Here is a 57,671-nt window from a genome sequence, read left to right as displayed (position 1 = left end):
TCAAGCGCAGTCTCCAGGTTCGCTCCTATCAATTGTTGCTGTGCCGGGTAATCATAATAGAATGAAAAACGCTTTTCAAAATCCTTTTCTGGCTCCAGGGTATTGTAATATCGAACATTTACCGCCATGGTCAGTCTACTTTGCGCAGCGGTATTTTCAGCTGTGGCAGACATAGGCGCCACGTAAAATTGCGTGATTTCCCCTTCAAAGATCAGGTCGCCATTCGTATTGGTAAGACTTAAGCTTGTTTGATTCTGAATAAGGTCCTGCAGAGAGATCGTGAATGCACGGTCAATACCCGGCTCTACAAGATCTGCATTATTCTGGAAGAAATTTACCTGGAATGTTTCAGCATCTCCCGTATCGGCTCCTGTAAAAGAATAGGACATACAGGAAGATAAGCTCAAAGTCACCAGTAATGCCGTGATAATACTCAGAAATCTTGTCATTGATTATAAATTATACTGTTTGATCTTTCGATATAAAGTTCGTTCACTTATTCCTAATTCTTCTGCTGCTGCCTTACGTTTTCCGCTGTGTCTTTCCAGCGATTTTTTAATAAGCTCCAACTCTTTATCCTGAAGTGAAAGGGTTTCTTCCTCTTCGATCTCTTCAGCAAAATAATATTTATCCTTTTCTTCCTGGCTTGGTGAAGAAGAATTTTGTTGCGGAATTTGCAGTACATTCAATTCATCCTCATCAATATCAGCTTCATCTATATCATCACCGCTGCTCCCGTAGATCTTTTCTATAAGACCTTCATTCTCATCCTGAACCTGCTGGCTGTCTCCCTCCTGCATCAGCTTCAGCGTTAATTTCTTCAAATCATTAAGGTCGCTTTTCATATCGAACAGTACCTTGTAAAGAATCTCTCTTTCATTGCTGAAATCTCCTTCTTTCTTTTTATCTGAAATAACCGCCGGTAAATTACTCCCAATATCCGGAAGATATTGTCGAAGTTCTTCTGCGCTAATATTTCTCTTCTGTTCCAGAACGGAAACCTGCTCTGCAATATTTCGTAACTGGCGAATATTCCCTCCCCATCGATATTTCAGCAGCAAATCAACAGCATCATCATCCAGCTTAATGGTAGGCATCTTGTATTTCAAACCAAAATCTGAAGCAAATTTTCTGAAAAGTAAATGGATGTCACCTTTTCTTTCTCTCAATGGCGGTAATGCAATTTCCACCGTACTTAAACGATAATAAAGATCCTCCCGGAATTTATCTTTCTTGATGTTCTCGAACATGTTGATGTTCGTAGCCGCCACAATTCGCACATCGGTTTTCTGTACTTTTGAAGAACCTACTTTTATAAATTCCCCATTTTCCAGCACCCGAAGCAGTCTCACCTGAGTAGGCAATGGTAATTCCCCAACTTCATCAAGAAAGATCGTTCCACCATCGGCTACTTCAAAATAACCGCTTCTGGTTTGAGTTGCACCTGTAAACGCTCCTTTTTCGTGTCCAAATAGTTCACTATCGATAGTACCTTCAGGAATCGCTCCACAGTTCACTGCGATATACTTCCCATGTTTACGATGGGAAAGCGCGTGGATGATCTTCGGAATACTTTCTTTCCCCACACCACTTTCTCCGGTAACAAGTACTGAAATATCTGTGGGCGCAACCTGGATTGCCTTTTCTACTGCACGGTTTAGCTTTGGATCATCTCCAATAATGCCAAAGCGCTGTTTAATTGCCTGAACTGATTCCATTTAAAATTTCAGTATTATTAATACATTCCTCAGTATTCATCAAAAGAATGTCATCGTAATTGTTAGTTATTATCACTATACCCCACAGGCTCGCCGATAAGAGTCGCGCTGGTACAGTCCTTAATTTTTACGTTTACAAAATCACCGATCTTATAATTTTCCTTGTCAAAAACCACTACCGTATTCTGTGAATTTCTACCGCTCCAGTGTTGATCAGATTTTTTAGATTCCCGCTCGATCAATACTTCCGTAATTTCACCTAAGAATCGTTTGGTTCTCTGTTTGCTATGTTTCTGCTGAAGATCTACGATCTCCTGAAGACGTCTTTTCTTGACTTCCTGAGGCACATCATCTTCCAGCTTTCTTTCAGCCATAGTTCCAGGTCTTTCAGAATAAGCATACATATAACCAAAATCGTAGACAACTTCCTCCATCAGGGATAAGGTATCCTGGTGATCTTCCTCGGTTTCTGTTGGAAAGCCGGTAATCATATCCTGAGAAATCCCGCAATTTGGGATCATTTCCCTGATATTTCGAATAAGCTCAAAATATTCTTCACGGGTGTGCAGCCTGTTCATCGCCTTCAGAATTCGGTTGCTTCCAGACTGCACTGGTAAATGCAGGTAATTACAAATATTTGGATACTTTGCTACCATTTTGATCACATCCAGCGTCATATCCTGAGGATTTGAGGTGGAGAACCTGATTCTCATTTTAGGATGTGCTTCTGCCACCAGTTTCAAAAGTTGTGAGAAATCTGTCGCCGTCGCCTTTTGAATTTCAGTAGCATTTTTAAAGTCTTTTTTGAGTCCGCCCCCATACCATAGATAACTATCTACGTTTTGACCCAGCAATGTGATCTCTTTAAAACCTTTAGCTGCCAGATCGTTCACCTCTTCCAGAATACTTTGAGGATCACGGCTGCGTTCACGACCTCGGGTAAAAGGAACCACGCAAAAAGTACACATATTGTCACAACCGCGGGTAATCGATACGAATGCCGAAACCCCATTGCTTTGCAACCTCACCGGAGAAATATCGCCATAAGTCTCCTCTTTGGATAAAAGCACATTCATGGCACTTCTACCTTCTTCGATCTCACTCACAAGATTTGGAAGATCCTTATAGGCATCTGGCCCAACGACCATATCCACGATCTTCTCTTCTTCAAGAAATTTGCTTTTAAGCCGCTCTGCCATACAACCCAGAACTCCCACTTTCATCCCGGGATTTATTCTTTTAACGGCATTGTATTTTTCCAGTCTTTTCCTTACTGTTTGCTCTGCTTTATCACGAATTGAACAGGTATTTACCAGCACAAGATCTGCTTCCTCCAGTTTCTGGGTAGTATTAAAACCTTCTTTACTAAGAATGGAAGCGACAATTTCAGAATCACTGAAGTTCATCGCGCAACCATAACTCTCAATAAACAGCTTACGGGTGTTTTCAGCCTTAGGCTCCATTACTAATGAATTCCCCTGTCTTTTCTCATCTATTGTCTTCTCCATAAATCTAAACCAGCCTTTAGGTTTTTAGAAAGGCAAAGATAGAACTAAACAAGGTTCTGACAAAGTGACAGAAAAAATTTTCTTAAATCCTACGCAACCTTTTCGAAAGTGTAGCATCTAACTGATACCTAACCACAATTACACATGAAAAATTTACTTTTTGTGTTACTATTATCACCACTTTTCCTCTTCACTTCATGTGAGGAGGATAGTGATGATGAGTTTACTACGGTTGCAGTACCCGTAACTCAGTCCATCGCTGATTTTCGTGCTTCTGTAGAAATTCAGGCTCCCAGGGAAATCAAGGAATCGGGAAAGATCTACGCCTGGCAGAACTATATATTCATCAATGACAAAAACGAAGGTGTTCACATAATCAATAATACCGATCCTTTTAACCCTGTAAAAGTTCAGTTTTTAAAAATCCCTCGTAATACTGATGTAGCGATTAGAAATAACATGCTCTATGCTAATAACGGGATGGACCTGGTCGTTTTCGATCTTAGTGACATGAGTGCTATTAAAGAAGCTGGCAGGGTCAAAGACATTTTTCCTAATTACTATCGCAATCCACCAGAACAGGTAAGTTTTGTCGACTTTGAAAACTTTGATTATACTACTGAAGTCATTATAGGCTATATCACCGAGTCCCGAAAAATAGAATATGCAAGAGGTGATCTTGTTAACGAGCCTTTCTTCTCAGAAGCAGACGGCGGTGGATCTGGTATCGGCGGAAGTATGGCCAGGTTTACCATAAGTGAAGAATTGCTTTACATAGCTGAAGAGAGCGAACTCTCTGTAATAGACATAAGCAATCCTTCCAACCCGGTTGAACTTAGCAGCGAATATGCCGGCTGGGACATAGAAACGATTTTCCATTATCAGGATCACCTTTATCTTGGAAGCTCGACTGGAATGTATATTTACGATCTGGCAAACCCAGAATCTCCACAACAGGTCTCGTTTCTTCAACACGTACTTGGATGCGATCCAGTGGTAGTGAAAGACAACTACGCTTACGTGACCATTCGTGGCGGCAATAATTGCGGACAAAATTTTAATCAACTGGATGTCGTGGATGTTGCAGACAAGAGCAATCCCAGAATTGTAAATAGCTATGAGATGAACAATCCATATGGCCTGGGCGTCAAGGATGACTGGCTTTTCGTTTGTGATGGCGATGAAGGACTGAAAATATTTGACACTAAAAACACCCCCGATCTTAGTCTTGTAGATCAATTTACGAACATTAACACCTATGATGTCATTCCTCTTGATGACAAGCTGCTAATGATCGGGGATAATACACTTTCCCAATATTCCTATAAGGGTAATGAGGTTAATTTAATTAGTACATTCTCTTTGAATTGATCACCCTTTTTTTGTTTGGTTTTTCGAAAAATCCCCGCTGCCCGGGGATTTTTTGTTTCTGTAGAAAGGATTAATATTTCTTTTTACTAATTCTGTTACCGGTGATATGACGCTGAGCTTTGCTTTTAAACCTGCTAACATCATCACTTCTCAGCTTCTCATGTTTTGTTTTTCTACCCTGCACTCTGGCTCTCCATTTTCTCCAGTTCCTTGGATGCATCTGCTCGCGCATAAACCTGATAACCTCGTCTTCTTTTAATCCAAATTGAAACTCAATGGCTTCAAAGGTAGTTCTGTCTTCCCATGCCATTGAAATGATACGATCAATCTGTCTTTCATCCAAATCATATTCTTCTGCGATCATGTTTTGTTTATTTATTTAAAAGTAAAGTTAAACAATTTAAGAATAGGAAATAAAAAACCCTCTGCATTTCTGGAGAGGGTTCCAATATAAATTTGAATCTACCTATGCCTCAAATGGCTCGATAGAAACATAAGATTTATCATCTTTCTTCTTAGTGAATTTCACTAGTCCGTCAACTTTAGCGTGTAAAGTATGATCTTTTCCAGCGTATACGTTATCACCTGGACGGTGAGCAGTACCTCTCTGTCTTACGATAATATTTCCCGCAACAGCAGCCTGTCCACCAAAAATCTTCACGCCTAGACGTTTCGATTCTGATTCTCTACCGTTCTTGGAACTACCAACTCCTTTTTTATGTGCCATCTTATTTCGTTTTTAGTAGTTTACACTAGCTTAATGCAGCAATTAATTCTGCTTTTTTCATTGAAGAATATCCCTCAACACCTTTGTCTTTAGCCATTTCTCTCAGCTCTGCAACTGTGTTCTGACTTAGATCGTTTGAAGATTCTTCTTTTTTGCTTTCTTTCTTAGGCTCTTCTTTCTTGGCTGAAGTAGATTTAGATCCACCTTTAAGATCGATACCTTCGATAAGAATTTCAGTAAGTGCTTGTCTGTGACCATTTTTGGTTCTGTAACCCTTACGTCTTTTCTTTTTGAAAACGATTACTTTTTCACCTTTAAGGTGACGGTTGATTTTTGCTCCAACCAAAGCTCCTTCTATAGCCGGGGCGCCAACAGTAATGCTATCTCCATCTGCAGTAAGAAGTACCTTATCAAAAGAGATACTGTCTCCTTCTTTACCTGCCAGGCGATTCACATAAACTCTCTGGTCTTTTGCAACTTTAAATTGCTGCCCTGCTATCTCTACAATTGCGTACATAGCGTATAATTAGTTATATAAATACTTAATAAAAATCACTTCCGTTTTCACGCAAGCGGGTGCAAATATAATTCTAATTAATTAATTGACAAAGGTTTTTGTTTTTTTCGGCTTAGACTATAAAGTATGCTTTTTAGCCTCTTTAGTGTTCCATGAATCTTTGAATAACTGCATGTATGCCAGGGTTAGTACCAGGCTCGTAGCAAATCCCATGACGGCAACTACAAATAAAACAACTCCAATGCTGGTATTGTAATCTGTAATCCAAACCGTGATAAGTTCATCCAGGAACCCTGGATTTATTTCCGTAGCGTAAATACCGAAAAAGATCGTAAATATAATAGTAGCATTGAAGCCCGTTAGTAAACTGGCCATAAAGCCCTTTTGATATTTAAATTTATTCCCTTTATGCAGTCTGTAATGTTTAACCGCCTCAAACATACCATACGCCATGATCACACCATTGAATAGGCTGTAGATTGGTTGATTGTGAGCATCGAAAAGTGAAAGAATTAGAAAATAAGCAATAAGACCGGCGGCAACAGCCACACCGTATTTAATAGGAATACTGAATTTACCCATAGCAATGTTGGTTTTGATCGTAAATTTCCTAAAAATACCGCGTTTATTGCCTTAATAGCTTGTTAATTTTAACACATTCCGCACAATCTGCATATTAAGCTGAATTTATTGTAACTTTTCACGAGCTACACAAACTAATAATGGCAATTGAAAAACCTTAAAAAAATGATTAACAAACTAGGACTGTTATTCTGCTTTTTCATGATTGGAATCGTAGGATTTGCTCAGGAAGTAGAATTTACTGAGTATGATTTAGACAACGGGTTGCACGTGATCCTGCACAAGGATAACTCTGCTCCTGTTGTAACCACATCTGTAATGTACCATGTGGGTGGAAAAGACCGTGAAGACGGCAGAACCGGGATGGCTCACTTTTTCGAGCACCTGTTGTTCGAAGGAACCGAGAACATTCCAAATGGAAAGTGGTTCGAAATCGTGAGTTCCAATGGTGGTAGCAACAACGCCAACACCAGCCAGGACAGAACTTACTATTACGAAGTATTTCCTTCCAACAATCTTGAATTAGGATTGTGGATGGAATCTGAAAGAATGTTACACCCAATCATTGGACAGAAAGGTGTGGACACTCAGAATGAAGTGGTAAAAGAAGAAAGAAGACTGCGTATGGACAATTCTCCTTATGGCAACCTGTTACCAGCAATGCAGGAGAACATGTTCAAAAACCATCCTTATAAAGATCCAAACATTGGCTATATGGAGGATCTTGATGCGGCTACTTTAGATGAGTTCAAAGCTTACTTCGATAAATATTATGTTCCTAACAACGCTGTACTGGTAGTTGCTGGTGATATCAAGATCGATGATACTAAAAAGATGATCGAGGATTACTTTGGTCCAATTCCTTCAGGAGATGAAGTAACCAGAGATTTCCCAAAAGAAGAGCCAATTACAGAGCAGATCAATGCCAAGTCTTATGACTCCAACATCCAGATCCCGGCTTCAGTAATTGGATACAGAACTCCGGCTTTTACTGAAAAGGATTCTTATGTACTAAACATGATCTCAGATTACCTTAGTGACGGTAACAGCTCGAAACTTTACAAAAAACTTGTGGATGAGCAGAAGCAGGCACTTCAGGTTGGAGCTTTCAATTTAGAGCAGGAAGATTACGGGATGTATCTTATCTTCAGTATTCCTCAGGGTGAAACAGAATTGGAAACTCTGAATACTGAAATTGAAGAAGAGATCGCTAAACTTAGAAGTGAGCTTATTACTGAAAAAGATTTTCAGAAGCTACAGAACAAAGCAGAGAACAACTTTGTAAACTCGAATTCCAGCATTGCAGGAATCGCAAACTCTTTGGCAAGAAACTATCTTCTTTATGGAGATACAGATCTTATCAACGATCAAATCGATATTTACAGAAATATCACCAGAGAAGACATCAAAAGAGTTGCTTCAGAATACCTAAAGCCTAACCAGAGAGTAGTGCTTGAGTATTTACCAGCCAGCGAACAGCCGGAATAATAATTAAAAAATTGAAAAAAATGAGAAAAAATATACTAACTCTGGCAGCATTTGCAACGCTAACTGTTGGAGTTTCAGCTCAGATTGACCGTAGCCAGATGCCCGAACCGGGTCCTGCTCCTAAAGTAAATGTAGACGAACCTGAAACCTTCAAGCTTGATAATGGAATGCAGGTAATGATCGTGGAAAACAACAAATTACCACGAGTTGCCATGTCTCTTAGATTTGATAACGCTCCTCATGCTGAAGGTGCCAAAGCAGGTGTTTCCGGAATTACCGGTGACCTTATTGGGACCGGAACCAAGAACATGTCTAAAGATGAATTCAACGAAAAAGTTGATTTTCTTGGGGCACGTCTAAATTTTTATGCTGGTGGTGCGAATGCGAATACCCTATCTAAATACTTCCCTGATGTGCTTGCCTTGATGGCAGATGGGATAATCAATGCACAATTTACCCAGGAAGAATTTGACAAGTCTAAAGCAAGAACTATCGACGGACTAAAAAGCAGTGAAAAGGATGTTTCCTTCAACGCTCGTAGAGTCCGCTCTGCACTGGCATATGGGAAAGATCACCCTTATGGTGAATTCTCTACGGAAGAAACTGTAAACGCAGTGACCCTGGAGGATGTGAAATCTTATTACAATACATGGTTTTCACCAAAGAACGCTTACCTGGTAGTTGTTGGAGATGTAGATGAAGATGACGTAAAAGATCTTGTGAAAAAGAACTTTTCCTCATGGACAGGGAAAGCGACTCCGGAAGCTAAAATGCCAGCGGTATCTAATGTAAAGCAAACAGAGATCAACTTTGTTGATATGCCAAATGCTGTACAGTCTGAAATAGCCCTTGTAAATACAATCAATCTTAAGAAAAAAGATGACGATTACTTCCCGGTTCTTGTAGCTAACAAGATTCTTGGTGGTGGTGGTGAAGCAAGATTATTCCTTAACCTTCGTGAGGACAAAGGTTATACTTACGGAGCTTACTCAAGCACCGGGAATGACAAATATGCTTCAACTTTCGTAGCCAGTGCCAGTGTGAGAAATGAAGTTACAGATAGCTCTGTAGTGGCATTTCTTGACGAGATTTACAAAATGAGAAACGAGATGGTAACAGATCAGGAACTGGCAAACGCCAAGGCTAAGATCACCGGAGATTTCGTTCTTTCATTGGAGCAGCCTTCAACAATCGCAAATTTCGCTATGGAAATTGAGACTGAAGACCTTAATGATGATTTCTACGAAGAGTACCTGGAAAGAATTGATAAGGTTACTAAAGCAGACGTTCAACGTGTTGCCAAGAAGTATTTCCTTGCAGATAATTCAAGAATCGTGATCGCCGGTAAAGGTGCAGATGTTTTGGAGAATCTGGAGAAGATGACCTATAATGGCAAAACTTACCCTATCAACTACTACAACAGGTTTGGTGAGAAAACTGAAAAGCCAGAGCAAAAACAAGTTGATGCTGATATGAGCGTTGAGAAGGTATATAACAAATATATCGACGCTATTGGTGGTCGTGAGGCAGTTGAAGGTATTGAAACTGTAAAAATGATCGCCAGTGCAAATGTTCAGGGAAGAGAACTTGGACTTGACATGACCAGAACTTCTGCTGGAAAATTAAGCCAGGAAGTAACTATGGGTGGTCAGGTTGTAAGCAAGCAGGTATTTAATGGTGAGAAAGGCTTCGTAATGCAGATGGGACAGAAAATGCCATACAACGAAGACCAGATTAAAGCTGCGAAAGCTGATGCTGATGCTTTTCCAGAATTAACTGTTGGTGAAGCTAAAATCGAAGGAATCGAGCAGGTAGATGGTAAAGACGCTTACGTTGTGAGTGCAGATGCTACTACAAAGAACTACTATGCTGTAGACAGCGGACTAAAAGTACAGTCGGTGAAAACAGTTAGCCAGGGAGGACAAACAATGAGCATCCCAACAGGTTACGGTGATTACCAGGAAGTAAAAGGAGTGAAATTTCCTTTCACTATCTCACAAAGTATGGGACCACAATCTTTTGAATTCAAGGTTTCAGAGATTATGGTGAACGAAGGAGTCGAAGATGCAGATTTCTCTGTAGAATAATTATTTCTTCTGAAGAGTATAAAAGCCCTGGAAACGGGGCTTTTTTTATTCGGTGCTGTTTCTTCTTCTGATGATATTTCTTGAGCGATTCACTATGAATACACCCAGCAGGATTACCATTGCTGAGACTATTTGCCACAAACTAAAGACCTCTCCATCCAACATTCCCCATCCAAGCGCAACAACCGGAATAGTATAAGTAACTGAGGTAGTAAATACAGGATCTGAGATCTGTATCAATTTATTGAAAATGATCATTGCCACCCCTGTTCCTATGATTCCAAGTATGCCCACATAGACCAAGGATAATTCAACTTCAGTAGTAATAGGCTCCAGATCAAAAAATCCTGAAAAATAAAGGATCAGAAATGCTGGGAATAAAAGCACGAAAAAGTTTCCTGCGGTAATTCCAAGCGGACTTATATCACTCATTTTAGTCTTGAGAATATTCACGTTTACAGCATAACATGCCGTTGCCATAATCACCAGCAAGCTATAAAAGTAATTCTGATCTGGATTGATACTCGCCCCGCTAAGGATGAGTCCGAAGGTTCCCAGCAGGCCAATAATCACGCCGGTGATCTTGTTCTGTGTAACTACAGCCCGAAAGAAAGCAGCTCCCACGATCAGCGTTAGTAATGGGGTGGTTGCATTCAAGATGGAAGCGATGGCGCTGTCGATTTCGGTTTCAGCAAAAGCAAAAAAATAAACCGGAAAGAAGGAACCCAGAAAACCTGAAATTATGATCCATTTCCATTGTTTAGCATTCAGTTTCATCAAACTTCGGAAGCCTACGAATATCAGGAACAGCGCAGCAAATATGATTCTGAAAGATCCAACCTGTAAAGGACTCAATCCTACAAGTGCTTTTTTGATAAGGATAAAGGAGCTACCCCACACAATGGAGAGAATGATGAGATAGATCCATTTTATGTTTTTCAAACCTGAAATTTTAGAGCGACGAAGATAATTTTTAAATGTTATGAAAGCATAAAAAAACCATCCTGCAAAACAGGATGGTTTTTATCTGAAATAAAGGTTACTTACTGGTTTTCTGTAAGCGGAATAGGAAATTGCTCAAATACATCATCCCCTTCCCTGTCGATAGGCAACTCATCCAAACGATCATACCTGCGTACGTCCAGCCAGCGATGACCTTCAGCGAACAGGGAATACCTTCTTTGCATAAGCATCTCGTCTATCAGGGACGCTTCAGAAGAATCACCATCATAATCATCCAGTCCTGCTGAATTTCTGATCAAATTCAAAGCTGCAACAGCTTCAGAAGGATTTTGATAAATATTTGCTTCCGCATAAAGAAGGATCAATTCCTCGTTTCTGATAATCGGGATCGCATCGATATTAGAAGTATACCTGAAAACGGCGTAATCTCCAGTTAGAAAATCAAAGGTAAGGGATTCACTTCGCTGGGCTATTTTATTTAGTCGCTCATCGCCTTCCTCGGCATCGGTTACAAAATCTGGCTGTACGATCCTTGCTCCCGCAGTAGAAGCCTCTACTGGAAAGAACATTGGATTTAAAATATCTGTCTGGTCTGCACTGAAGTTGTAATAAATACCCTCATCAAGCATGGAAGCATCCAGAGTAAGGAAACTATCTTCCAGGTAATCCAGAACCGCAGGAAAATCTTCCTGATATGCGGCTACTCTTGCTGCTATCGCCTTATTTGCCTCCAGGAATGAACCTGGACTACTAAAGCCTGCAAATCCTGAAGTAAGGGTGAATGGATACGAATCGCCACCATTTTGAAGATCTGCTGCTGCCTCATCAAGTAAAGCCCGTATCGCACTCAATGCTGCGTCATAACCCAGGAAAGGCCCTAAATTATTTTCATCTGCCACATCAACTCTAATCCCATTCTGGTAAGTTAGATTTAAATTCAGCAATAATTCATAAGCTTTCACGGTCTTTAAAAAACCTTTGGTAGCGCTAATCTCTAAGTCTGTAAATTGAGCTGAAACGTCCTGGCCATCTATGAATTCTAGAATTAAATTGACGTTTTTCACAGTTCTGTACCTGGCTGCCCATGGATTGGTAATATAAAAAGTATTGTTATCCAGTACCGCATTCTCTTTTCCTAGTAAATCTGCAGTAAATCGCGGATCTGAACTGGAAAATCTCCAGTATTCCCTGCCTATTACCCCAAGATCATCGTAGTAAGTACCAAGTCTAACACGCATACTGTAGAGCACACCGCCAACAAGATCCTGAAGATCACCCCTGGTGAGATTATCCCTGAAAGCATCTACTTCCGGGTTATTGAGATCTGAAAACTCTTCAACGTCGCAGGCTTGAAAACCGCTAATTAAAAAGAAGAGTATGAATATTTTAGTTAATGTATTTTTCATCATCTACGTATTAAAAATTAACTGCTAAGTGAAAAAGAAATCTTTTAGAAGAAGGGAATGGCGTAACATCAACCCCGGTAAAAATTCCGTTTGCTCCAAAGTTGGATACTTCAGGATCGTAACTATTGTAATCAAAAATGTTGATAAGGTTGGTTCCCGAGAATCCAAGTTTGATATTATCGATCGAGCCATTTAGGAAATCGTCGTAAACTTCCGCAGGAATATTATAGTATAAACCAAGCTCACGCATTCTTAAATAAGAAGCATCTTCTACAAAAACCTCAGCGGAAGATCCTAACTGACTCACCCTATATGGTCCATTTCCAACCTGACCGTCTGGATCAAGATCTACGGTATCATAATCATGACTGGTTCCATTCAGATCTGTCAACAAGGTTGTAAGATTCACATTCTCGCCTCCATTTTTCCATTGCCATACAAAGGATAGATCAAAATTCTTATAGATCAACTGGGAGTTAAAACCCATTTGAAAATCTGGCTCGGCATCTCCAAACTTCTGAAATCCGTTCTCACCAGGATTTGGTCCAATCCCAACGATTTGAGTAGCGCTCGATCCTTCTTCAATTCTGAAGGTTCCCAGGGTTGCTCCAAATGCTCCAATATTAAAAGGATCTACATCAAGCCTGGTAATTTCTGAAGTGTTCTTATAGAAATTTACACCAAGATTCCAGGTAAAATCTTCTGTAGCCACAGGAACTGCATCAAGAGTCAATTCTATACCACGGTTTCTTAATTCCCCGGCATTCACAAATTCACTGGTAAATCCAGTTGAAGGTTCGAGAGAAGCCTGAAGTATAAGATTTTCGATGGTTTTGATATAATAGGTGGCAGAAAAGTTAAGCCTGTTGTTGAAGAAGCTAACATCAGTACCAAACTCAAGTTCTTTTTGTCTCTCAGACTCAAGATCACGATCTCCACGTACTCCAATCAAACTAATCCCCAGCAATCCATCTGTAGAAAAGGTATTATAAGAAGTAAAAAGAGCTCCAAATGGCGGGAAATTTCCAGCCTCTCCGTATGCAGCTCTTAGTTTGAACTGGCTCCATGGGCTGTTTTCGTTCCAGAATCCAAATTCGTTGAGATTTACAGCGACAGATGCTTTTGGATAGTAATATAGCTCATTCGCATCACCATTGTTAGAAGATTTATCACCTCTAAGACCTACCGTTGCGATTACTTTATCCTGAAAATTCACCTCTTCCTGAACAAAGAAACCAGAATCTTCCTGCAACAATCTTGTTTGATTCACGCCAGTATTTGCGGCCTGATCAACATTAGTTTCAGAAGCAACAAGTCCGGTAGCTGAGATCAATTGAGTATTCCTGTCAAAGTTCTCCCGGGTTACACCGGCCTGAGTACGAAAGTTCAGATCATTTCCGGTAAAATAATTATGCACCAGGAAAGCTGAAAGGTTATAATTCTTATTCTGGGTATCACCCTGAACCGCAACCCCATTCAGTCCACCATTCGATGGCTTCTGAAATTGTAAAGATTTTGGGAATATCGCCCTGGTTTTGAGTCCGTAGAAATCAAGACCTCCGCGAAGGATCAATTCGAGATTAGAGCTTTCTGCAGTATATAGATCAACATTGGCAGTTCCACCAACAATAAATCTATTCACGGTTTCATTGTTACGAACCTGGTCTCTGGTTTGCAGAGGATTGGAAGCCCCAGCTGGATTGTCTGGATAGACCCCATCTTCATTCGGAAAAAGTTCAAGCCATGGCGTGGTTCCGGTAAGCGTTACCCCAATGGTGGTTCCTGAATTATCGTTATTGAAAAAACCTCTGTTCGCAGATGAATGTGCGTAACTGGAACTTAGTCCAAGCTTGATAAAGTCGGTTGGTCTGTGATCAAGATTCAATCGAAGCGAAGTTTTCTTGTAACCTGTTCCTTTAACGATACCTTCCTCATCGTTATGTGTGATACCGGTATAAAACCGGGTTTTCTCACTACCTCCGCTCATACTGAAGTTCGTGATACTTATAAGTCCTTTTTCTCCGAAGATCTCTTTTTCATAATCCACAAGCCTTCCTTCCTGCTGGGCTTCCAGGAAGCTTACTGCGGCATCATCTCCAAAGCTATCGCGTACGCGCTGCTCATTATAATCACGAAGACCCAAAAGGTTGTTTACTTCTGTCCAGCCTGTAGCCTGGGAGAAATTGAAAATAGTTTCTCCAGCCTTACCTTTTTTAGTGGTGATGATGACCACCCCGGCGGCGGCTCTGGAACCGTAGATCGCTGCGGCAGATGCACCTTTTAGAATTTCGATATTAGCAATATCTTCAGGGTTGATATCTGCGATCCTGTTAGAGGGGTTGTCCTGGTTGGAGGCGCTACCACCGGCGGCGGCTGCAGAAACGATGTTAAGGCCGGCCGCAATCGAACTGTTGTCTATATAAACCCCATCGATAATATAAAGTGGCTGTGTATTCCCCTGAATAGAGGTCGCACCACGAAGTTTGACCGATAAACCTCCACCAGGAGCACCTGAGTTGGCACTTACTGTGGCTCCGGCGAATTTTCCATATAATGCTCCATCAAGCGTTGGAGGAGGCGTTCTACCTGATATTTCACTTGCAGAGAGGGATGACACGGCATTCGCCGCGTTCGCTCTTTTTACTGAGGTTGCCAACCCTGTAACCACCACTTCATCGAGGGTAGCTGAAGATTGCACAAACTGGATCGTCATGGGGGAATTAGAGGTCACTCTGATTTCCTGGGTTTCAAATCCCAGGTAAGAAAAGACTAAAGTCGTGGGAAGTGAAGCTACACTGATGCTGTAATTCCCATCAAAATCACTGGTGGTCCCATTGGTGGTTCCTTTCTCGATGACATTAACAAATGGCACCACTTCACCGGTGGCTTCGTTAATAGTCTTACCTTCCAGCACCTCCTGTGCGCAGAGGACGACTGGGGTAAGCAGGAAAAGAATTAACCTGAGAGATATCAAACAAAATTGCCTCATAATTAATGTGTTTATGGTTACATTAACAATATAAGGTATTTTTAACTAGATAATTGACTTTTTAGCCAAAGGGTTGTTAAAAACTTATCAATTCCATTGAAGACTTTCCATCAGGACGCGGATATCCTTTTTGAGGTAATTGGCTGCGGGCACTATGGAATCGTAGTTTGGCAAACTATTAAAGTATACAGAACCTGTGATAAAATGTTTTGTACTATCTGTTAGATAGAACTGCGCCTGCGAGGCAGCGTTACCCTCCACTTCATATAACATTCCATAGGTTTTATGCAGGTCGTTCATGTACACATCACCTTCTATGGCATCTGCTTTTACAGTATGCTGTAAAGGTAGTTTTTGAGCATCGGTAAGTAAAGAATCGAGATTCCCACGAACAGGCTGATATGTAAGAAAGATCACCCCATTCATTGAATCATAATTAATATTGATCCAACAAGGAATTTTGTTCCTGGAAGGCGATATTCGAGCATCCATGTTTTTATCAAATCTGTACGGGCAGCCAATATTCATCTGCTCATAACTGGCCTCTGGATAATCCAGGGCGAGGAACGCTTTTGGTTTTGGCTGCACTTCATCCTGGCAGGAAGCGAATAAAAACAGAAGACCTACTATAAACCACAGTTTTCTCATACAGGAGCAATATTTAGCTTGATTTGCTTGATCCTTTTATCGTCTATGACTTCGATGGAGAACGTATAATTTAAAAATATGATCTCGTCATTTTTCTTCGGAAAGCCTCCCGAAATTTCGAGCAGGAATCCAGCTAAAGTATCTGCCTCTCCTTTTTGATCCTCGAATACAGCTGGATCTTCAATTCTGGTGATCTTGTAAAAATCTTTTAGCGGAGTCTTCCCTTCAAAGACGAAGTTATTTTCATCCAGCTTGGAGTAAATGAGATCTTCATCATCAAACTCGTCACTAATATCACCTACAATCTCTTCAATGATATCTTCCAGGGAAATGAGTCCGCTGGTTCCTCCATACTCATCCACAACTATAGCAAGATGGTTTTTTTTGTTTTTAAAATCGTTGAGAAGATCATCCAGTTTTTTATTCTCCGGAACAAAGTAAGGTTCACGAAGCAAACTCGTCCAGACGAATTTCTTCTCATTCAGGTATGGTAAAAGATCTTTGATATATAAGATGCCAATGACGTTATCTACATTTTCACGAAAAACAGGAATCCTGGAATACCCGTTTTCGATGATCTCAGGAATTATTTCGTCGTAAGGACTTTCTTCATTAAGGGCAAAAATGTCCATTCTTGGGCGCATCACCTGCTTGGTGTCTGTATTTCCAAAACTTACGATGCCCTGCAGAATCTTCTGTTCTTCCCGAGTAGTATCTTCTTCGCTGGTAAGTTCGAGTGCCTGGGAAAGATGATCTATGCTAATAAAAGAACGTTGTTTCCCGAACTTATCATGAAAATAGAGCGTAACAGCCCTCATTGGAGTACTTAAAGGTGAAAAAAGCGTGTCCAGCACATTGATGGGATACGCCATGAAATTAGAAAATTGCACCTTGTTTCTGCTGGCATATACCTTCGGAAGAATTTCTCCGAAGAGTAAGATCAAAAATGTCACTACACCAACTTCAAAAATAAATCGAAGATCGACCCCGAAATAGGTGGTATTCATCCTTCCGAAGATGTCATCTGTGAGACTATCAAACAGCAGGACAATGGCAATATTGATAAAATTGTTGGCTACCAGAATCGTAGCCAGTAGTTTTTTAGGTTTTTCAAGCAGGCTGATAACTATATTCTGAGTCTTAGACCTCTTCCCATCTTCAGTAATAAAATTAGCGGGAGTAAGGGAAAAGAAAGCTACTTCTGCTCCAGAGATCATCGCAGAGCATAATAAGAGCACAAATAAGGTAACCAGGCTGATAAGCTGGGTAATTCCCATTGAGGCTAGAAACAAAAGCAAACTGGGAGGTTCCGAATCCAAAGGCTGAAATTTTAGTTAAACTTAGAAGGGCAGATCGTCCTCTTCTTCTGTCTGGTTATAAGGTTCATTTCTACTTCCCGGATTTTGGGTTACAGACTGCTGTTGTTGCATAGCCCTATTCTGACCCATTTGTGAATTTCCCGCAGTTGGCTCTGCAGAACTTTCATTCTTGGGAGTGAGAAATGTAAATTCTGTACAATGAATTTCTGTTGAATAGCGCTCGCTACCCGAATCATCCTGCCATTTTCTAGTCTTGATTCTACCTTCGATATAAACCTTGTCTCCTTTCTTCAGGTATTTTTCGCAGATCTCTGCAGCTTTGTTCCTTACTACCACATTGTGCCATTCAGTATTGGTCACACGCTCACCAGTTGTCTTATTGGTATAGCTTTCGTTAGTAGCAATCGGGAAGCGCCCCAGCGATCCACCACCTTCAAAATAATGCATTTTCACGTCATCTCCTGTATGTCCAATCAACATTACCTTGTTCAATGTACCTGTCATCTCCAAAATATTTAAAGCCAGTTGCGGCTTATTAAGACTAAATTTATTCTAAAATACTAATTTTTTCCCGCCACTAAGACAAAAACGGGCAAAGATATAAACAAGCTTCTATTTATATTCCTCCGGAAGGAACTCATTTAAAAAATTTTCTATAAGTACTGGAACTGGATAATCCTGAAGCTCATTAAAACTAATGGTTTCATCATTTTCCACGTCAATTATTAGGTTCCAGAAAGTTGTATGCAGGTGTTGATGCGATAATTTATGCACTACTTCCTTCTCATTATATATACTTAGCAGAAAATTTTCGCCATCTACTAGCTGCTGAAAGTTTTGCGTATTAATAAGCTCTTCCTCCCCTGCAGGTTTGCTGGTTTCAACCAATGGAAACTGATACAGTCCAGACCAGATACCTTTCCCAGTTCTTTCTTCCAGAATGGTCTGCTCATGCCTGAAGTGTGGTACTATATAATTAAAGTAACGATGCCTGATCTTTGTCTTTTTGAGTTTTACAGGCAGCTCTTTAATTTTATCATTTTTTAGCGCCAGACATATGTCGTTAAAAGGGCAGGTCTCACATAGCGGATTCTGGGGTTTACATTGTATAGCGCCAAATTCCATGATCGCCTGGTTAAAGGTAGCCGGATCTTCCTTATCTATAAGTTCCTGTGCAAGGGCTTTGAATTCTTTGACTCCGGTAGTACTATTAATAGGAGTTTCTACCCCGAAGACTCTGGATAACACCCGGTACACATTCCCATCTACAACAGCAACCGGTTCGTTATAACAAAAAGATGCAATTGCACTGGCGGTGTAATCTCCAACACCTTTTAAGGTCTTCAATTCTTTATAATGATCTGGGAAGTTACCCTGAAGCTCCTTAGAAACCTTGATCGCTGTAGCGTGAAGGTTCCTTGCTCTTGAATAATAACCCAGTCCCTGCCATAATTTCAACACCTCCTGCTCCGGGGCATTTGCCAGCGCATGAACGTTTGGATACACCTCGGTAAATCGCAGGTAGTAAGGCAAGCCCTGTTCCACCCGGGTTTGCTGCATTATTATTTCACTAAGCCAGATTTTATAGGGATCCTGAGTAGATCTCCATGGTAAGTCGCGTTTATTTTGCAAGTACCATTGCTTCAGTCTTTTGGAAAAAACCATAGTAAATTATGAATCTCCGCAATAATAGAGGTTTATTCCGTAATTATTAGTGAATTAGGTTTGAAATATTGCAGATTTAATTCTTATATTTGCCCCCTTGAAAAATTGAACCCCAATAATTAAATTTAAATAGCACGAAAATGACGAAAGCAGATATTGTAGCAAACATTTCAGAAAAACTGGGAATGGAAAAGGCAGACGTACAAGCTACTATAGAATCTTTTATGGATGAGGTTAAAACTTCACTGGAAAGTGGAGATAACGTTTATCTTCGTGGTTTTGGAAGTTTTGTTGTGAAGACCAGAGCTGAAAAAACTGGAAGAAACATTTCCAAGAACACGACCATTAAAATTCCTGCTCACAACATTCCTGCATTTAAACCTGCAAAGATTTTTGTAGAAGGAGTTAAATCAAATGTTGAGGTAAAGTAAATTGAAATACCGGACGGCCCGGTCTTTCCAAGAAATAAGTATTAATTTAAATGACATTGCACTATGCCAAGTGGTAAAAAAAGAAAAAGACATAAGGTGGCTACGCACAAGCGTAAAAAGAGAAGAAGAGCTAATCGCCACAAGAAAAAGTAGTGTGACAACTACTTTTTTTATTTAATTACAATCGTTCTTTGAAATTGAAACCTTCAGCAAACGAATTTTGTTATCAAGGTTTCTTCAGGATTCAAAACCTGTGAAAAAATAATGTTTAATCCATCTATGTCTGTAATTATTACAGGTATGGATATAAAATCTGGAAGTGTGGACAAAGAATTAATTATCCGGTCCGAACCTTCTGCTGTAGATTTTGCCTTATTAAAAGATGGAAAACTTATTGAACTTAACAAAGAGGAGGACAGCACCAAATTCAATGTTGGAGATATTTATATTGCCAAGATTCGAAAAGCTGTTCCTGGGTTAAATGCCGCATTTGTAAATGTTGGCTATGAGAAAGATGGTTTTTTACACTATCATGATCTGGGACCTCAGATCTCTTCTCTGCTAAAGTTCATCAAACGTGTAAGCACAGGTAAACTAAAAGATTATTCTTTAAAGAATTTTTCTATTGAAAAGGATATAGACAAGAACGGCGCAATTGCCGATGTCTTAAAATCCAATCAATCGGTACTGGTTCAAATAGTAAAAGAACCTATCTCCACGAAGGGCCCCAGGATAAGCTCAGAGCTTTCGCTGCCAGGGCGTTATATCGTTCTCGTGCCTTTTTCAAACAGGGTTTCAGTTTCTCAAAAAATTGAAAGCAAAGAAGAAAAGGAACGTTTAAAGAGACTGGTTAAGAGCATCAAACCTAAAGGATTTGGTGTGATTGTTAGAACCGTTGCCGAAGGCAAGAAAGTAGCAGAACTGGACAGAGACCTGCAGAATTTAGTTGGTCGCTGGACAGCCATGTGTAAAAAATTGTATAAGCCTCATCACCCCTCGAAAGTTCTTGGAGAATTGAATAGAGCCTCTTCATTGCTAAGAGACATATTCAATGATTCATTTACTTCCATTTGCGTGGATGATGAAACGCTTTATACTCAAATCAAAGATTATGTGGGCGAAATCGCTCCTGAAAAAGAATCAATCGTAAAGTTGCATCAATCCAATCAACCCATTTTCGAAAAACACGGTATCGAGAGACAAATTAAAACTTCCTTTGGGCGCACCGTCTCCATGAGTAAAGGTGCCTATCTGGTAATAGAACATACTGAAGCTATGCACGTTATTGACGTGAACTCCGGTAACCGTTCCAATAAATCCAAGAACCAGGAAGATACTGCATTAGAGGTTAACATGATAAGTGCCACAGAGATTGCCCGGCAGTTACGCTTGCGTGACATGGGCGGTATCATAGTCGTGGACTTTATAGACATGAATAAAGCCGAAAACAGAAAGAAACTCTACGATCACCTGCGTAACGAGATGAGTGATGACCGTGCCAAGCACAAGATTTTACCTCCGAGTAAATTCGGATTGATACAAATTACAAGACAACGCGTAAGGCCTGAAATGAATATCAAGACCCGTGAGGACAATCCAAACGGTAATGGCGAGATCGAAGCACCAATTAGTTTGGTGAATAAGATCAAAGTCGACCTTGAGAAGCTTATCAAAAAAGATCACAAAAAGATCACCCTTAGCGCACATCCCTTTATTGCAGCCTTTTTAACGAAAGGCTTTCCATCTCCCCGCTCCAAGTGGTTTGTTGACCACAAAAGGTGGGTGAAAATTTTACCTCGCGATGCTTACACGTATTTAGAGTACCACTTTCACGATAATGACGGGAAAGTGATCCAATAAAAAAAACGCCTTTCAAGCAATTGGAAGGCGTTTTTTTATGCCTTATTCTGAAATTGCCAATTGGCATTTGAACAACATTTCTTTGGCATTGGTTTAACTATAGTCACTTACACTTCAGATTAATTTTATGGGATTAACCATTTAATCTTGAATATGAAAAACTTAAAGGATTTATTCGAACACCAGCTGAAGGACCTCTACAGTGCAGAAACTCAATTATTGAAAGCCCTTCCAAAAATGGCAGAAAATGCCAGTGACGCCAAACTGAAGAAAGCATTTGAAGCACACCTCAAGGAAACAGAGACGCACCAGCACGCCTGGCCGAAGTTTGTGAGGAACTCGAAATTAAACCAACCGGTGAAACCTGCAAAGCAATGAAAGGCCTTATTACTGAAGCTGAAGCATTTCTAAAAGACGATGCTGAGAAAGCTGTGCGTGATGCAGGTCTAATTGCCGACGCGCAGAGAGTGGAACACTACGAGATCTCAGGCTACGGAACCGTAGTTCGATATGCCAAGGAACTCGGTTACGATAGCATCGCCAGGAAACTGCAAAAGACACTGGACGAAGAATACAGGGCAGATGAGAAACTGGACAAGCTGGCTGAAAACAGATTGAACAAAAGGCGAAATAGGAGCTTCAATAAATTAGCTAAACCTTCCCTTCCGGAAGGTTTTTTATGTCTTAGAAGTCTCCGATAGCAGGTATTTACTATTCAAAATTCTATATTTGAGGCATGAGGAAATTTCCACTTCTTGTAAGCGGCATCACCCTTATTCTGGGATTTGCCTTCTACGGGGAACATATTACAATCAATATAGGTGACACTTATTATGTAATTCCTTCGGAAGTTGTTCTATTTTGCATTTGGTTTGTAATTACAATAATCTACTGGCTATTCCAGCTGAAAAGATACTTGTCCCGCCATGAAGCATAAATTCAAATCCTATAGTGTAGAGGAAGCTTTACAGAAGCTTATGCATTTCTGTGCCTACAGAGATCGTTCTCAGAAGGAAGTGGAAGATAAACTGAATGATATGCATATGATTGACGCCGCCAAGGAAAAGATCATCATAGAACTCATGCAGGAAGGATTCCTGAATGAAGAACGTTTTGCCAGAAGCTTCGTTAGAGGAAAATTCAGAATTAAAAAATGGGGACGTGTAAAGATCACCCAGGAATTAAAGAAAAGAGGGATTTCGTCACCTATCATTAAAATGGGACTTACCGAAATTAAAGAGTCAGATTATCGATCAACGCTTTTTGAGCTTGCTGAAAAAAAACTGGAGAAGATTAACGAACCTAACGAGTACAAGAGAAAGGGAAAGCTGGCAGATCATCTCCTCCGAAAAGGCTATGAATCCTCGCTGGTATTTGACTCCATACAGGAGATCATCTAGCTAATTTTATTCTTACTGTGCGTGTTTTTAATAGCCTGCCTATTCTTATAGTCGATCCATTTTTGTCCGCGTAATTTTCGCATATAGTTATCGAAATGCCTCATAAAAACGAGGTTATAAACTGCCTTGGAAAGGTTGGTAAGAGTTCTTGGCGTTGCCCGCAAACTCATGGAAAAACCAGCTGTTAAATACGTCATATGGTGCCAGTAACCTTCAGGCATGTACAAAGTTTCTCCATGCTTCAACTCTGTCACACACCCACTTGCTTCCTTGAGTGCTGGAAATTTTTCATAATCCGGATTCGTAAAATCGATGTCCTCACGGCTTATCAAAGCATGTGGCACCTTGTATAAAAACTTGCTTTCAGAAGGAGGAAACAAAATACAGCGCTTTTTTCCGTGGAAATGAAAGTGAAGAATATTTGCATAGTCAATATCATAATGCATAAAAACCTTACTGTTCTCTCCGCCAAAAAACAGCATGGGCAATTGCTTCAAAAACCGCAAACCCATATCTGGAAACTTAAAATCCTTTTGTAGCGCAGGAACTTCTTTCATTAAATGATACAGGAAAATTCGATAATTTGTAGGTTTTGAATTGAGAAGATCCACATAATCCCGCATTTTCATTTTTGTATGTGGCTCATTAAATTTGAACTCTGAGCTTATGGGCCGGTCGTCATATAATGGTACTTCCCGGTCGCAGGCAATTTCTTGAATATATCCCAGTGACCATTTTTTATAAGCAGGCCAGTCATCTATCAAATGTTCGATAACGACAGGTTTTTGCGGTCTAACATAATCTCGCACAAAATCTGCCTTTGAAATCGTTTTTACTCTCGGTATGTTCTCAAGTCTCATAAATTCATGCTTCATTTAATACCGGCATGGCGATGTGTGCGTTCGATTGCCTTGCGGTTTTTATATTCTATCCATTTTTGTCCTTTCAATTTACGCATCAAATTATCATAGTTACGCATAAATAAAAGGTTGGATAACACTTCACCAAGGTCTGATGGTTTTGACGGCAGCGATCTAAGCGTAAGTGAAAGACTAGGAGTTTCATATTTAACCCAATGCCACCAGCGACTGGGAATATACAGAGCATCTCCATGTTCTAAAGTACATTCATATCCCTTTGCCTTGGCTAAAGCCGGATATTTATCCAGATCAGGATCTTCCATATCAATGATTTCCATACTTACGATGGAATATGGCACCTTATAAATAAAACCTGTTTGATCTGGAGGATATAAAATAATTCGCTTTCTGCCTGCGAAGTTAAAATGAAAATTATTGGCCAGATCCATGTCGTAATGCATGACGACCTTCGAACCTTCACCACCAACAAATAATACAGGAAGCTTCTTAAAGAACTTCACTCCCAGCTCCGGGTACTTGAAATCCTCGATAAGATCAGGGCAATTTTGAAGTAGATTAAAGAAGAACATCCGTAGATCTGTAGGACCTTTTTCTAAAATTTCAATATAGTCTTTAAAAGGAATCTTTTTTGCCGGACCATGAGAATTAGAACGGCCACTGGCTGGTTTCCCGTCATATAAGGGCACAATGATCTCACCTGCCTTTTCCTTGAAATAACTGAAATTCCATTTTTTAAGAGCAGGCCAGTTCCTGCTAAGATCTTCAATAATTACTGGTCTCCTGGGTTCAAAATATTCCCGGTGAAATTCTTCCTGTGAAAGATTGCTTCGCCTGGGAATATTTTGGAGATCCAGTTTCAATAGGTATTCTTTTGTTAAACTTTCGTTTTTGCCTTTTGCTGAGCTTCAAGATTTCGCTCGATCTTGTGTCCTGGTCGGGACCATTTAGGTTTCTCGTTCTGACTCTGAAACTGAGTATTTTCAGCAGCTACACTTTCAGGCTGTGATTTCTTTACAAAAGGTTTTTGCGGATTCAAACCAAGCATTTTAAACATTTCCATATCCTCATTCACATCAGGATTTGGTGTTGTAAGCAATTTGTCACCGGCAAATATGGAGTTTGCTCCGGCGAAGAAACACATCGCCTGTCCTTCTCTGCTCATCTGCGTTCTTCCAGCTGAAAGTCTCACCTGTGTTTCTGGCATAACGATCCTGGTTGTTGCCACCATCCTGATCATATCCCAGATTGGTACGGGTTCCTGTTCTTCCATTGGAGTTCCTTCTACAGGAACAAGCGCATTGATTGGAACAGATTCTGGCTGTGGGTTAAGAGTCGCCAGCGCAACCAGCATTCCTGCACGGTCTGCCGTACTTTCTCCCATTCCAATGATCCCTCCACTGCATACGGTCACGTTCGTTTTACGAACATTGTCGATCGTTGCAAGTCTATCGTCAAATCCACGGGTTGAGATCACTTCTTTATAATAATCTTCAGATGTATCAAGGTTGTGATTGTATGCGTAAAGGCCAGCTTCTGCAAGTCTTGCCGCCTGGTTTTCTGTAAGCATTCCCAGCGTGCAGCAAACCTCCATATCCAGCTTATTGATACTTCTTACCATTTCCAGGACATTGTCGAACTCTTCCCCATCTTTCACATTTCTCCAGGCTGCACCCATACAAACTCTGGAACTTCCAGATGCTTTAGCGCGCAATGCCTGGGCTTTCACCTGGTTTACGCTCATAAGATCGTTCCCTTCCAGATCTGTATGATATCGAGCCGCCTGAGGGCAATATCCGCAATCTTCGGGACAGCCACCGGTCTTTATAGAAAGTAAGGTTGAAACCTGTACCGTATTTGGATCATGATGCTCGCGATGAACGCTCGCAGCTTCGTAAAGCAGATCCATAAATGGTTTGTTATATATATCGAGGATCTCTTCCTTCGTCCAGTCGTGTTTAAGTGCCATGTAATTCGATTTGTATTCAAAAATAAAGAAAACTAAGCTTTCAAGAGTAAAGCTGCAAAAAGTTTTATGAATGTGAGTCTAAAATGATCAATTTGCAGAAATTAGCAGGGAAACCGCATTGCCGCCAAAACCAACAGAGTTTACCAGAATGTTTTTTAATTGCGTGGGTTTTTTCTGAAATCTTGAAAAAGGCACAGTTATAAATTCCTGATGCTGAAGCATCAAGACCGCCATTTGAATATTCAGAATTCCTGATGTTGCAAAGCTATGCCCGGTTTTCCATTTGTTAGAGGTAATGGCAGGATGGTTCTCACCAAAGACATGTTTTACCGCATTTACTTCAGCCACATCCCCGCCAATGGTTCCGGGAGCATGCATCACGATCCCATCAATCTCTTCAGAAGTATCTTTTATTGCCATTTTCATGCTCTTCTGAAGACAGAAACCTTCCCGGGATAGGGATGCACCGTGCTTTAATTCTTCATTGGCGTAACCAATCCCGTGAATAACAGCCTGTGAACTTACTGAAGTGTTTTTACTCAAAGACACCAATCCCGCCGCTTCACTTAGTATCATGCTATTCTTTTCCTTTTCCATATCCAGCGATTTACATGGATATTCATCATTATTTTGCGCATAGATCTTCATAGCTTCCATTTGTGCCAGCGTAAAACCTGTAAGTGGTGCTTCGCTGCCACCGGCAATGAAATGATCGCGCATGCCGCTTTCCAGCCAGGCGATCGCATTCAGAATGGAATGCATTCCTGTAGAACAGGTAATACTATGGGAGAATTCGGGGCCTTCCAGTTGCAGATCCTGTGCGGTCCAGGAGCTAATATTCCCTAAAGTGGTGGTTGGTGAACTATAGGTAGAGGCCTTTCCGGTCTCTGTGAATTCCTTGTGATATTTTTCAAAAAGTTCTGTTGCACCGCGGCTGCTTCCAATGTTCAACCCAGAATTACTATTAGTGTAACCGGTTTGTTCTTTAAGTTTTCGGCCGGTAAGGATAGCCATTAGAACCGAACGGTCCAGATGGCGGTACCTGGAATCTTCCTGCTGCAGCTCTGCTAGCTGCCTGTCCAGTTGCTCCGGTAATTTTCCAGCCCACCAGGATCCTTCAGCCGCAGTTATTCTACTAAAATGGTGGGAGTTTTGAAGGTAGTTGTTCCAGATCTCTTCCGCAGCGCTTCCCAAGGGAGAAACACTGGCGATCGCGTCTATGGAAATAGGATTTTTCAAGGACTTATTTTTATGTCAAAAATACTATGGATAGTTCTTTTGGACAGTTCATCAAGCGTTAATTTACGCCTGAAATTGATCGATACATTCCTGAAGCAACTGGTAGATATCGCTCATCTGAGCTTCAGAAGTAATATAAGGCGGAACGATGTAGATGGTATTTCCAAGCGGACGTAAAAATAATCTCCTGTCCATAAAAAAGCTGAAAAGCTTATTGCGCTGATTCCCGTAACGCTCCATTTTCACATCAAGCTCAAAAGCGAGGATCACTCCCATGGAGCGAGGGTTGAGAACTTGTTGGTTCTGCTTCAATTCAAGAATGAACTTCTTGTTACTTTCTGAAATCCTATGAATGTTCTGCTGAATTTCTTCGGAAGTCAGTAATTCTATACCTGCCAGGGCCGCTGCGCACGCAAGTGGATTCGCCGTATAGGTATGGCCGTGAAAAAGACCTTTCGCAATTTCATCTGAATAGAAAGCATCGTAAACTTTCTGACTACACGAGGTTAATCCCATTGGCAGCAGGCCTGCAGTTAGAGCTTTAGACATACAGATTACGTCTGGCTTTTCAGCAATATGATCTGAAGCAAAATAAGTCCCGGTTTTACCAAAACCTGTCATAACCTCATCTGCCACCAGGAGGACTTCACGTTGCCGGCAGAGTTTTAATATGGCATTCAATCCTTCTGCATCGTGAAATTTCATTGCTGCTGCACCCTGAATTAGAGGCTCATAAATGAATCCAGCAATATTTCCCTTGCTAAGTAGAGTTTCTAATTGATCGAGAATTGCCTTGTTGTTGGTGCCATCTGGAACCGGAATACGTTCTACACGTATAAAATGATCTTCAAAAGCTCCGTTGTAAACAGATAATCCGGAAACCGACATTGCTCCGAAAGTATCACCATGGAATCCATTTTCAAAAGCGAGCATTACTTTTCGATCATTCCCGAGGTTATGATGATACTGCAGTGCCATTTTGATCCCGATCTCGGTCGCTGTGGAGCCATTATCATTGAAAAACAGTTTTTGCTGCCCTTCAGGTAATATTTTTATCAAAGCTTCAGATAGCTCTATGGCCGGCTCGTGTGTGAATCCGCTGAAAACCACCTGATCCAGTTGCTGCATCTGCGCAGCAACCTTTCCAGTGATGTGCGGGTTGCAATGTCCATAAACCGCAGTGTACCAGGAAGAGATTCCGTCAATATACTCCCGGCCTTCATCGTCTGTAAGTATCACGCCGCTTGCCTTGGTGATAGGCAGCATTTCTGAAGATACCTTATGCTGCGTGAGCGGATGCCATAAATGTTTGCCGTCCCTTTGTCTAAGGTTTGATGTATTCGTTACTTTTTGCATAGCTTCTCCCTCCATTTTTCAGCATATTCCAGTACTACATTCTTATCAAAATATGGCTCCTGTTCTATTCTTCCCAGTACTTCAATACCACCATGCTCCCGGATCGCCTGTTCCGTACTTTTGTGCTCATCACCGCTAAAGATGATCTTAATATTATTAATCCCACGTGATTTAAGCGCTTCAATACTCAACAGCGTGTGATTGATGCTTCCAAGATAATGCCTGGAAACCAGAATGACACAGTCATCTTTCTCAATTAGGTCCAGGATGGTGCTTTTATCATTTAAAGGCACCAGTAATCCACCTGCACCTTCAATAATGAGATCTCGATTGGTTTCAGGTCTTTTGATCTTCTTCAAATCAATTTTTACTGAATCAATCTCCGCAGCAGCATGCGGACTCATAGGACTATTCAAAGCATAGCTATTATTATGAAAAGTCGTGCTGGGATTGCTAATCAAACGCTCAACTTTATGAGTGTCTGAATTATCGAGGTCACCAGCCTGTACAGGCTTCCAGTAATCGGCTTCCAATGCTTCAGTGATGATGGCGGCTGCGATGCTTTTTCCAACATCTGTACTAATTCCGGTAATAAAATAATGAGCAGGCATTAATCCAATTTTTGTACAAAGTTAGCCAGCCTTTCCAAGACCTCCGAAATTTCCTGCTTCGAATTATAGGCATGCAGACAAAATCTTAATCTTTCCTGTCCCAGAGGAACCGTAGGTGATAATATGGGTTTTACCACGAAACCATTTTCCAGTAGCTTTGCAGCGATTGTTTTCACTCGATCATTCCCTGTCACGATACAGCTCTGGATGGTAGAATCACTATTTATAAATCTTTTGGTAAGCGCATTCCTGTCCAGCTCAGCTTTAAAAAATCTGATATTTTCACGAAGCTTTGCTGTAATTAGAGCATCAGCCTGAAGGTTTTCATATGCTGCCAGTAAAGTAGCGACGGCATGTGGAGGAAGTGCAGTGGTATATATAAAGCTCCTTGCAAAATTGATCAGGTAATCTCTTAATTGAGCACTGCCCAGAATAGCCGCACCATGGCTACCCATTGCCTTGCCAAAGGTCTGAATCCTGGCGAATACGCTTTTTTCAAGGCCAAGCTCCTGAATCAACCCAACACCAGATTCACCAAAAACACCGGTCGCATGAGCCTCGTCGATAATCAATAAAGCATTAAAGCGCCGTGCAAGATCTGCTATGCGCAAAAGATCAGGCCTATCACCATCCATGGAAAATACAGATTCTGTAACGATATATATCTGCGAATCATTAGAGGTTGCGCTGAACCTGCTGAGTTTAGATTCAAGTTCCGCCAGATTGTTATGAGCAAACTTATAAGACCTGGCCAGGCTCATCCTCAGACCATCACGGATAGAAGCATGACTCAATTCATCGTATAATATCACATCACCCTTTTGCGGCACTGCTGAAAAAAATCCCAGATTGGCATCATATCCAGAGTTGAATATCAAAGCAGAATCAGCTTGGTGAAATTGAGCGATCACTTTTTCAGCTTTACTGAATAATGCATGATTGCCAGAGAGAAGCCTGGAACCGGTAGCTCCATTTTTAAAATCATATCCAGCCAGTATCTCCGAAACCCTACCTCTAATAACTTCCGAAGAAGAAAACCCCAAATAGTCGTTGGAAAAAAAATCTATACCTTCCATTTCAGAAGGAAGACTTCGAAAAAAATTATCAAGTTTTCTTTTTTCAAGTCTTTGCTCTAATTTTAAGGGTAGCTTATGCATATAGCAAACTTAAGCAATGAAATTTATAAAATATAAACTGGGAACTATTTGCTCTTAAAGTAGTACTTGCGACAATTGCCGCACTGGTAATTGGATATGAACCGGAAACACAGGGTAAAGGCGCGAGATTAAAAACGAATGCACTGGATGCTTTTGGTTCTGCGATCTTTATATGAATGGCTCTAAGATTTCAGAACGAAGAGTCTGTTGATATTACCGGGTCCTAGGGCAGATTGTTGTAGGGATTGGGTTTATTGGCGCAGGAACGATTCTGGAAAAGAAGTAGAAGATCCAAGGTCTTACCACCGCAGCTGCAGTTTGGTGTAGTGCTGCTACCGTATGTCCTGCTGGTTTTGGAATGTATACAGAACTAGATATTATAAGCGGACTTATTTTAATTATCAACCTCGGTTTTGGCTACTTGAACACGAAATGATCAGAAAGAATAAACAGGACGAGGAGAAAAAAGATTAACCGCTAATTATTTATCAGCGTCATCCATTTTACTGTGATCCACGTTATCTTCAGGAGTATCGTCCACCTTGCTTTTCAGGATATGGGTATTCTTCTGGTATTTACCCTGCAGTTCATCCATTACCGATTTGTCCCAGAGTTTCACTCCTATAAAATATGAAGCCCTTCCTATAAGGTGTGCACTTACAGGTGCAGTAAGGAACAGAAACAAAATGATCACAAATGCCTGAGAAGTCACATCGGCATTGCTAAAAAATATAGTGGAGCTAAGCAACAATAAGCCTACACCTAGCGTGGCCGCTTTGGTCGTTACAGAAATACGTAGGTAGGTATCTGGCATACGCACAATCCCAATCGCTGCTAAAAGAACGAAAAGGGCTCCTAAGGTCGCTATGGCGGCTATAATGATATCGATCATTTCCTTTTACGTTTTTCGAGATAATATGAAAGTGCTACGGTACTTAAAAAAGCAATCAATGCCAGGATAAGTGCAGTATCCATTAAAGTTGACTGACTGTAAATTATACTGTATATCGCAATGATCCCAATACCGGTAGTAATTAGCAGGTCCAGTGAAACGATCTTATCTGCGATGCTGGGACCCTGTATAAATCTCCAGAGAATTAAAACTGCAGAGATCACCAGCACGGGTAAAATGATATAATGTAAATATTCAACTAACGTCATGACAGCACTTCCAAAATTCTACGTTCAAATCCATCCTTGATCCCGCGAATGAATTTCTCTCTGTCCTTCAGGTACATCGCATGCACAAAAAGAACTTTCTTATCATTAGATACATCAATACTTAAAGTTCCCGGTGTCAACGAGATCATATTCGCAAGCACGGTAATTCCAATATCAGATTTTACATCCAGAGGCACCATGATGATTCCCGGGGTGACATTAAGTCGAGGTGTAATCACTTCATAAGCTACCTCGATATTGGCCTTAACCAGTTCATAAAGAAAATTCAGCAATAACAAGATGATCTTAGGAACAATTAGGAAATAACGGGTTCGTTTTCTTCCCACGGTGATCAACCATAGAATATGAAAATTCAGAAAGAATCCAAACAAATAGTTCTCGAAAGAAAAATCACCCGTAAGAGCAACCCATACGAATGTTAGTAATATGTTTGAAAGAAATTTATTCTTCATTTTCTTAATTCTTCTGCTTTAAAACCGCTTCAATATATCCTTCACTGTTCACCAGTTCATCAGCAATTCTCGCCGATAGTTCCTGAATATGCTCTGCTCCAAAACCAATATACAAAGATACAATACTAAGCATCGCTACCGGCACAATAAATTGCGAGCGTTTAAGATTGGTCATTTTATGAAAATAACCAAAATACTTTCTTTCAGGCATTACCTTCCCGTCTTTCCAGAATACTTCAGCCCACATTTTCGCGATGATCACCAGGGTGATAAAACTTGCGAAAATGATTGCCGCTACCGTAATATAATTTTCTCCGAAGAATCCGGCTTTGATCAAATTGATCTTAGGCCAGAAACCAGATAAGGGCGGGATACCAACTAAAGAGAATAATGGGATGAAGAGCAGTAAACTAATCTTAGGATATTTGGCGTAGATGCCTCCAAGATCGCGCATACTGTTAGTTCCAGTGATCCTGTATACCACACCGCTCACCATAAAAAGATTGGTTTTTACAATAATATCATGAATGAGATAAAAGATGGCTCCGGCAATAGCAATTTCTGTAAACATCCCTATCCCAGCGATCATATAACCAATATGACAGATGATAAGATATGAAAACACCTTTCTCATATTATTCTGTACCAACGCTCCAATTCCACCGCTTACGAGGGTTAGAATGGCAATGACCATGATAATATTGTTTAGGAACGCGTCATTAACGAAAATAAGCGTAAAAACCCTGATCAAGGCGTAGACTCCTACTTTGGTCAATAATCCTCCAAAAATAGCTGAAACGGCAAATGGAGGTGTGTGATACGAAGCCGGTAGCCAGAAATATAATGGAAACACTCCAGCTTTGATCCCGAAACCAATCAAGAACAATACGGCTGTGATTTGCACGAGTCCGCGGTTCTCCACTGCAGCAACCTGTCCTGCAAGATCTGCCATATTCAAACTTCCTGTGATTCCATAAAGTACCGCAATCGCAGTAAGGAAGATCATAGAAGCAAGAATATTCAGAGTAAAATATTTCACTGCGCCCTCCAGCTGGGCTTTCTCTCCACCAATAGTAATAAGTACGAATGAGCTGATAATGATGATCTCGAACCACACGTAGAGGTTGAAAATATCACCTGTTAAAAAAGCCCCGTTCAATCCCAGTAGCAGGAAATGAAATATAGGAAAATAACCGAACCGAAGCCGGTCTCTTAATACTGAACCTGCAGAAAATATGGAGACAGCAAGTCCTGAAATTGCCGTTAATAATACTAATGTAGCTGCCAGCGAATCTGCAACAAAGGTGATCCCAAAAGGAGCTTCCCAGTTACCGGCCTGAATGGTTTGCGTTCCATTCTGCCATATATAGCTAAATAGCACGACCGCGAGAATGACGCTTAGCGTACTCCCGAAGATGCTGAAAATCTTCTGAAAACGTATCCTTGACCAGCCAAACATCAGGATAATACTGATGGCCATTTGAAGGAAAAGCGGGTATAATATTAAATGCTGTGTCATGAATCTTCGTCGGTTGCGTTCATTTCATCCAGGTCATCAGTTCTCACTACGGTATGCGCTCTTTTAACCAGAACGATGGCAAAAGATTGCAGTCCAAAACTAATTACGATGGCGGTAAGGATCAATGCCTGTGGCACAGGATCGGCAAAGGCTTCCAGAAAAACCTTGGAATCCCCGGGAATAATTGGTGGTGCCCCTTTGGTAATTCTACCCAACAGGAAAATCAGCAGGTTCGCACCGTTCCCTAACAGTATGATCCCAATGATCAATTTCACCATACTTCGGCGAAGCATCATATAAATACCAGTTCCATACAGAATACCTACCATTAATGCTAAAAGTATCTCCATATCAGGCTGATTCAGAAATTGTAAAAATGATTGTAAGAGTTACACCATTCACCACCAGGTAAACGCCAATGTCAAAAAACAATGCAGAACCCACGCTACCAAGAATGGCAACAGTGTCGTGAGACCAGAGTCCGGTCATAAAAGGCATGTCAAAAAAGATCACTGGAGCAAGCCCGGCCATAAAAGAGATGGCAAGTCCAACCGGCAGCAAAAAGCCCGGATGCACGATCAAAAGCTCCTTCGTTTTTTCGAGTCCGTTGGCAAAAGAGTGCAGGATGAATGCGATTGATGCGATCAAACCGCCTACAAAACCTCCTCCTGGCAGGTAATGCCCGCGGAGAAGTATAAATACTGAAAACACCAACAATACCGGTAAAAGGTAATTTGAAGCTGTTTTTAATATGATGGTTGTTCGCATATTATTGTTCCTTATTTTCCTTATCCAGACTCACATCTGCATAACGTTTCCTGTCTCTCATCTTAAGCCTTAATTTCATCAAACCAAATACACCCACCGCCGCTATGGAAAGTACAGAGATTTCAATTAGAGTGTCTGCTCCCCTGAAGTCTACCAGGATCACATTGACCACATTCTTCCCATGGGCTTCCACATACGAGTTGGCCGCGTAAAATTCCCCAACCTGCTTACTTACAGGCTCAGAAAGTACCTCCAGCGCAAGAACTGTAATGATCAAACCAAAAATGCTGGACAGCACGCCATCCCTCACTCGTGTTTTATAGTCTGATAGCTTCAGATATTTTGGTAATTTATATAATACCAGCACGAATAGAATCACGGTAAGCGTATCTATAGAGAACTGAGTCATGGCCAGATCGGGTGCCGAGTAAAATACAAAGATCAAACAAATGGAAAGCCCTACCACACCCATAGCGGCCACCGCCGCAAGACGCGATTCAGTAAAAACTGTATAGAAAATTCCCGCAATCAAAATTAAAGTAGTGGTGATCTCATAAACAGTAATCTTTGACAATGAATTGTAATCGATCACAAAACGGGTATTCCCGATCATGATATATCCTACGATAACGACAAGAAAAAGTATTATGATGGATATATAGTTTCTTAAGTATCCATTCTGAAAGAAATTCGTCCAGAAACTGGAGAATTGCACAAAACCTTTGTTTATAAGATTCAGAATATTTTCAGGAGAAATTGCATTGTATCTGGCTGCAGCTGCCACCAGTTTTTCTGAAGGTTTGAGGAGAAAATACAGGGCTGTTCCAACACCAATGGTGATCAAGCTAAGAATAAATATCGTATTGAACCCATGCCATAGAGCCAGGTGAATCTCTGAAGCATTACCACCCAGAGCGGTCACCACAGGTTTGATCAGGGCACCTTCGACTAAAAATGGTGCTATCCCAAAGACCAGACCTAAGGTTGCCAGCAGCACCGGAGGAATCCACATGATTGGATCGGGTGCTTTCACCTCCTGATGTTCATCGGGTAATTTCCCGGTAAAAGGTTTTATCCCCGCCACAAATCCTGCATATAGCAAGAGAATTTTGGTCAGGACTATCGCTATCATCGAAATGATGATGATTGTATCTGAATGATAAGTAGCTTCGTAAGTAAGTTCTTTTCCAATAAATCCTATAGTTGGTGGTATTCCTGCGCTCGAAATTGCCGCCAGGATCCCAGCGATCCCCACCGGGAGCATAATTTTATTCAGTCCTGCAAGCCTGGTAATATCGCGGGTATGTGTTTGGTGGTCTATGATTCCCGTGACCAGGAACAAAGTCGCTTTGTATAATGCGTGTACGATTATGAATACTGCTGCAGCCAGGAATGCCTCTTCAGTTCCCAGCCCAATTAAAAACACCAGGATACCTAGCGCCGAAATTGTTGAATAAGCAAGAATCCCTTTAAGGTCGGTCCTAAACAGGGTATGGATGGCTGAATATAGCATGGTAATTCCTCCCACGATGATCAGCGTGTAATTCCAGATATTTTCGCCTCCAAGTACAGGAGTAAAGCGCATTAATAAATAGATACCTGCTTTTACCATCGTAGCAGAGTGCAGATAAGTAGAAACGGGTGTTGGGGCTTTCATTGCTCCCGGTAGCCAGAAATGAAATGGAAATTGCGCCGATTTTGTGAAAGCTGCTCCAAATAATAAGAACACGGCTACTGCATAGAATTCGTTTCCACGAATAGCCTCACTCATGCTCAGCATTTCTGAAATGCTGTAGGTTCCTGTGATATTATTAAGAAGTAGAGCTGAAGCTAGTAACAACAACCCTCCTATCCCGGTGATACCCAAAGCAGTCATTGCCGACTTTCGGGAAGCAGGATTGGTATTATTAAAACCGATAAGAAAGAAGGAACTGATACTGGTGAGTTCCCAGAACACGAACAAAGTGATCATGTTGTCTGAAAGCACCAATCCCAGCATTGCTCCCATGAAAGCAGACAGATAACCATAGAATCTATCCAGGTATTCATGTCCTTTCAGGTATGAAGAAGTATATGCGAAAACAAGGAATCCAATCCCTGTGATCATCAGTGAAAATAGTAGTGACAGGCCATCCAGCTTAAAACCAAGATCTACTCCAAAGGAAGGAATCCATTCAAAGGACCTAGTAATGATCTCGTCATTTGCAATTGGAGTGATGAATTGGAAAAAATATAAAAACAGCCCTAAAGGCACGATGGAAGCCAGGATCGAGAGCTTACCTTTAAAAAACCTCCCTACAAAAACCAAGAGAATAGAAAATATAAATCCTGTAAGAATTGCGGTAAGCATACTTAGTAAATCTGTTTGTCGCAAATATAATAGTTATTATTGAAGAATAGTTTTAGCACAATTAATAATCCTGAAGATAAACGTGATTTCTACATTAATTGAGCTTTACGTAATTCACTCTCAATGTTCTATCATTAACCAGAAGTCTTTTAATCATTTACGAATAAAATTATTGATATTCGATAATTTGACATATGTTTGTTATCGAAAAACAATAATTATGAAAAGCGCATCGATTAAAACTCTTAAATGCTTACTTTAGGTCAGTCTGTTTTTGTCGCTATTTACAGCAGTAATTTCAGCCGGATTTGCAATGAACTTTTCTTTTTTTAACGAGTACGATCTACATTCAGATATAGAATTACTTTTTCCAATTACTTCCAGTTCCGCCGCTGTCCTTCAGTTTATTTACAGCTTTTTCCTCTATTCAGCCATAAGCCTTATCGTATGGTTAATGCTTAAAATTGTAAACAGTTTTCAGAGTAACAAACTCTTTACAAAATACCAGATCACCGGCTTCAGCTTATTAGGAAAATTGATCATCTGGCTGAGCGTTCTCGACAGTATCGGTTCCTTTCTAATGAGAATCATGCTTAAGTCCAAATTGGAACTTAAGTTGGAAATATCCACATTCTGGCTTTTTATCGCAATCGGTGCTTTTTTTATCGTGCTGAGTAAGATTTTCGAAAGAGCCTATCAATTGAAAAGCGAAAACGAATTAACTATATAAAACAGGCTTATGAAATTTGATATTAAACTAGTTAAGTGGATAGTTTGCATCCTGATCGTCGGCTCCATCCTGACCGGAGTATGCTGTTTTCTAAGCCTGCTATTTCCGGAAATCGATATATCCAATCTCAGCAGAACGCTTATTTTCAACGCTTCTTTTCCATCACGTAGCTATGAATACCCGGAACCGGGAATTAAAATTTTCATGATAGGATCTGGACTTCTTTATTGCTGGTTTGGGTTTAGGCTTATCGCCGCCATAGGGATTCTGAATGATGCCATTAAAGAACGGATGTTCCATAATGAACAGGCAGATGAACTTAAAAGAATTGCAGCTACAGTAATCGCATTTGCAAAATTGAAATTCATCTTGATCATGCTTTGCGGTGTCTTCTTTCTAATGGCTCCTTTCAATGTCCTGGGATTTATTCCTGTTTACTTATGTCTGTACCTTCTTGGTAAGATACTTCTGGTATTCAATTTTTTTCTGAAAAACGGGCAGGTAATCAAACAGGAAAATGAAATGACTATTTAAAGATAAGCATGACTATGAGAAAGAACAACCTCCTTCGTGTGGCCTCGGCAGTATTCAAAATATGCAATTTTGTGCTGTTATTCGCGGCAGTAGCCCTGACCATAATTTTTATCCATTTACAAATCGACCGGGAATTTTACGCCGACTGGTATATTAATAAACCAGTTGCAAATGAAACGATAACATTAAAAAAGGCGTATGGAGAAGTTGAAGATGATCCCGCCAAATTATATGTGAAGAACTGGAACAAAGCTTCCCTGTATTTTACCTACTTCAAATTTATGGGCGTGATAGGCATCACATTTTTCGCCGTTTCAGAATTTCTTAAAGTCATACACTCTGTAAGAGTACGCAAAACCTTCGGAAGACAAAATGTGGTCTCATTTAGAAGAATAGGTATCTATAGTATAGTCCTGTCTTTTCTTTCGGGTGTTAGTGATTGGGATTTCGGTAATCATCACGTAAGTAGTGTTCATCTGGATTTTACTTATCTGATCATTGCTTTACTGGCTTTTATCTTTGCTGAAATTTTTAAAGAAGGAAATCAATTGATGGAAGAGAACAAATTAACTGTTTAAGTATGCCTATTATCATAAATCTGGATCGGATGCTGGAAGAAAGAGGCATGAAAAGCAACGAACTGGCCGAAATCGTAGGAATCACTACAGCCAATCTTTCCATTCTCAAGACGGGAAAGGCCCGCGCTATAAGGTTTTCCACGCTTGAAGCTATTTGCCAGGCTCTGGACTGCCAACCCGGAGACATCCTGGAATATGTTTTAGATTAAAGGATTTCCGACTTATTCTCTTAAATTTAGCTACTAAAATTTTCAATGTATGAGATCATTAATATGGCTACTATTACTTACTTCAATCGCTGCAACTTCGCAGGTCAATACTTATAAAGTTTCCTTCAGCAATGCCGTGCATCATGAAGCAAAGATCGAAGTGACATTTCCGAAGATTAAATCACAGAAGTTAAGCGTTCAAATGAGCAGAACTTCTCCCGGAAGATATGCGTTGCATGAATTTGCTAAAAACGTCTATGGCTTTAAAGCTTTCAATAGCCAGGGAGATGAATTAGAGATAGAACGGAATGATCCTTACTCCTGGACCGTCAAAAATACCGATGGTACAATTACCGTACAATACATACTGTACGCAAACCGCGGGGACGGCACCTATTCGCAGGTTGATGCCAGCCATGCGCATTTGAATATTCCCGCCACATTCATGTATGCTGAAGCGTTAAAAGATCGTGCAATCGAACTACAGGTCGATTTGCAGGACAAGCCAGACTGGAAGATCGCTACACAGCTTGAGAAGATCAACGAGCATACCTTTAAAGCTCCAGATCTTTACTATTTTATGGACAGCCCGATAGAAATCAGCGATCATCAAATTAGAAGTTTCGAGCATGATGGCCAGAAGATCGAATTTGTTCTACATCACCAGGGATCTGAAGCTGAATTTGATCAGTATTTCGAGCAGGTAAAGCGGGTCGTAGAACAGGAAGCCGCTGTTTTTGGCGAGTTACCAGATTATGATTTTGGCAGATATACCTTCTTGGCCTGCTATATGCCCAACGCTAGTGGCGACGGGATGGAGCATCGTAACAGTACGATTCTTACAAAAACAGATGCTCTGGCAAATGGCGGCATGAAGGGTAATATTGGCACCGTGGCTCATGAATTTTTTCATGGCTGGAATGTGGAAAGAATTCGTCCTGAAGATCTGGAACCTTTCAGTTTTTCTGAAGTTAACATGAGTCGCAATCTATGGTTTGCTGAAGGTTTCACCAGTTACTATACCGGGTTGATCCTGCATCGTGCCGGTATCACTTCAGAAAAAGAATACATAGAAGGACTTTCAGGAACTTTCAATTATGTCTGGAATTCACCTGCAACCCGATATTTTAATCCTATGGAAATGAGCATGCAGGCACCATTTGTTGATGCCGCCACTTCTGTAGATCCCGTAAATCGTGAAAATACCTTTATCTCTTATTATTCCTACGGAAGCATTCTTGGTCTTGCTTTGGATCTTTCTTTAAGAGAAAAAGATCTGAATCTTGACGATTTCATGAAGCTAATGTGGCAGAAATATGGAAAGAATGAGGTTGCTTACGATGTAGAGGATATTGAAATTACGCTTTCAGCATACGCTGGCGAAGAATTCTCACAAAACTTTTTCGCAAAACATATACGTTCCGCTGAAAGACCAGAGTATAAAAAGTTATTTGAGCAGGTTGGGGTTAGCATCACACAAAACACCAAAAAGAACCATTTTGGCGCCAGTTTCCGGGAGACAGAAAACGGACTTGAAATTCGTCGGAATACAGTGATTGGCAGTCCTGCCTACGAAGCGGGACTGGACGAAGGCGATGTCATCATTTCAGCGAATGGAGCTCCGATAACTACTTCAGAAGAAATGGAGGAAGTGATTGCAACTACTGCTGAAGGAGAAAAAATCAGTCTCGAGTACAAGCGCTTTGGTGAAACCGGAACTACTTCCGTAGAACTTTCCGCAGATCCTGCATACAAGATCAGGTTATCTGAAAATGCTTCGAAAGAACAATTAAAGAACCGAAAGAACTGGCTGGAATCCAAATAATCACAAGCTCAGGAATACTCATAAAAAAAGCCTTTCAGAAATGAAAGGCTTTTAATTTATATAAGAATGAGAATATTAGTCGGCCAAAATGATCGCTTTATTATCCTTCATCTCAAGAACTCCACCTTTGATGGTGTAGAACAAAACTTCAGTATTATTTCCTTCCGTTCTAAAAGCCGACTGATCCTTAGCTTTGATCTCGTTCGTGCTTCCGGCTGCAAGATCGATCTTTACATCACCTTCAGTAAGAACAGATACGATAGGCGCGTGATTGTTCAACATCTGGAATTCACCATCATGACCTGGAACTTTCACAGCATCTACTTTAGCTCTGAATACTACTGCCTCTGGAGTAACTATCTCTAAATACATTTAACTAATTTTAGTTTTCAGCAAGCATTTTCTCACCAGCTTCGATCGCTTCCTCGATGGTTCCTTTAAGGTTAAAGGCAGCTTCCGGATACTTATCCAGCTCTCCATCCATGATCATGTTGAAACCTTTAATGGTATCTTTAATATCTACAAGAACTCCTTTAAGACCAGTAAACTGTTCTGCTACGTGGAATGGCTGAGAAAGGAAACGTTGTACACGTCTTGCTCTGGATACTGCCAGTTTATCTTCTTCGGAAAGTTCTTCCATACCAAGAATAGCGATAATATCCTGAAGCTCTTTATATCTCTGTAAAAGCTCTTTTACTCTTTGCGCACAGTCGTAGTGCTCATTTCCTAAGATTTCTGGAGTAAGAATTCTTGAAGTAGAATCCAAAGGATCTACCGCAGGATAAATACCTAGCTCGGCAATCTTACGAGAAAGTACGGTTGTAGCATCCAGGTGGGCAAAAGTTGTTGCCGGTGCTGGATCGGTAAGGTCATCTGCAGGTACGTAAACCGCCTGTACAGATGTAATGGATCCGTTTTTAGTAGAAGTAATTCGCTCCTGCATCGCACCCATCTCGGTTGCTAGCGTTGGCTGATATCCTACCGCGGATGGCATACGCCCAAGAAGTGCAGACACCTCTGAACCAGCCTGTGTAAAACGGAAAATGTTATCTACGAAGAAAAGAACGTCTTTCCCCTGACCTTCTCCAGCTCCATCACGGAAATATTCCGCGATCGTAAGACCAGAAAGGGCAACACGTGCGCGTGCTCCAGGTGGTTCGTTCATTTGTCCAAATACGAAGGTAGCCTTAGACTCCTTCATGATTTCTTTATCTACTTTCTGAAGATCCCATCCGCCTTCTTCCATAGAATGCATGAAATCGTCACCGTACTTGATAATTCCAGATTCCAACATCTCTCTTAGAAGGTCATTCCCTTCACGAGTACGCTCACCAACTCCTGCAAATACAGAAAGTCCACCGTGACCTTTAGCGATATTATTAATCAATTCCTGAATAAGTACTGTTTTTCCAACTCCCGCACCTCCAAAAAGTCCAATCTTACCACCTTTAGAATAAGGCTCGATAAGGTCAATTACTTTAATTCCGGTAAACAGAACTTCAGTAGACACAGATAAATCTTCAAATTTTGGTGCCTGGCGGTGAATTGGCAGTCCATCCTCACCTGCTTTTGGCAGATTTCCAAGACCGTCAATCGCGTCCCCAATAACATTGAAAAGACGCCCGTAAACATCTTTACCAACTGGCATTTGAATAGGATTTCCGGTATTAAGAACCTCAACACCACGGCTAAGACCGTCAGTAGAGTCCATAGAGATCGTTCTTACAGTATCTTCTCCAATATGTGATTGTACTTCGAGAACTAAAGTAGAACCGTCTTTTCTGGCGATTTCCAAAGAATCATAGATCTTTGGCAGTTCAGCGTTTTCTGAGTCGAACACAACGTCAACTACAGGACCAATAATCTGGGCAACTTTACCTGTGACTTTAGACATTTATCTAATTCTTTTAATTTTATTACGTAAAATTCAAATACCTATCGGCTTGATTTCAAAAATGATAAATCAGAAATAGGTCATTTTCAGGGTGCAAAGATAAATTTTTCTCTGAAAAAACAGATTGAATTAAAGAGAAGTTTTTAATGTTTTAAAATTGCCTGATTTTTCCACACTGAAGCCTCCTAAAAATCACGTTTAAAATAAAAAAGCCCCTTCTACAGAAGAGGCTTTTAAAGAAAATTGTTCCGAAGATATTATTCCACGGTTACAGATTTCGCAAGGTTACGTGGCTGATCCACATTTTTACCTAGCAATACTGCTATATGATAAGACAATAACTGTAATGGTATCGTTGTTAGCAATGGAGTTAATGATTCCATCGTTTCAGGCACTTCGATCACATAATCTGCCAGATCCCTAACTTCCTCGTCCCCTTTGGTAACAATTCCAATGATCTTACCCTTTCTGGATTTGATCTCCTGAATATTACTCACTACTTTTTCATAATGTCCTTTCTTAGTAGCGATCACCACGACCGGCATTTGCTCATCGATCAAAGCAATTGGTCCATGTTTCATCTCTGCCGCAGGATAACCTTCTGCATGGATATATGAAATCTCTTTTAATTTCAAAGCACCCTCAAGGGCTACTGGGAAATTATACCCTCTACCTAAATAAAGACAGTTTGGAGCGTCCTTATATTTCGCTGCAATTTCCTGGATAAGCTCATCAGACTTCAGCGCCTCTTTAACTTTCTCTGGAATACGCTCTAATTCCTGTAAATGGAACTGGAAATCACTATTAGAGATAGTTCCTTTGAACTTACCTAGCTTAAGCGCCATCAAAGTAAGAACCGTGATCTGGGTAGTAAATGCTTTTGTAGAAGCTACACCAATTTCCGGGCCGGCATGCGTATATGCTCCTGCGTGAGTTTCTCTTGAGATGGAAGATCCCACCACATTACAAACACCAAAAGTAAATGCTCCTTTTTCCTTAGCAAGCTTAATAGCCGCCATGGTATCTGCAGTTTCTCCACTTTGTGAGATAGAGATTACCACATCATTTTCTGAAATCACCGGATTTCTATATCTGAATTCTGAAGCGTATTCTACTTCAACAGGAATTCTGGCAATGTCTTCGAAAATATACTCTGCTACCAGACCTGCATGCCATGATGTACCACAGGCTACAATGATGATACGCTTTGCGTTGGCAATACGCTCCATGTTATCATCAACTCCGGCCATTCTTATAATGCCTTTGTCAACTAGCATTCTACCTCTATAGGTATCACTAATAGCATTTGGCTGTTCGTGAATTTCCTTCAGCATAAAGTGATCATAACCACCTTTTTCGATCTGCTCCAGATTCATTTGCAATTCCTGTACATAAGGATCTACTAAAGAATCATCATGTATTTTTCTAACTTTCACACCCTTATCTCTACGAATAACCGCCATTTCTCCGTCTTCAAGATAGATTGCATTATTCGTGAATTCAATAAATGGTGAAGCATCTGAAGCTACAAAGAATTCATCTTCTCCAACTCCAATGGCCAATGGGCTTCCTAACCTCGCCACGACGATTTCGTCTGGTTTTGTCTTGTTAAAAACAGCGATTGCGTAAGCGCCGATGGTTTGGTTAAGAGCGATCTGAACCGCTTTACCAAGCTTTACTTTTTCATTTTTAATCACATCTTCAATAAGATTCACCAGAACCTCAGTATCCGTATCACTTTTGAAGGTATAACCACGTTTTTTCAACTCCTTTTTCAGTGAGTCATAATTCTCAATGATTCCATTGTGTATAATCACGATATCACCAGAATTCGAGTAATGAGGGTGAGAGTTCACATCATTTGGCTCCCCGTGAGTAGCCCATCTGGTATGACCTATTCCTACAGTTCCGGTAGTAGAAACTTCTTCCTCAAATTTATGTTTAAGATCTGCTACCTTCCCTTTTGTTTTGCACATTTTAAGCTCTTCACCATCATATAGAGCGATACCGGCGCTATCGTAACCACGATATTCCAGTCTTTGTAATCCTTTTAAAACAATAGGGTAAGCTTCTCTATGCCCTATATATCCAACAATTCCACACATATTTCTTAATTATAGTTGGTATAATATATTCTCAATTTCAATCTCTTATCTTCATCTGCGGAATTGCTTCCGTGTAGTACGGTACCGTTCGGAGTTAGAACAGAACCTGTAGGTATCCTGGTAAGTTCTTCAGAATTTCTTACTACAGAGTTCAAGGATCCAGCGATCGCTCCCTGACTTGATCTTGAAACCACAGTATTGATATTTGGTACTGCCACCAGGCCTAACTTCACATTATCACCATCATCATTTAAGATATTGGATAAATGATTCGTTATTCTTAACGTGTAATAATAACCATCTTCACCTTCTTCTACCTGTAACGGACTTGAAAAAGTCGACAAACTTGTAGAGGGATCAGCCGCATTCACAGACAGATCCAGCGCATAATCCCGAATAAAAATGTTATTCGTAAAATCATACAAATATAAACGATCTGGATTTTCGCCTTGGTAAATATCTCTGTTCACAAAGAACTCTAATGTCGCTTCATTGATCAAAAGATCCTGAGATCTTAGATCCTGAAGATCCAAAGTGTCTGGAAAAAGCTCAATCACTGCCATACTTCCCTGTTGACCCTTAATATATAGATTTTCAGAGCCGGTTTCTGAAGATTGTGCCTGGATTTCCTGTAAAACCTCAGCCGGATACGCTCCTTCCAGAAGATTCACTCGATTTCCAGACGCAAAATTAAGAGTATAACTGCCTCGCACATCTTCCTGGAGTTCATCATCGATCTCACGGTCGCTGCGGTAATACAAAGTGATTTTGGCATCCTGAGTATTCAAATTAAAGAAAATCTGTGAACCTTCAGTTCCATTCTCCTCTGCTTTAAAATACAGGTTTCTGAAGTAATTTCTGAAATCTGTATTTGAAGATAATTCCGAGGAACCTTCTTTATTGATTATTTTGGTTTCAAAGTAATCTACCGGCAATTTTAACCTGAAAGACGGTGCATTTGCGATGGTATCTGTTCCATCTTCTCCAACTTCATAGGAATCAAAAGCCAATGCCGAAGGTGTGAAATTCTCTTCTGTATAAATCACAGGTCCTACTATGTTCTGTTCAAATAGTTGTTTCTGATCTGAATAATATCTTTGAGCGGACTCAAATCCAGCATCCGGATCGAGGTCATTCAGCAAAAAGTTAGTTTCAAAAACAGATAATTTGAAAGATCCATTTCCATAAATGGAATCAAGATCATAAGTGATTTCTTCATCACCTGAAGTAGACGCTTCAGAAGAATAATAAGGAATTTTAAGCACAACGCTATCCAGCTCTACATTATCTCCAAAATCTGGATCCAATGCAGAAAGTCTCAGTTCACTTACAATACTGGCAACAGATGTACCGTATAATTCGTTTTTAGTAACTCCAAGAAAGAAATTGGATGAGTTATTGGTTTGAACTGAATTAAGCTTTTTGGTGTAGGCATTCACATTGAACTCCAGAACTTCGACATTGGAAGGGTTATTAATGATCTCTCCTCCTATTTCTGAAAAATCCTCATCACAACCTACAAAAGCGGAAATAACAGCCATAAAGACTGTTATTCTCAATAATTTATTTAATCTCATTTAAAATTTTTCTTACGATTCTGACAATACTTTAGTGTCATAAAATTCCTGATACGCGTGAGAGAAATTTTCTTTTTCGGTGAATGGAAGAACTGGTTTGTTGATCTTCTTGACATAATCCTGCAATTCTTCAGGCACATTGTCACCACCCATTACTACAGCATCTGAGTTATCTACCGCCGTCTTCAAAATATTTACGAAGTTCGGGGTTTTTAAATGCTTTACATTCGCATTTTCGAAACCATCGAACAAAATTTTCTCACGTAGTTCTTCATCTAACGTTCCATCGAAACTTTGATTGTAGACAGAGGTCACAATTTTTGCATCACGAAACAATGGCTCATTTCCATAGTAGTTTCTTAGATAAAGAGGGAGAAGAGATGACAGCCATCCATGTACATGAATAATATCTGGAGACCAGTTCAATTTCTTAACCGTTTCAATGACACCTTTTGCAAAGAAAATAGCTCTTTCATCGTTGTCTGGAAAGAGATTGCCATCTTCATCTGTTAAAGTCGCCTTCCTTTTGAAATAGTCTTCATTATCTATAAAGTAAACCTGCATTCTTTCCTTCGGAATGGAGGCAACTTTAATAATTAAGGGCATATCAAGATCATTGATCACCAGGTTCATCCCAGATAATCGTATCACTTCATGTAACTGGTGCCTTCTTTCATTAATATTTCCGAATCTTGGCATAAAGATCCTTATCTGTCCGCCAAGGTTATTAACCATTTTTGCGGCTTCAAAGGAAGTAGATGAGATATCGGTTTCAGGTAGGTACGGTATAACTTCAGACGAGACGTATAACACTCTCTTATCTTTCATATATTCTTTGCTTTAGTTACGTTTCCGAATAAAAAACACGCAAAATTACAAAATTTTATGCAGATTGCCACAGATATATTAAGTTTGCACGCTGTTAATTTTAAAATAAAATGCAGGTTTTTAGGGAGAAAGGACGTTTACTTGAGGCTATTCGCAAGAAGAAATCTGAAGAAAAGAGCATCGGACTGGTGCCAACCATGGGCGCTTTACATGAAGGTCATCTATCCCTGGTAGATTTCGCAAAGCAACAAACAGACCAGGTTGTAGTATCTATTTTTGTGAATCCAACACAGTTTGACGACCCGGATGATCTGGAGAAATATCCCCGAAACCTCGATCGCGATATCGCCTTGCTTCAAACTAAATTCGAAAATTTATGGGTTTTCAGTCCCAATGCGAACGAGCTTTATGATGGCAGCATCGTTTCACAACAGTTTGATTTTGGTGGATTGGAGAATGTCATGGAAGGGAAATTCAGAAATGGTCATTTTAACGGCGTTGGAACCGTGGTTAAAAAACTTTTTGAAGCTACAGAACCTGACAAGGCTTTTTTCGGCGAAAAGGATTTTCAGCAACTGCAAATTATTCGCAAACTAACAGCGCTTACCAAATTACCAGTAGAAATAATTGGTTGTCCTATTCTAAGGGAAGAAAACGGACTTGCAAGGTCCTCTCGAAATGAGCGTCTAACCGATGCGAACAGGCAGGAAGCGGCTTTTATCTATAAGACCCTGCAAACTGCCAGTGAGCTATTTGGCACAAAAAGTGCTAAAGAAGTGACAGACTGGGTCGAGGCAGCTTTTCAGGATCAGGAAGTACTGGAACTGGAATATTTTATGATCGCCGAGACCGAAAGTCTTGAAAAAATTGAAACCAAAGAAAAAGAAAAACAATACAGAGCATTCATCGCGGTGTATGCAGACGGAATTCGTCTTATCGATAACATTGCTCTGAACAATTAATTCATGATGCAGATTCACGTAGTAAAATCCAAAATTCACAGAGTTAAAGTAACCGGCGCAGATCTAAATTATATTGGTAGTATCACTATCGATGAGGATTTGATGGAAGCAGCTAATATTATTGAAGGCGAAAAGGTGCAGATTGTTAATAATAATAATGGCGAACGTCTGGAAACTTATGTAATTCCTGGTCCGCGTAATTCAGGAGAGATCACTTTGAATGGCGCTGCAGCTCGAAAAGTGGCCAAAGGTGATGTTTTGATCATCATCGCTTACGGAATAATGGAATTGGAAGAAGCCAGAAGTTTTAAACCATCACTGGTATTTCCTGATGAAGAAACCAATCTTTTGAAATAGATCATTGAACAAAAAATTCAAGAAGTTTCTCAAAATTAGTGTCCCCTTATTCCTGGGGATTTTTTTGGTATGGTATTCACTACAGAGCTCCACGGCTCAGGAACGTGAAAGCCTGTGGCAGAGTATTGTTGATGCCAACAAGTTCTGGATAGCTGTTTCTTTCGTTCTGGGAACACTCTCTCACTTTTCCAGGGCCTATCGCTGGAAATTCATGCTGGAGCCCATGGGTTACCATACCCGACTCCCAAATCGCTTTATGGCAGTCATGGTCGCCTATCTGGCTAACTTCGGAATTCCAAGGTCTGGTGAAGTATTACGAGCTGCAACTCTTACGACCTACGAAAAAGTTCCGTTCGAAAAAGGTTTTGGAACCATTATTTCTGAAAGAGTCGCTGATCTTCTTATTTTGATGCTTATAATAGGAGTGGCGCTCATATTACAAACAGATGATCTGTTGGGATACCTCCATGAGCAGAACATCAAACCCGTGAATACACTGCTTATATTCCTCGGTTTAGTTGGAATTGGGATTTTAGGCCTTACAGTTATCAAAAGATCGAATTGGGGACCATTCAGAAAAATAAAGAAGCTGGCAAAAGGCCTGTTGGAAGGGATGAAAAGTATTCTAAGCATGCGCCAGAAATGGGCATTTATAGGGCATACTATATTTATCTGGTCAATGTATCTCTGCATGTTCTTCGTCATTAAACTCAGCGTCCCTGAGACTGCTGATGCCACTCCGGGAACTATTCTGGCGGCATTCGTTGTAGGAAGTTTTGCGGTTTCAGCAACCAATGGAGGAATTGGAGTGTATCCACTGGCCGTTGGCGGAATTCTCATGTTTTTTGGAATCGAATCACATGCCGCAGAGGCTCTTGGATGGATCTCTTGGGCAACTCAAACTGCTGTGGTTGTGTTGTTTGGCGGACTCTCATTTATCTTCCTGCCCCTTTTTAATAACAGGAAATAATACTTACCTTTCCCGTCCGAATCAATACTACACCTATGAAACGTTTATCAACCATGCTAATGGCACTTATCCTGCCGTTAGTAAGCTGGTCGCAGATCCTGCATGAGACCATCAATTCCCAGAAACTGGGAGAACGAAGAGAGATCAAGATCCAGCTACCAAGAAATTACGAGCAGAATTCAGAAAAAAGATACCCGGTGGTAGTCGTTCTGGATGGCGACTATTTGTTTGAACCTGTAGCTGGGATGGTCGATTATTATTCTTACTGGAAGGATATTCCCGAAATGATCATTGTAGGTGTGAACCAGGATGGAATTCGTATGGAAGACACATCGTATGGCGAGAATTCTCTCCCTGTGGATAAAGGTGCCAAATTCTTCGAATTTATTGGAATGGAATTACTGGCAAACCTTGATCAAAAATACAGAACAACCAGTTTCAGAATGATCGTGGGACACGATTTTACTGCAAATTTCATCAATTATTACCTTCTGAAAAAAGAACCTATTTTCAAAGGCTACATCAACCTGAGTCCCGATCTTGCACCAGAAGTTGCGAACTGGGTTACCGAAGCCCTGGAAACTTCAGAATCAAAAAAATGGTTTTACATGGCAACTTCCAACGAGGATATTCCTGCATTAAAATCTGGAATTGCCAGTTTAGACAATCAGCTTCAAAACATCAACAACAAGCTGGTCTCCTATAAATTCGAGGAGTTCACTGGAGAATCTCATTACTCGCTGGTGGGTAAGGCTATCCCTTCTGCCATATCCAGCATGTTTGAGATCTATCGCCCGATCTCTACCAAAGATTATAACGAGATCCTATTACAGACTTCCATTTCTCCCACTCAATACCTTACCGAAAAATATCAGTCGATTGAAGAACTTTATGGCCTAAAAAGACAAATTAGCATCAATGATTTTATGGCAGTTTACAATGCTATTGAAAAGACCAGGAACTGGGAAGCCTACAAGGATCTTTACAAACTGGCTTTTGATCATTATCCCGGAACCATGTTGGGAACCTTTTTCGAAGCGCGGCATGAAGAAGAAACCGGCAATCCTAAAAAGGCCATGCGTATGTATCAAAATGCCTACGGACAGAAAAGTATCGCGTTTCTGGATGCAGATTATATGCTTGAAAAGGCAGATGCAATCAAAAAAGATTTCGGTTATTAGCAGTATATAATTTTGAAAATGGCGAAGGTTAAAACGACATTCTATTGTCAGAAATGTGGTGCACAGTACGCAAAATGGCAGGGGAAATGCAACAGTTGTGGTGACTGGAACACCATAGTGGAGGAGCTGGTATCCAAACCTGAAAAAAAGGACTGGAAAACGAGCGCGAGTAAAGAAGCTAAAAAACTAGCCAAACCATTGCTCATCGCTGATATTGAAACCACCCCACATGATCGCCTGAACACAGGTAATAATGAGCTGAATCGAGTACTTGGTGGAGGCCTCGTTCCGGGATCACTAACCTTACTGGGTGGAGAACCGGGAATTGGTAAAAGTACGCTACTACTTCAGATTAGCCTGCAATTAAAATACAGGGTTCTATACGTTTCCGGAGAAGAAAGTCAGCAGCAAATTAAGATGCGAGCAGAGCGTATCGACCCGAATCCTGCCAATTGTTTTATCCTTACTGAGACTAAAACGCAGAATATCTTCCGACAGGTAGAAGAGATCGAGCCTGAAGTCGTAATTATCGACTCCATACAGACCTTGCATAGTGACTATATTGAAAGCGCGCCCGGTAGTATTTCTCAAATTAGGGAATGTACTGCCGAGCTTATAAAGTTTGCGAAAGAAAGCAATACTCCGGTCATTCTAATTGGCCATATCACCAAAGAGGGAAGTATTGCTGGCCCAAAAGTGCTTGAACATATGGTGGATACCGTATTGCAGTTTGAGGGCGATCGAAATCATGTGTACAGGATCCTGAGAGCACATAAAAATCGCTTCGGAAGCACTCACGAGCTGGGTATTTATGAAATGCAGGGCAGCGGACTCCGCGAAGTTAATAATCCTTCTGAAATACTTATCTCCAAAAATGATGAGGATTTGAGTGGAACAGCGATAGCTTCCACACTCGAAGGAATGCGCCCTCTCATGATCGAAATTCAGGCGCTGGTAAGCACCGCAGTTTATGGAACACCACAACGCTCTACCACGGGTTACAATGCTAAAAGACTGAATATGTTACTGGCGGTTCTCGAGAAACGAGCTGGCTTCAGGCTGGGAGCAAAAGATGTTTTCCTGAATGTGACTGGTGGAATTAGTGTGGATGATCCTGCGATAGATCTCGCGGTGGTAACCGCAATACTATCTTCCAATGAGGATATAGCCCTGGCAAAAGATATTTGTTTTGCTGCTGAAATCGGCCTTGCCGGTGAGGTGCGACCTGTGACCAGGGTTGAACAGCGAATATTGGAGGCCGAAAAACTTGGATTTGCCAGCATTATGGTATCCAGGCAAAATAAATTCCCCAAATCTGAAACTCATATAAGGGTTATTAAAGTTTCCAAGATCGAAGATGTGGTAAAGCATCTTTTTGAATAGACTGGCATAATTGCTGCGTATATGGAGCTTGATATGAAGCAACTGCGTAATCTAAGTTTTATTCTTGTCCTGATACTAATTTCTGGCTGTTCACAACTGGAAAAAGCAGAGGACCTTATATCTGGTCTTTCAGAAAAAGAAAAGTACCAGCGTGATCACGATATTTCAGATGAATTATTCAGCCTATGGGAAACCAGGATTCAGAAAGCTTTAAATGATAGTATCGAAGTTGAAATGCCGTATACCGAAGCTGGAAAATTAAAACCGAAAAGCTTCGCTGTTTACTCTTACCAGGCTTATCTTAAACCAGGAGAAATCCTGAACACCAATTTTAAAACCGACACCTCCTCTACCCTTATTTTTACTGAAATCTACCGTCGTAACAAACAAACTAAGAAATTTGAACAGGTTCTAAAACCTAAATCTGAAGGTTCTGTTTCCTACGAAGTGGAAGAAAACGGACTCTATAAAGTGATCTTTCAGCCAGAAATTGAAGCTCATACGGCATTTACCGTTCAACTTTCTATTCAACCTGCTTATGAATTTCCGGTTGCCGGCGGGAACAATGCAGATATTGGGAGTTACTGGGGAGATATTCGGGATGGTGGTAAACGTGATCATGAAGGCATCGATATTTTTGCTGATCGTGGAACGCCGGTGATCGCTACGACTTCTGGAAGAATAGGCTATTCCGGAGAAAAGGGTCTTGGTGGTAAACAGGTCTGGCTACGGGATTCCAAACGCTCCCAGTCCCTGTACTACGCTCACCTGGATAGTATTGTTCCTCATCTCAATTCGGTTAAAACCGGTGATACTCTTGGATTTGTTGGCAATACAGGAAATGCCAGAACCACTCCCCCGCATTTGCACTTCGGAATTTACCGCAGGAATACAGGAGCAATCGATCCTCTGGGTTTTGTTTATAAAACAGAAAGTATGGAAGAAACTATTCCGAAGAATACTGAAATCGCGCAACAACTAAGAGTAAATTCCTCCAAAGCTAATTTGCGCAATAAAGCTGCCTCCAGCAATTCCAAAATCATGAAAACTGCCAGAAATGGCGAATTGTTGTTTGTGCAGGGAAAAACGGCCGACTGGTACCATGTTCGTGATAGCCTCGACCGTTCTATGTATGTACATGAAAGTCTGGTAAGCCCAAATATTTAGGGTGCAGGATTTGGGATTAGATGATGGATCTCGTCGATCTCTTTCAAAATTTCATCACTAAGAACCACATTGATACTTTCAATATTTTCCTTTAGCTGCTCCATGGTCGTAGCTCCAATAATATTGCTGGTCACAAATGGCTGCTGATTTACGAATGCCAGTGCAAGGTGGGTCAGGCTTAGATCGTGTTTATCTGCCAGTTCCTTGTATTTTCTTGTTGCCTCGACAGACAGGTCATTAGAATACCTCTTGTACTGCGGAAACAGGTCCAGTCGCGAATTCTTTTGAATACCATTTAAATGCTTCCCACTAAGTGTCCCCATTCCAAGCGGCGAATATGGAAATAAGCCTACATTCTCGCGGTGAAGTATTTCTGTCAATCCAACCTCATCCTTTCGATTCAACAGACTGTATGGATTTTGAACGGTCACTACTCTAGGCAGTTTATCTCCCGCTGCCTGAAGGAATTTCATGAGACCGTATGGAGTTTCATTACTCAAACCTATATGACCTATTTTCCCTTGCTGAACAAATTCCTGCAAAGATTCCAGGATCTCCTGGAAGTTTTCTTCCCAGGCTTCAGATTCGTCATGCTTATAATCCAGTTTTCCGAAGAAATTGGTATTACGTTCCGGCCAGTGAAGCTGGTAGAGATCAATATGATCTGTTTGCAATCTCTTTAATGAATTATGCAAAGCTTCCTGTAAAGCTTCCTTGTGAAAACCAAGATCTTCCCGAATATGCGAAACCATATCTCCAGGACCAGCTATCTTGCTGGCGATCACTACATCGTCTCTTCTTCCGGTTTTTTTCAGCCAGGATCCAATCACTTTTTCTGTACTTCCCTGAGTTTCTGCTTTCGTTGGGATCGAATACATTTCCGCAGTATCAATAAAGTTCACACCTTGATCCAGGGCGTATTCTATTTGTTCGTGACCTTCAGCCTCTGTATTCTGCTCACCCCAGGTCATGGAACCTAGACAGATCTTACTAACTTTTATATTGGTATTGGGTAAATTGCTATACTTCATCTCATTATTCAATTTCATTCAAAACACGAGTGATTTCGTCCAGTTTTGGAGTTAGGATCACTTCGATTCTTCGGTTTTTAGCTTTTCCAGCTTCAGAATCATTTTTGGCGATTGGTGCGAATTCGCCTCTTCCAGCCGCAGTAAGACTTTGAGGATCGATCTGGTTATTTTCGCGTAAGATCTGGACTATAGACGTCGCTCTCTTAGTAGAAAGATCCCAGTTGTCTTTTAACTGCCCGCTTCCACCATATGGCACATTATCGGTATGTCCTTCAATTAACACTGCGATATCAGGGTTTTGCGCAAGTACGCTTCCCAGCTGTTTTACAGCTTTTCTTCCTTCCTGGTTCACTGCCCAGCTACCGGAATCAAAAAGCAATTTATTTTCCATGGAAACATATACTTTTCCATCTTTTTGCTCTACACTTAATCCTTTGCCTTCAAAATTTGTAAGAGCGTTGGAAACAGCATTCTTCAGAGCGTTCATTTTAGCGTCTTTAGCTGCAATCACAGACTCCAGTTCATCGATTCTCTGTGAACGCAGATTAAGATCTTTCTGCAGCTTTTCCAAACGGGTTTTTTCGGTAAGCAAATCGGCTTCCTTTTCGTCTAATTGCGCCAATAGTTCCCTGTTTTGACGTGAATTTTCCAGTATCGCTGCTGAACTGTTTTGCTCAAGGGCATCATAAGATTCTTCCAGGCTGGAATAGTTCTTCTGCAATGCTGCATATTTTTGCATTAGATCATTTCGCTCTGTGGTAGCAGCATCGTATTCTTTCTGTAAGCTGGCAAGATCATTCCCCAGCCTTTCCGAATTACTTCGGAAGGAATTGAGGTCCTCATTCATACTTCTGTTCTCACGTTGAAGATCTGCATTCCTGCCTTCAAGATCATTGTATTTTTTTGATGACACACAGGAAGTTCCCAATGCCAGTAAAGTGGATATTGTAAGGATTTTTAGTTTCATAATTTAATTATTTTTCGATTTCTACTAGAACGGGACAATGGTCGCTATGGTATGCTTCCGGCAGGATAACTGCTCTTTTGAGGCGATCCTTCAGCGGTGCTGCAACCAGGTTGTAATCGATTCTCCATCCCTTGTTGTTATTTCGTGCGTTGGCCCTGTAGCTCCACCAGGAATATTGATCTGGCTCATCATTGAAATGGCGAAAACTGTCTATAAAACCACTTTGCATCAACCTGTCGATCCATTGTCGTTCTTCCGGAAGAAATCCTGAGGTATTCTTTAATCGTACCGGGTCGTGAATATCGATGGCTTCGTGACAAATATTGTAATCACCGCCAATGATCAAATTAGGCCTGGACAGTTTAAGTTCATCGATGTAATACTGAAAATCTTCCATGAATTTGAACTTAAAGTCCAACCTCGCCAAATTCGTACCCGATGGCAGATAAAGACTCATGACTGAAAGCTCTCCGAAGTCTGCCCGAATCACCCTTCCCTCATGATCCATGTAATCGATGCCAGTTCCAATCTCTACGTGATCTGGTTCGGTTTTACTTAAAATCGCTACACCGCTATATCCTTTTTTGGTCGCCGGGTGCCAGTACTGGTATGGATAGCCAGCCTTTTCAAAGATTTCCAGATCAAGTTGTTCTGGAGTAGCTTTTATTTCCTGGATAAGAACTACATCTGGATCTGCCTGTTGTAACCAGTCAAGAAAACCTTTCCTGATCGCAGCCCTGATGCCGTTTACATTATAGGATATGATAGTCATAAGAGTCGAATTTGCGCAAAAATAACGCTATCTGAACTTTTTAAAGTCCCGGATAGCGTTATGATTTATTTAAAATGCTGGTTATTTTACAATGAAGCGTTTGACTTTACCAACTTTTCGCGTACCAACACGCACCAGGTAAACTCCCCTCGCGGCATAAGACATATCCAGATCATAGATATACCCATCCCCGTTGTTAGTAATCAAGTTTTCCAGCAGTAGCTGCCCGCTAATATCGTGCACCGTAAGTCGCAGCGGTTCATTAAAACTGGTTTCCATCACCACCCGGTAAAGTCCTTCAATCGTTGGATCTGAAACCACGATCAACTCGGCTTCATTTAAAATAAAGTCTTCGATATCCAACGTACTATCGGTGATATTGACAGAATAATCATGGGTTGTTCCATAGGCCATCACCGAACATGGATCATTCAGGTCTCCATCAAAACTGGTATCGCCTGCTCGTATTCTAAGCAAGTGCTGCCCAAGTCTGGCATCTTCAGGTAAACTGAAATCGTAAGTAAAGGGCGTGTTCACTTCAGGAATCACTTCCGAAGTGATCAATCTTTCAGAATCTTCAAAAACTGCGTTATCATTAAGATCGATCCACATGGAAAACTTCTCCACATCATCCTCAGCAAAATTGGTTTGCACAGTCACGCTATAATTGTTGACCGATCGATCAAGATTTGTTGTCCCGCCAATAAAATCAAGATATCCTGTAGTACATGGAATTCTTTCATTGATGAAATCATTGATCTCAAAGTAAAATATACCATCTCCCTGGGAACAATCTGATCCTTCCGGAATACAATCCAGATTTGCCACTGATGTTCTTTCTGAATCATTTGCTGGATCAAAATCGTTCGCTAACCTTGTACGGGCCGTAATGGTGTACCTTCCGGAACTTGAGAAATTAGAAGTCTGGTTAAACGTATAAACTTCAAGACCACCCACATCGATTGTCCCATTGAAAACTTCAGAAACAGTTGCATTGTTTCCAACCTGGTAAGAAACAGGAAAGTTGCTTTGAGGCTCTCCTCCAAAATTCTCTATAGTAATGGTAACCTGTTCTGAAGCACTCAGATTCTCCCCAGATTCCGGAGCGTCTATAGAAGTCACTCCAATATCGTTGGGCGGCAAATTCTTTACTTCGGCTTCAATGCTATCATTTCCGGTATTGGCGTCATCCTCCAGGTTGGTAGAAATCACCAAAGTATAGATCTGGCCTACTTCAGATAGATCAGCAAGTTCAGAAAAATTAAATTCAGCAACACTTTCCGCAGGAATAGTCTGCGTAAAGGTCTCGGTTACGGTTTGACCACCATTAATGGTATAACTGATCTCAAAATTAGACTGAGGATTGAGCCCAAAATTTCGAATTTTCACCCTGATTTCTTCGGAAGCTGTTAAACTGGCATCTTCAGGACTCTCCAGGCTAATGACGCCTACATCGTTAAGCTCTGTTGCTGAAAATCTAAAAACTCCCACTTTGTTAAGACGCCTTGTGCCTTCGAAATATTCTGCATTATGCCAGAACGTGAGATCATCCACCGGGTCTATACTTAGATGCGCGTAATCTCCATAGCGACCAAATGGACTGGGCTGCGGACTCAATCCCTCCACAATACTTTGCTCCTCGATGCTCATGATCCCCGGGGCGTCGTTCACGTATCGCCCGGTATACCTGATGGAAGGGAAAATTGGGTCTACAGGATTATCATCCAGAATCGTGAATCCAAGCGCTATATTTCCCCGGGCATCGATCCCGATACTTCCACTAAAACGGTCACTTGCGTCTGGGGCATACGTACCTTCCTGGTATACACTCCAGGCTTCGCCATCGCCTGCCTGTCTAAGTTCATACCAGCGAATACCCGCATGCTTGGCAGGACTCGCATCCACATCTACCACGAAGTTCATAACAACCGAATTGTGGTCTTCGAACCGGCGATACTGGGTCATATACATCATGGCACCCTGCAACGCATCAATATCTGTATCGCTTCCGGGCTGTGCAAGATTTTTAAAGCTGCCGCCATCAAATGTTGCGATAAATGGTGAGACACCTTCGGTAAGTTCCTGGCTGAGTCTAATGCTTGAGGAAGCAAGGTCTTCCCAGTCTACATCCATAAGCCAGATTTTGAGGTGATCTTCATTTACCCCGGCCCATTGATCATCCTGCAAATAAATAATTGGAGCCTCTCCCGCAGGAGGAAGCTCTGATCCCATCACACTAAATCCTGCCGGACTATAGAAGCCATTATTCTGAATTCCCGGCAAAGGGAAACCCAGAATTCTAACATCATTCGCACCAGCCAGCATTTTATCCCGCTCCAGCACATAAACGATCTCTTTACCCTGTGGTTCCAGTGCATCTTTATTAGTCGTGATATAGTAACCATCGCTCCAGAGTGATATTTTTGGATAATCTGGCAAGG

Annotated in this window: 55 protein-coding genes and 1 pseudogene (2 of these 56 running past the window's edge); 19 read left to right on the top strand and 37 right to left on the bottom strand. The window is 40.9% G+C overall.

All coding sequences use genetic code 11. The features are described 5' to 3' along the window. From lptE to miaB, 3 genes are all read right to left on the bottom strand, one after another. Positions 1-449: the 5' portion of an LPS assembly lipoprotein LptE gene (lptE, locus tag G529_RS0102215; protein ID WP_026913979.1), read on the bottom strand. It extends 58 nt beyond the left edge of the window; the window shows 449 of its 507 coding nt (coding positions 1-449); its start codon is at positions 447-449; its stop codon lies beyond the left edge, outside the window. 3 nt (positions 450-452) lie between these two features. Beyond that, on the bottom strand, positions 453-1,718 hold the full coding sequence (locus G529_RS0102210; RefSeq protein ID WP_026913978.1) for a sigma 54-interacting transcriptional regulator: 1,266 nt from the start codon (positions 1,716-1,718) through the stop codon (positions 453-455). A 62-nt stretch (positions 1,719-1,780) separates the two neighbouring features. Beyond that, positions 1,781-3,226 (bottom strand): tRNA (N6-isopentenyl adenosine(37)-C2)-methylthiotransferase MiaB, encoded by a 1,446-nt coding sequence (miaB, locus tag G529_RS0102205; protein ID WP_026913977.1) that lies wholly within the window; start codon positions 3,224-3,226, stop codon positions 1,781-1,783. A 144-nt stretch (positions 3,227-3,370) separates the two neighbouring features. Here miaB and G529_RS0102200 point away from each other — a divergent pair, with 144 nt between their 5' ends. Continuing rightward, positions 3,371-4,597, top strand: a complete 1,227-nt coding sequence (locus G529_RS0102200; RefSeq protein ID WP_026913976.1) for an LVIVD repeat-containing protein — start codon at positions 3,371-3,373, stop codon at positions 4,595-4,597. Positions 4,598-4,667: 70 nt separating this feature from the next. Here G529_RS0102200 and G529_RS0102195 read toward each other — a convergent pair whose 3' ends face one another. From G529_RS0102195 to G529_RS0102180, 4 genes are all read right to left on the bottom strand, one after another. Further along, positions 4,668-4,961, bottom strand: a complete 294-nt coding sequence (locus G529_RS0102195) for a TIGR03643 family protein (RefSeq protein WP_026913975.1) — start codon at positions 4,959-4,961, stop codon at positions 4,668-4,670. Positions 4,962-5,063: 102 nt separating this feature from the next. Further along, positions 5,064-5,324, bottom strand: a complete 261-nt coding sequence (rpmA, locus tag G529_RS0102190) for a 50S ribosomal protein L27 (RefSeq protein ID WP_026913974.1) — start codon at positions 5,322-5,324, stop codon at positions 5,064-5,066. Positions 5,325-5,349: 25 nt separating this feature from the next. Then, positions 5,350-5,841 (bottom strand): 50S ribosomal protein L21, encoded by a 492-nt coding sequence (rplU, locus tag G529_RS0102185; RefSeq protein WP_026913973.1) that lies wholly within the window; start codon positions 5,839-5,841, stop codon positions 5,350-5,352. Between the two features lie 117 nt (positions 5,842-5,958). Beyond that, complete coding sequence (locus G529_RS0102180; protein WP_026913972.1) at positions 5,959-6,423, bottom strand: DUF4199 domain-containing protein; 465 nt, start codon at positions 6,421-6,423, stop codon at positions 5,959-5,961. A 165-nt stretch (positions 6,424-6,588) separates the two neighbouring features. Between G529_RS0102180 and G529_RS0102175 the strand changes: the two genes are divergently transcribed. Further along, positions 6,589-7,911: a M16 family metallopeptidase gene (locus G529_RS0102175; RefSeq protein ID WP_026913971.1), complete on the top strand. Its 1,323-nt coding sequence runs from the start codon at positions 6,589-6,591 to the stop codon at positions 7,909-7,911. Between the two features lie 20 nt (positions 7,912-7,931). Beyond that, the gene (locus G529_RS0102170) at positions 7,932-9,998 is read left to right on the top strand and encodes a M16 family metallopeptidase (RefSeq protein ID WP_026913970.1); all 2,067 of its coding nucleotides are present in this window, start codon (positions 7,932-7,934) and stop codon (positions 9,996-9,998) included. Positions 9,999-10,043: 45 nt separating this feature from the next. Here G529_RS0102170 and G529_RS0102165 read toward each other — a convergent pair whose 3' ends face one another. The 7 genes from G529_RS0102165 to mutY all read right to left on the bottom strand — a co-directional run bounded on the left by G529_RS0102165 (position 10,044) and on the right by mutY (position 18,988). Beyond that, complete coding sequence (locus G529_RS0102165; RefSeq protein ID WP_026913969.1) at positions 10,044-10,940, bottom strand: DMT family transporter; 897 nt, start codon at positions 10,938-10,940, stop codon at positions 10,044-10,046. Positions 10,941-11,041: 101 nt separating this feature from the next. After that, entirely contained in the window at positions 11,042-12,367 is a 1,326-nt protein-coding gene (locus G529_RS0102160) for a RagB/SusD family nutrient uptake outer membrane protein (protein WP_026913968.1), read from the bottom strand. Between the two features lie 10 nt (positions 12,368-12,377). Next, the gene (locus G529_RS0102155) at positions 12,378-15,356 is read right to left on the bottom strand and encodes a SusC/RagA family TonB-linked outer membrane protein (RefSeq protein ID WP_026913967.1); all 2,979 of its coding nucleotides are present in this window, start codon (positions 15,354-15,356) and stop codon (positions 12,378-12,380) included. An 87-nt stretch (positions 15,357-15,443) separates the two neighbouring features. After that, complete coding sequence (gldD, locus tag G529_RS0102150) at positions 15,444-16,004, bottom strand: gliding motility lipoprotein GldD (protein ID WP_026913966.1); 561 nt, start codon at positions 16,002-16,004, stop codon at positions 15,444-15,446. Then, positions 16,001-17,323, bottom strand: a complete 1,323-nt coding sequence (locus G529_RS0102145; RefSeq protein ID WP_026913965.1) for a gliding motility-associated protein GldE — start codon at positions 17,321-17,323, stop codon at positions 16,001-16,003. Before G529_RS0102145 ends, gldD begins: the two co-directional genes overlap by 4 nt. A gap of 21 nt (positions 17,324-17,344) precedes the next feature. Next, entirely contained in the window at positions 17,345-17,827 is a 483-nt protein-coding gene (locus G529_RS0102140) for a single-stranded DNA-binding protein (RefSeq protein WP_026913964.1), read from the bottom strand. Positions 17,828-17,935: 108 nt separating this feature from the next. Beyond that, positions 17,936-18,988 carry an A/G-specific adenine glycosylase gene (gene mutY, locus G529_RS0102135; protein ID WP_026913963.1) on the bottom strand — a complete coding sequence of 351 codons (1,053 nt, stop codon included), beginning with the start codon at positions 18,986-18,988 and terminating at the stop codon, positions 17,936-17,938. A gap of 140 nt (positions 18,989-19,128) precedes the next feature. Between mutY and G529_RS0102130 the strand changes: the two genes are divergently transcribed. The 5 genes and pseudogenes from G529_RS0102130 to G529_RS0102110 all read left to right on the top strand — a co-directional run bounded on the left by G529_RS0102130 (position 19,129) and on the right by G529_RS0102110 (position 22,679). After that, a complete protein-coding gene (locus G529_RS0102130; protein ID WP_026913962.1) occupies positions 19,129-19,419 on the top strand; it encodes an HU family DNA-binding protein in 291 nt (96 codons plus the stop codon). 321 nt (positions 19,420-19,740) lie between these two features. Then, positions 19,741-21,279 carry an Rne/Rng family ribonuclease gene (locus G529_RS0102125; protein ID WP_026913961.1) on the top strand — a complete coding sequence of 513 codons (1,539 nt, stop codon included), beginning with the start codon at positions 19,741-19,743 and terminating at the stop codon, positions 21,277-21,279. A 153-nt stretch (positions 21,280-21,432) separates the two neighbouring features. Further along, positions 21,433-21,980 (top strand): annotated as a pseudogene (locus tag G529_RS15375) (YciE/YciF ferroxidase family protein). Positions 21,981-22,015: 35 nt separating this feature from the next. Continuing rightward, positions 22,016-22,216: a hypothetical protein gene (locus G529_RS16585; RefSeq protein WP_026913960.1), complete on the top strand. Its 201-nt coding sequence runs from the start codon at positions 22,016-22,018 to the stop codon at positions 22,214-22,216. Continuing rightward, positions 22,206-22,679, top strand: a complete 474-nt coding sequence (locus tag G529_RS0102110; RefSeq protein ID WP_026913959.1) for a regulatory protein RecX — start codon at positions 22,206-22,208, stop codon at positions 22,677-22,679. Before G529_RS16585 ends, G529_RS0102110 begins: the two co-directional genes overlap by 11 nt. Here G529_RS0102110 and G529_RS0102105 read toward each other — a convergent pair. The 14 genes from G529_RS0102105 to G529_RS0102040 all read right to left on the bottom strand — a co-directional run bounded on the left by G529_RS0102105 (position 22,676) and on the right by G529_RS0102040 (position 36,160). Next, positions 22,676-23,539: a cupin-like domain-containing protein gene (locus G529_RS0102105; RefSeq protein WP_245566883.1), complete on the bottom strand. Its 864-nt coding sequence runs from the start codon at positions 23,537-23,539 to the stop codon at positions 22,676-22,678. The two genes, G529_RS0102110 and G529_RS0102105, sit on opposite strands and share 4 nt — an antisense overlap. 11 nt (positions 23,540-23,550) lie before the next feature. Beyond that, positions 23,551-24,420, bottom strand: a complete 870-nt coding sequence (locus G529_RS0102100; RefSeq protein WP_026913957.1) for a cupin-like domain-containing protein — start codon at positions 24,418-24,420, stop codon at positions 23,551-23,553. A gap of 14 nt (positions 24,421-24,434) precedes the next feature. Then, the gene (gene bioB, locus G529_RS0102095; protein WP_026913956.1) at positions 24,435-25,526 is read right to left on the bottom strand and encodes a biotin synthase BioB; all 1,092 of its coding nucleotides are present in this window, start codon (positions 25,524-25,526) and stop codon (positions 24,435-24,437) included. 87 nt (positions 25,527-25,613) lie between these two features. Continuing rightward, positions 25,614-26,765, bottom strand: a complete 1,152-nt coding sequence (locus G529_RS0102090) for a beta-ketoacyl synthase N-terminal-like domain-containing protein (RefSeq protein ID WP_026913955.1) — start codon at positions 26,763-26,765, stop codon at positions 25,614-25,616. A 63-nt stretch (positions 26,766-26,828) separates the two neighbouring features. Continuing rightward, complete coding sequence (bioA, locus tag G529_RS0102085) at positions 26,829-28,121, bottom strand: adenosylmethionine--8-amino-7-oxononanoate transaminase (RefSeq protein ID WP_026913954.1); 1,293 nt, start codon at positions 28,119-28,121, stop codon at positions 26,829-26,831. Continuing rightward, positions 28,109-28,732: a dethiobiotin synthase gene (bioD, locus tag G529_RS0102080; protein ID WP_026913953.1), complete on the bottom strand. Its 624-nt coding sequence runs from the start codon at positions 28,730-28,732 to the stop codon at positions 28,109-28,111. The genes bioA and bioD overlap by 13 nt, the downstream gene beginning before the upstream one ends. After that, positions 28,732-29,889, bottom strand: a complete 1,158-nt coding sequence (locus tag G529_RS0102075; RefSeq protein ID WP_026913952.1) for an aminotransferase class I/II-fold pyridoxal phosphate-dependent enzyme — start codon at positions 29,887-29,889, stop codon at positions 28,732-28,734. The genes bioD and G529_RS0102075 overlap by 1 nt, the downstream gene beginning before the upstream one ends. Positions 29,890-30,370: 481 nt before the next feature. After that, a complete protein-coding gene (gene mnhG, locus G529_RS0102070; RefSeq protein ID WP_026913951.1) occupies positions 30,371-30,781 on the bottom strand; it encodes a monovalent cation/H(+) antiporter subunit G in 411 nt (136 codons plus the stop codon). Next, positions 30,778-31,050, bottom strand: coding sequence for a monovalent cation/H+ antiporter complex subunit F (locus G529_RS0102065; protein WP_026913950.1), 273 nt, complete (start codon positions 31,048-31,050; stop codon positions 30,778-30,780). The genes mnhG and G529_RS0102065 overlap by 4 nt, the downstream gene beginning before the upstream one ends. After that, positions 31,047-31,523: a Na+/H+ antiporter subunit E gene (locus tag G529_RS0102060; protein WP_026913949.1), complete on the bottom strand. Its 477-nt coding sequence runs from the start codon at positions 31,521-31,523 to the stop codon at positions 31,047-31,049. Before G529_RS0102060 ends, G529_RS0102065 begins: the two co-directional genes overlap by 4 nt. A 4-nt stretch (positions 31,524-31,527) precedes the next feature. Continuing rightward, entirely contained in the window at positions 31,528-33,042 is a 1,515-nt protein-coding gene (locus G529_RS0102055; protein ID WP_026913948.1) for a proton-conducting transporter transmembrane domain-containing protein, read from the bottom strand. Further along, positions 33,039-33,392: a Na+/H+ antiporter subunit C gene (locus tag G529_RS0102050; protein WP_026913947.1), complete on the bottom strand. Its 354-nt coding sequence runs from the start codon at positions 33,390-33,392 to the stop codon at positions 33,039-33,041. Before G529_RS0102050 ends, G529_RS0102055 begins: the two co-directional genes overlap by 4 nt. 1 nt (position 33,393) lies before the next feature. Continuing rightward, on the bottom strand, positions 33,394-33,810 hold the full coding sequence (locus tag G529_RS0102045) for a Na+/H+ antiporter subunit B (protein WP_026913946.1): 417 nt from the start codon (positions 33,808-33,810) through the stop codon (positions 33,394-33,396). Position 33,811: 1 nt separating this feature from the next. Next, entirely contained in the window at positions 33,812-36,160 is a 2,349-nt protein-coding gene (locus G529_RS0102040; RefSeq protein WP_026913945.1) for a putative monovalent cation/H+ antiporter subunit A, read from the bottom strand. 313 nt (positions 36,161-36,473) lie between these two features. Between G529_RS0102040 and G529_RS0102035 the strand changes: the two genes are divergently transcribed. Genes G529_RS0102035 through G529_RS0102015 form a run of 5 tightly spaced genes read left to right on the top strand, consistent with a single transcriptional unit; the run spans position 36,474 to position 40,036 of the window. Next, entirely contained in the window at positions 36,474-36,890 is a 417-nt protein-coding gene (locus G529_RS0102035; protein ID WP_026913944.1) for a DUF2975 domain-containing protein, read from the top strand. A gap of 9 nt (positions 36,891-36,899) precedes the next feature. Then, a complete protein-coding gene (locus tag G529_RS0102030; RefSeq protein ID WP_026913943.1) occupies positions 36,900-37,424 on the top strand; it encodes a DUF2975 domain-containing protein in 525 nt (174 codons plus the stop codon). 14 nt (positions 37,425-37,438) lie between these two features. Then, positions 37,439-38,002, top strand: coding sequence for a DUF2975 domain-containing protein (locus G529_RS0102025; RefSeq protein WP_026913942.1), 564 nt, complete (start codon positions 37,439-37,441; stop codon positions 38,000-38,002). Positions 38,003-38,004: 2 nt separating this feature from the next. After that, positions 38,005-38,211, top strand: a complete 207-nt coding sequence (locus tag G529_RS0102020) for a helix-turn-helix domain-containing protein (RefSeq protein ID WP_026913941.1) — start codon at positions 38,005-38,007, stop codon at positions 38,209-38,211. A 49-nt stretch (positions 38,212-38,260) separates the two neighbouring features. Then, positions 38,261-40,036 (top strand): M61 family metallopeptidase, encoded by a 1,776-nt coding sequence (locus tag G529_RS0102015; RefSeq protein WP_026913940.1) that lies wholly within the window; start codon positions 38,261-38,263, stop codon positions 40,034-40,036. A gap of 75 nt (positions 40,037-40,111) precedes the next feature. Here the strand turns inward: G529_RS0102015 and G529_RS0102010 are convergent, their stop codons facing one another. The 5 genes from G529_RS0102010 to G529_RS0101990 all read right to left on the bottom strand — a co-directional run bounded on the left by G529_RS0102010 (position 40,112) and on the right by G529_RS0101990 (position 46,440). Further along, the gene (locus tag G529_RS0102010) at positions 40,112-40,408 is read right to left on the bottom strand and encodes a F0F1 ATP synthase subunit delta/epsilon (protein ID WP_026913939.1); all 297 of its coding nucleotides are present in this window, start codon (positions 40,406-40,408) and stop codon (positions 40,112-40,114) included. A gap of 10 nt (positions 40,409-40,418) precedes the next feature. Continuing rightward, on the bottom strand, positions 40,419-41,930 hold the full coding sequence (gene atpD / locus G529_RS0102005) for a F0F1 ATP synthase subunit beta (protein ID WP_026913938.1): 1,512 nt from the start codon (positions 41,928-41,930) through the stop codon (positions 40,419-40,421). A gap of 257 nt (positions 41,931-42,187) precedes the next feature. Further along, positions 42,188-44,035, bottom strand: a complete 1,848-nt coding sequence (gene glmS, locus G529_RS0102000; RefSeq protein WP_026913937.1) for a glutamine--fructose-6-phosphate transaminase (isomerizing) — start codon at positions 44,033-44,035, stop codon at positions 42,188-42,190. A gap of 5 nt (positions 44,036-44,040) precedes the next feature. Then, positions 44,041-45,576, bottom strand: coding sequence for a BamH family beta-barrel-assembly machinery protein (locus tag G529_RS0101995; protein ID WP_051201315.1), 1,536 nt, complete (start codon positions 45,574-45,576; stop codon positions 44,041-44,043). A gap of 48 nt (positions 45,577-45,624) precedes the next feature. After that, positions 45,625-46,440: a glycogen/starch synthase gene (locus G529_RS0101990; RefSeq protein ID WP_026913935.1), complete on the bottom strand. Its 816-nt coding sequence runs from the start codon at positions 46,438-46,440 to the stop codon at positions 45,625-45,627. Between the two features lie 110 nt (positions 46,441-46,550). Between G529_RS0101990 and panC the strand changes: the two genes are divergently transcribed. Genes panC through G529_RS0101960 form a run of 6 tightly spaced genes read left to right on the top strand, consistent with a single transcriptional unit; the run spans position 46,551 to position 52,460 of the window. Further along, positions 46,551-47,402: a pantoate--beta-alanine ligase gene (panC, locus tag G529_RS0101985; RefSeq protein ID WP_026913934.1), complete on the top strand. Its 852-nt coding sequence runs from the start codon at positions 46,551-46,553 to the stop codon at positions 47,400-47,402. A gap of 6 nt (positions 47,403-47,408) precedes the next feature. Then, positions 47,409-47,759 (top strand): aspartate 1-decarboxylase, encoded by a 351-nt coding sequence (panD, locus tag G529_RS0101980; RefSeq protein WP_026913933.1) that lies wholly within the window; start codon positions 47,409-47,411, stop codon positions 47,757-47,759. 4 nt (positions 47,760-47,763) lie between these two features. Continuing rightward, on the top strand, positions 47,764-48,729 hold the full coding sequence (locus tag G529_RS0101975) for a lysylphosphatidylglycerol synthase transmembrane domain-containing protein (RefSeq protein WP_026913932.1): 966 nt from the start codon (positions 47,764-47,766) through the stop codon (positions 48,727-48,729). A gap of 35 nt (positions 48,730-48,764) precedes the next feature. Further along, the gene (locus tag G529_RS0101970; RefSeq protein ID WP_026913931.1) at positions 48,765-49,910 is read left to right on the top strand and encodes an alpha/beta hydrolase; all 1,146 of its coding nucleotides are present in this window, start codon (positions 48,765-48,767) and stop codon (positions 49,908-49,910) included. Positions 49,911-49,928: 18 nt separating this feature from the next. After that, the gene (gene radA, locus G529_RS0101965) at positions 49,929-51,293 is read left to right on the top strand and encodes a DNA repair protein RadA (protein ID WP_026913930.1); all 1,365 of its coding nucleotides are present in this window, start codon (positions 49,929-49,931) and stop codon (positions 51,291-51,293) included. 21 nt (positions 51,294-51,314) lie between these two features. Next, the gene (locus tag G529_RS0101960) at positions 51,315-52,460 is read left to right on the top strand and encodes a peptidoglycan DD-metalloendopeptidase family protein (protein ID WP_245566882.1); all 1,146 of its coding nucleotides are present in this window, start codon (positions 51,315-51,317) and stop codon (positions 52,458-52,460) included. On the opposite strand, the gene G529_RS0101955 is transcribed toward G529_RS0101960, so the two are convergent. The 4 genes from G529_RS0101955 to G529_RS0101940 form a co-directional block, all read right to left on the bottom strand. Next, positions 52,457-53,491 (bottom strand): NADP(H)-dependent aldo-keto reductase, encoded by a 1,035-nt coding sequence (locus G529_RS0101955; RefSeq protein ID WP_026913928.1) that lies wholly within the window; start codon positions 53,489-53,491, stop codon positions 52,457-52,459. The two genes, G529_RS0101960 and G529_RS0101955, sit on opposite strands and share 4 nt — an antisense overlap. 4 nt (positions 53,492-53,495) lie before the next feature. Next, the gene (locus G529_RS0101950) at positions 53,496-54,458 is read right to left on the bottom strand and encodes an OmpA/MotB family protein (protein WP_026913927.1); all 963 of its coding nucleotides are present in this window, start codon (positions 54,456-54,458) and stop codon (positions 53,496-53,498) included. Positions 54,459-54,465: 7 nt separating this feature from the next. Further along, a complete protein-coding gene (locus tag G529_RS0101945) occupies positions 54,466-55,230 on the bottom strand; it encodes an exodeoxyribonuclease III (RefSeq protein WP_026913926.1) in 765 nt (254 codons plus the stop codon). A gap of 81 nt (positions 55,231-55,311) precedes the next feature. Next, positions 55,312-57,671, bottom strand: the 3' portion of a protein-coding gene (locus G529_RS0101940; RefSeq protein WP_026913925.1) for a GEVED domain-containing protein. The gene runs 637 nt beyond the window's last position; the window shows 2,360 of its 2,997 coding nt (coding positions 638-2,997); the start codon falls outside the window, past its right edge; the stop codon is at positions 55,312-55,314.

Origin of the sequence: Christiangramia portivictoriae DSM 23547, from assembly GCF_000423045.1 — a bacterium.
GTDB lineage: Bacteria > Bacteroidota > Bacteroidia > Flavobacteriales > Flavobacteriaceae > Christiangramia > Christiangramia portivictoriae.
Note: the sequence above shows the minus strand (reverse complement) of the source record. Positions and strands in the feature narration are given on the sequence as shown.

What these genes read in the sequence shown, in the direction of transcription:
- G529_RS0102210 (WP_026913978.1), bottom strand. Translation starts at nt 1,718, where the DNA reads ATGGAATCAGTTCAGGCAATTAAACAGCGCTTTGGCATTATTGGAGAT.
- miaB (WP_026913977.1), bottom strand. Translation starts at nt 3,226, where the DNA reads ATGGAGAAGACAATAGATGAGAAAAGACAGGGGAATTCATTAGTAATG.
- G529_RS0102200 (WP_026913976.1), top strand. Translation starts at nt 3,371, where the DNA reads ATGAAAAATTTACTTTTTGTGTTACTATTATCACCACTTTTCCTCTTC.
- G529_RS0102195 (WP_026913975.1), bottom strand. Translation starts at nt 4,961, where the DNA reads ATGATCGCAGAAGAATATGATTTGGATGAAAGACAGATTGATCGTATC.
- rpmA (WP_026913974.1), bottom strand. Translation starts at nt 5,324, where the DNA reads ATGGCACATAAAAAAGGAGTTGGTAGTTCCAAGAACGGTAGAGAATCA.
- rplU (WP_026913973.1), bottom strand. Translation starts at nt 5,841, where the DNA reads ATGTACGCAATTGTAGAGATAGCAGGGCAGCAATTTAAAGTTGCAAAA.
- G529_RS0102180 (WP_026913972.1), bottom strand. Translation starts at nt 6,423, where the DNA reads ATGGGTAAATTCAGTATTCCTATTAAATACGGTGTGGCTGTTGCCGCC.
- G529_RS0102175 (WP_026913971.1), top strand. Translation starts at nt 6,589, where the DNA reads ATGATTAACAAACTAGGACTGTTATTCTGCTTTTTCATGATTGGAATC.
- G529_RS0102170 (WP_026913970.1), top strand. Translation starts at nt 7,932, where the DNA reads ATGAGAAAAAATATACTAACTCTGGCAGCATTTGCAACGCTAACTGTT.
- G529_RS0102160 (WP_026913968.1), bottom strand. Translation starts at nt 12,367, where the DNA reads ATGAAAAATACATTAACTAAAATATTCATACTCTTCTTTTTAATTAGC.
- G529_RS0102155 (WP_026913967.1), bottom strand. Translation starts at nt 15,356, where the DNA reads ATGAGGCAATTTTGTTTGATATCTCTCAGGTTAATTCTTTTCCTGCTT.
- gldD (WP_026913966.1), bottom strand. Translation starts at nt 16,004, where the DNA reads ATGAGAAAACTGTGGTTTATAGTAGGTCTTCTGTTTTTATTCGCTTCC.
- G529_RS0102140 (WP_026913964.1), bottom strand. Translation starts at nt 17,827, where the DNA reads ATGACAGGTACATTGAACAAGGTAATGTTGATTGGACATACAGGAGAT.
- mutY (WP_026913963.1), bottom strand. Translation starts at nt 18,988, where the DNA reads ATGGTTTTTTCCAAAAGACTGAAGCAATGGTACTTGCAAAATAAACGC.
- G529_RS0102130 (WP_026913962.1), top strand. Translation starts at nt 19,129, where the DNA reads ATGACGAAAGCAGATATTGTAGCAAACATTTCAGAAAAACTGGGAATG.
- G529_RS16585 (WP_026913960.1), top strand. Translation starts at nt 22,016, where the DNA reads ATGAGGAAATTTCCACTTCTTGTAAGCGGCATCACCCTTATTCTGGGA.
- G529_RS0102110 (WP_026913959.1), top strand. Translation starts at nt 22,206, where the DNA reads ATGAAGCATAAATTCAAATCCTATAGTGTAGAGGAAGCTTTACAGAAG.
- G529_RS0102105 (WP_245566883.1), bottom strand. Translation starts at nt 23,539, where the DNA reads ATGAGACTTGAGAACATACCGAGAGTAAAAACGATTTCAAAGGCAGAT.
- bioB (WP_026913956.1), bottom strand. Translation starts at nt 25,526, where the DNA reads ATGGCACTTAAACACGACTGGACGAAGGAAGAGATCCTCGATATATAT.
- bioA (WP_026913954.1), bottom strand. Translation starts at nt 28,121, where the DNA reads ATGCAAAAAGTAACGAATACATCAAACCTTAGACAAAGGGACGGCAAA.
- bioD (WP_026913953.1), bottom strand. Translation starts at nt 28,732, where the DNA reads ATGCCTGCTCATTATTTTATTACCGGAATTAGTACAGATGTTGGAAAA.
- G529_RS0102075 (WP_026913952.1), bottom strand. Translation starts at nt 29,889, where the DNA reads ATGCATAAGCTACCCTTAAAATTAGAGCAAAGACTTGAAAAAAGAAAA.
- mnhG (WP_026913951.1), bottom strand. Translation starts at nt 30,781, where the DNA reads ATGATCGATATCATTATAGCCGCCATAGCGACCTTAGGAGCCCTTTTC.
- G529_RS0102065 (WP_026913950.1), bottom strand. Translation starts at nt 31,050, where the DNA reads ATGACGTTAGTTGAATATTTACATTATATCATTTTACCCGTGCTGGTG.
- G529_RS0102060 (WP_026913949.1), bottom strand. Translation starts at nt 31,523, where the DNA reads ATGAAGAATAAATTTCTTTCAAACATATTACTAACATTCGTATGGGTT.
- G529_RS0102055 (WP_026913948.1), bottom strand. Translation starts at nt 33,042, where the DNA reads ATGACACAGCATTTAATATTATACCCGCTTTTCCTTCAAATGGCCATC.
- G529_RS0102050 (WP_026913947.1), bottom strand. Translation starts at nt 33,392, where the DNA reads ATGGAGATACTTTTAGCATTAATGGTAGGTATTCTGTATGGAACTGGT.
- G529_RS0102045 (WP_026913946.1), bottom strand. Translation starts at nt 33,810, where the DNA reads ATGCGAACAACCATCATATTAAAAACAGCTTCAAATTACCTTTTACCG.
- G529_RS0102040 (WP_026913945.1), bottom strand. Translation starts at nt 36,160, where the DNA reads ATGCTTACCGCAATTCTTACAGGATTTATATTTTCTATTCTCTTGGTT.
- G529_RS0102035 (WP_026913944.1), top strand. Translation starts at nt 36,474, where the DNA reads ATGAACTTTTCTTTTTTTAACGAGTACGATCTACATTCAGATATAGAA.
- G529_RS0102030 (WP_026913943.1), top strand. Translation starts at nt 36,900, where the DNA reads ATGAAATTTGATATTAAACTAGTTAAGTGGATAGTTTGCATCCTGATC.
- G529_RS0102025 (WP_026913942.1), top strand. Translation starts at nt 37,439, where the DNA reads ATGAGAAAGAACAACCTCCTTCGTGTGGCCTCGGCAGTATTCAAAATA.
- G529_RS0102020 (WP_026913941.1), top strand. Translation starts at nt 38,005, where the DNA reads ATGCCTATTATCATAAATCTGGATCGGATGCTGGAAGAAAGAGGCATG.
- G529_RS0102015 (WP_026913940.1), top strand. Translation starts at nt 38,261, where the DNA reads ATGAGATCATTAATATGGCTACTATTACTTACTTCAATCGCTGCAACT.
- G529_RS0102010 (WP_026913939.1), bottom strand. Translation starts at nt 40,408, where the DNA reads ATGTATTTAGAGATAGTTACTCCAGAGGCAGTAGTATTCAGAGCTAAA.
- atpD (WP_026913938.1), bottom strand. Translation starts at nt 41,930, where the DNA reads ATGTCTAAAGTCACAGGTAAAGTTGCCCAGATTATTGGTCCTGTAGTT.
- glmS (WP_026913937.1), bottom strand. Translation starts at nt 44,035, where the DNA reads ATGTGTGGAATTGTTGGATATATAGGGCATAGAGAAGCTTACCCTATT.
- G529_RS0101995 (WP_051201315.1), bottom strand. Translation starts at nt 45,576, where the DNA reads ATGGCTGTTATTTCCGCTTTTGTAGGTTGTGATGAGGATTTTTCAGAA.
- G529_RS0101990 (WP_026913935.1), bottom strand. Translation starts at nt 46,440, where the DNA reads ATGAAAGATAAGAGAGTGTTATACGTCTCGTCTGAAGTTATACCGTAC.
- panC (WP_026913934.1), top strand. Translation starts at nt 46,551, where the DNA reads ATGCAGGTTTTTAGGGAGAAAGGACGTTTACTTGAGGCTATTCGCAAG.
- panD (WP_026913933.1), top strand. Translation starts at nt 47,409, where the DNA reads ATGCAGATTCACGTAGTAAAATCCAAAATTCACAGAGTTAAAGTAACC.
- G529_RS0101970 (WP_026913931.1), top strand. Translation starts at nt 48,765, where the DNA reads ATGAAACGTTTATCAACCATGCTAATGGCACTTATCCTGCCGTTAGTA.
- radA (WP_026913930.1), top strand. Translation starts at nt 49,929, where the DNA reads ATGGCGAAGGTTAAAACGACATTCTATTGTCAGAAATGTGGTGCACAG.
- G529_RS0101960 (WP_245566882.1), top strand. Translation starts at nt 51,315, where the DNA reads ATGGAGCTTGATATGAAGCAACTGCGTAATCTAAGTTTTATTCTTGTC.
- G529_RS0101955 (WP_026913928.1), bottom strand. Translation starts at nt 53,491, where the DNA reads ATGAAGTATAGCAATTTACCCAATACCAATATAAAAGTTAGTAAGATC.
- G529_RS0101950 (WP_026913927.1), bottom strand. Translation starts at nt 54,458, where the DNA reads ATGAAACTAAAAATCCTTACAATATCCACTTTACTGGCATTGGGAACT.
- G529_RS0101945 (WP_026913926.1), bottom strand. Translation starts at nt 55,230, where the DNA reads ATGACTATCATATCCTATAATGTAAACGGCATCAGGGCTGCGATCAGG.